The 55,819-nt window shown below is 58.7% G+C and carries 56 protein-coding genes and 4 tRNA genes (1 of these 60 cut by a window edge); 25 read left to right on the forward strand and 35 right to left on the reverse strand.

The window, feature by feature from the left end; translation table 11 throughout:
- The 7 genes from ureC to U5L73_RS15900 form a co-directional block, all read left to right on the forward strand.
- A protein-coding gene (gene ureC / locus U5L73_RS15870) for an urease subunit alpha (RefSeq protein WP_322563242.1) crosses the window boundary here: on the forward strand, positions 1-617 show its 3' end. Its footprint begins 1,132 nt before the window's first position; only the last 617 of its 1,749 coding nucleotides appear in the window; the start codon falls outside the window, past its left edge; it ends in the stop codon at positions 615-617.
- 5 nt (positions 618-622) lie between these two features.
- Positions 623-1,081, forward strand: coding sequence for a GNAT family N-acetyltransferase (locus U5L73_RS15875; RefSeq protein ID WP_322563243.1), 459 nt, complete (start codon positions 623-625; stop codon positions 1,079-1,081).
- 56 nt (positions 1,082-1,137) lie between these two features.
- Complete coding sequence (ureE, locus tag U5L73_RS15880; protein WP_322563244.1) at positions 1,138-1,803, forward strand: urease accessory protein UreE; 666 nt, start codon at positions 1,138-1,140, stop codon at positions 1,801-1,803.
- A 12-nt stretch (positions 1,804-1,815) separates the two neighbouring features.
- Entirely contained in the window at positions 1,816-2,493 is a 678-nt protein-coding gene (locus U5L73_RS15885; RefSeq protein ID WP_322563245.1) for an urease accessory protein UreF, read from the forward strand.
- Between the two features lie 46 nt (positions 2,494-2,539).
- Entirely contained in the window at positions 2,540-3,199 is a 660-nt protein-coding gene (ureG, locus tag U5L73_RS15890) for an urease accessory protein UreG (RefSeq protein WP_087494823.1), read from the forward strand.
- A 13-nt stretch (positions 3,200-3,212) separates the two neighbouring features.
- Positions 3,213-3,302, forward strand: a tRNA-Ser gene (locus U5L73_RS15895).
- 43 nt (positions 3,303-3,345) lie between these two features.
- Complete coding sequence (locus U5L73_RS15900) at positions 3,346-4,584, forward strand: MFS transporter (RefSeq protein WP_322563246.1); 1,239 nt, start codon at positions 3,346-3,348, stop codon at positions 4,582-4,584.
- 15 nt (positions 4,585-4,599) lie between these two features.
- On the opposite strand, the gene U5L73_RS15905 is transcribed toward U5L73_RS15900, so the two are convergent.
- From U5L73_RS15905 to U5L73_RS15930, 6 genes are read right to left on the reverse strand one after another with little or no spacing between them, the layout of a single operon-like run.
- The gene (locus U5L73_RS15905) at positions 4,600-5,286 is read right to left on the reverse strand and encodes an HPP family protein (protein ID WP_322563247.1); all 687 of its coding nucleotides are present in this window, start codon (positions 5,284-5,286) and stop codon (positions 4,600-4,602) included.
- A gap of 42 nt (positions 5,287-5,328) precedes the next feature.
- Positions 5,329-6,564, reverse strand: a complete 1,236-nt coding sequence (hemW, locus tag U5L73_RS15910) for a radical SAM family heme chaperone HemW (RefSeq protein ID WP_322563248.1) — start codon at positions 6,562-6,564, stop codon at positions 5,329-5,331.
- A gap of 5 nt (positions 6,565-6,569) precedes the next feature.
- Entirely contained in the window at positions 6,570-7,175 is a 606-nt protein-coding gene (locus U5L73_RS15915) for a non-canonical purine NTP pyrophosphatase (RefSeq protein WP_322563249.1), read from the reverse strand.
- A gap of 44 nt (positions 7,176-7,219) precedes the next feature.
- Positions 7,220-7,948 carry a ribonuclease PH gene (gene rph / locus U5L73_RS15920; RefSeq protein ID WP_322563250.1) on the reverse strand — a complete coding sequence of 243 codons (729 nt, stop codon included), beginning with the start codon at positions 7,946-7,948 and terminating at the stop codon, positions 7,220-7,222.
- Positions 7,949-7,985: 37 nt separating this feature from the next.
- Positions 7,986-8,897 (reverse strand): PP2C family serine/threonine-protein phosphatase, encoded by a 912-nt coding sequence (locus U5L73_RS15925; RefSeq protein WP_322563251.1) that lies wholly within the window; start codon positions 8,895-8,897, stop codon positions 7,986-7,988.
- Positions 8,894-9,907, reverse strand: coding sequence for a serine/threonine protein kinase (locus U5L73_RS15930; protein WP_313873931.1), 1,014 nt, complete (start codon positions 9,905-9,907; stop codon positions 8,894-8,896). The genes U5L73_RS15925 and U5L73_RS15930 overlap by 4 nt, the downstream gene beginning before the upstream one ends.
- Positions 9,908-9,986: 79 nt before the next feature.
- On the opposite strand from U5L73_RS15930, the gene U5L73_RS15935 reads away from it, so the two are divergent.
- From U5L73_RS15935 to U5L73_RS15950, 4 genes are all read left to right on the forward strand, one after another.
- Positions 9,987-10,904 (forward strand): YicC/YloC family endoribonuclease, encoded by a 918-nt coding sequence (locus tag U5L73_RS15935; RefSeq protein WP_322563252.1) that lies wholly within the window; start codon positions 9,987-9,989, stop codon positions 10,902-10,904.
- A gap of 36 nt (positions 10,905-10,940) precedes the next feature.
- Entirely contained in the window at positions 10,941-11,561 is a 621-nt protein-coding gene (gmk, locus tag U5L73_RS15940) for a guanylate kinase (RefSeq protein WP_322563253.1), read from the forward strand.
- A 16-nt stretch (positions 11,562-11,577) separates the two neighbouring features.
- Positions 11,578-11,781: a DNA-directed RNA polymerase subunit omega gene (gene rpoZ, locus U5L73_RS15945; protein ID WP_313873934.1), complete on the forward strand. Its 204-nt coding sequence runs from the start codon at positions 11,578-11,580 to the stop codon at positions 11,779-11,781.
- A gap of 87 nt (positions 11,782-11,868) precedes the next feature.
- Positions 11,869-14,139, forward strand: coding sequence for a bifunctional (p)ppGpp synthetase/guanosine-3',5'-bis(diphosphate) 3'-pyrophosphohydrolase (locus tag U5L73_RS15950; protein ID WP_322563254.1), 2,271 nt, complete (start codon positions 11,869-11,871; stop codon positions 14,137-14,139).
- Between the two features lie 32 nt (positions 14,140-14,171).
- Here the strand turns inward: U5L73_RS15950 and greB are convergent, their stop codons facing one another.
- From greB to U5L73_RS16035, 17 genes are all read right to left on the reverse strand, one after another.
- The gene (gene greB / locus U5L73_RS15955; protein ID WP_322563255.1) at positions 14,172-14,732 is read right to left on the reverse strand and encodes a transcription elongation factor GreB; all 561 of its coding nucleotides are present in this window, start codon (positions 14,730-14,732) and stop codon (positions 14,172-14,174) included.
- Between the two features lie 202 nt (positions 14,733-14,934).
- On the reverse strand, positions 14,935-17,784 hold the full coding sequence (gene mobF / locus U5L73_RS15960) for a MobF family relaxase (protein ID WP_322563256.1): 2,850 nt from the start codon (positions 17,782-17,784) through the stop codon (positions 14,935-14,937).
- Between the two features lie 3 nt (positions 17,785-17,787).
- Positions 17,788-19,437, reverse strand: coding sequence for a type IV secretion system DNA-binding domain-containing protein (locus U5L73_RS15965; protein ID WP_322563537.1), 1,650 nt, complete (start codon positions 19,435-19,437; stop codon positions 17,788-17,790).
- Positions 19,438-19,981: 544 nt separating this feature from the next.
- Positions 19,982-20,170: a hypothetical protein gene (locus U5L73_RS15970; RefSeq protein WP_322563257.1), complete on the reverse strand. Its 189-nt coding sequence runs from the start codon at positions 20,168-20,170 to the stop codon at positions 19,982-19,984.
- Positions 20,167-20,388 (reverse strand): hypothetical protein, encoded by a 222-nt coding sequence (locus U5L73_RS15975; protein WP_322563258.1) that lies wholly within the window; start codon positions 20,386-20,388, stop codon positions 20,167-20,169. The genes U5L73_RS15970 and U5L73_RS15975 overlap by 4 nt, the downstream gene beginning before the upstream one ends.
- 3 nt (positions 20,389-20,391) lie before the next feature.
- Positions 20,392-20,730, reverse strand: coding sequence for a hypothetical protein (locus U5L73_RS15980; RefSeq protein ID WP_322563259.1), 339 nt, complete (start codon positions 20,728-20,730; stop codon positions 20,392-20,394).
- Complete coding sequence (locus U5L73_RS15985) at positions 20,727-21,026, reverse strand: hypothetical protein (RefSeq protein ID WP_322563260.1); 300 nt, start codon at positions 21,024-21,026, stop codon at positions 20,727-20,729. The genes U5L73_RS15980 and U5L73_RS15985 overlap by 4 nt, the downstream gene beginning before the upstream one ends.
- Before the next feature lie 760 nt (positions 21,027-21,786).
- Positions 21,787-22,212 carry a hypothetical protein gene (locus tag U5L73_RS15990; RefSeq protein ID WP_322563261.1) on the reverse strand — a complete coding sequence of 142 codons (426 nt, stop codon included), beginning with the start codon at positions 22,210-22,212 and terminating at the stop codon, positions 21,787-21,789.
- Positions 22,213-22,338: 126 nt separating this feature from the next.
- The gene (locus U5L73_RS15995; RefSeq protein ID WP_322563262.1) at positions 22,339-23,181 is read right to left on the reverse strand and encodes a site-specific DNA-methyltransferase; all 843 of its coding nucleotides are present in this window, start codon (positions 23,179-23,181) and stop codon (positions 22,339-22,341) included.
- A gap of 9 nt (positions 23,182-23,190) precedes the next feature.
- Positions 23,191-24,105, reverse strand: coding sequence for a HindIII family type II restriction endonuclease (locus tag U5L73_RS16000; RefSeq protein ID WP_322563263.1), 915 nt, complete (start codon positions 24,103-24,105; stop codon positions 23,191-23,193).
- Positions 24,102-25,571 (reverse strand): site-specific integrase, encoded by a 1,470-nt coding sequence (locus tag U5L73_RS16005; protein WP_322563264.1) that lies wholly within the window; start codon positions 25,569-25,571, stop codon positions 24,102-24,104. The genes U5L73_RS16000 and U5L73_RS16005 overlap by 4 nt, the downstream gene beginning before the upstream one ends.
- 114 nt (positions 25,572-25,685) lie before the next feature.
- A tRNA-Arg gene (locus U5L73_RS16010) sits at positions 25,686-25,762 on the reverse strand.
- 99 nt (positions 25,763-25,861) lie between these two features.
- The gene (locus tag U5L73_RS16015) at positions 25,862-26,737 is read right to left on the reverse strand and encodes a 3-keto-5-aminohexanoate cleavage protein (protein ID WP_416221323.1); all 876 of its coding nucleotides are present in this window, start codon (positions 26,735-26,737) and stop codon (positions 25,862-25,864) included.
- A gap of 8 nt (positions 26,738-26,745) precedes the next feature.
- Positions 26,746-28,719, reverse strand: a complete 1,974-nt coding sequence (locus U5L73_RS16020; protein WP_322563265.1) for an acetyl/propionyl/methylcrotonyl-CoA carboxylase subunit alpha — start codon at positions 28,717-28,719, stop codon at positions 26,746-26,748.
- A 139-nt stretch (positions 28,720-28,858) separates the two neighbouring features.
- The gene (locus tag U5L73_RS16025; RefSeq protein ID WP_322563266.1) at positions 28,859-29,638 is read right to left on the reverse strand and encodes an enoyl-CoA hydratase/isomerase family protein; all 780 of its coding nucleotides are present in this window, start codon (positions 29,636-29,638) and stop codon (positions 28,859-28,861) included.
- Positions 29,639-29,764: 126 nt separating this feature from the next.
- On the reverse strand, positions 29,765-30,937 hold the full coding sequence (locus tag U5L73_RS16030; protein WP_322563267.1) for an acyl-CoA dehydrogenase family protein: 1,173 nt from the start codon (positions 30,935-30,937) through the stop codon (positions 29,765-29,767).
- A gap of 45 nt (positions 30,938-30,982) precedes the next feature.
- Positions 30,983-32,605 carry an acyl-CoA carboxylase subunit beta gene (locus U5L73_RS16035; protein WP_322563268.1) on the reverse strand — a complete coding sequence of 541 codons (1,623 nt, stop codon included), beginning with the start codon at positions 32,603-32,605 and terminating at the stop codon, positions 30,983-30,985.
- A 157-nt stretch (positions 32,606-32,762) separates the two neighbouring features.
- Here U5L73_RS16035 and U5L73_RS16040 point away from each other — a divergent pair, with 157 nt between their 5' ends.
- The 3 genes from U5L73_RS16040 to U5L73_RS16050 all read left to right on the forward strand — a co-directional run bounded on the left by U5L73_RS16040 (position 32,763) and on the right by U5L73_RS16050 (position 34,479).
- Positions 32,763-33,059, forward strand: coding sequence for an SCP2 sterol-binding domain-containing protein (locus tag U5L73_RS16040; protein WP_322563269.1), 297 nt, complete (start codon positions 32,763-32,765; stop codon positions 33,057-33,059).
- An 8-nt stretch (positions 33,060-33,067) separates the two neighbouring features.
- Positions 33,068-33,544: a MerR family DNA-binding transcriptional regulator gene (locus U5L73_RS16045; RefSeq protein WP_322563270.1), complete on the forward strand. Its 477-nt coding sequence runs from the start codon at positions 33,068-33,070 to the stop codon at positions 33,542-33,544.
- A gap of 290 nt (positions 33,545-33,834) precedes the next feature.
- Positions 33,835-34,479 (forward strand): SPOR domain-containing protein, encoded by a 645-nt coding sequence (locus tag U5L73_RS16050; protein ID WP_322563271.1) that lies wholly within the window; start codon positions 33,835-33,837, stop codon positions 34,477-34,479.
- Positions 34,480-34,562: 83 nt separating this feature from the next.
- Here the strand turns inward: U5L73_RS16050 and U5L73_RS16055 are convergent, their stop codons facing one another.
- The 3 genes from U5L73_RS16055 to hrcA all read right to left on the reverse strand — a co-directional run bounded on the left by U5L73_RS16055 (position 34,563) and on the right by hrcA (position 37,336).
- Positions 34,563-36,149 carry a KAP family P-loop NTPase fold protein gene (locus U5L73_RS16055; protein WP_322563272.1) on the reverse strand — a complete coding sequence of 529 codons (1,587 nt, stop codon included), beginning with the start codon at positions 36,147-36,149 and terminating at the stop codon, positions 34,563-34,565.
- Between the two features lie 71 nt (positions 36,150-36,220).
- A tRNA-Ile gene (locus U5L73_RS16060) sits at positions 36,221-36,297 on the reverse strand.
- Between the two features lie 34 nt (positions 36,298-36,331).
- Positions 36,332-37,336 carry a heat-inducible transcriptional repressor HrcA gene (gene hrcA, locus U5L73_RS16065; protein WP_322563539.1) on the reverse strand — a complete coding sequence of 335 codons (1,005 nt, stop codon included), beginning with the start codon at positions 37,334-37,336 and terminating at the stop codon, positions 36,332-36,334.
- A 40-nt stretch (positions 37,337-37,376) separates the two neighbouring features.
- Between hrcA and U5L73_RS16070 the strand changes: the two genes are divergently transcribed.
- Genes U5L73_RS16070 through rapZ form a run of 3 tightly spaced genes read left to right on the forward strand, consistent with a single transcriptional unit; the run spans position 37,377 to position 40,843 of the window.
- Complete coding sequence (locus U5L73_RS16070) at positions 37,377-38,273, forward strand: NAD kinase (RefSeq protein ID WP_322563273.1); 897 nt, start codon at positions 37,377-37,379, stop codon at positions 38,271-38,273.
- 20 nt (positions 38,274-38,293) lie between these two features.
- Complete coding sequence (gene recN, locus U5L73_RS16075; RefSeq protein ID WP_322563274.1) at positions 38,294-39,943, forward strand: DNA repair protein RecN; 1,650 nt, start codon at positions 38,294-38,296, stop codon at positions 39,941-39,943.
- Between the two features lie 9 nt (positions 39,944-39,952).
- On the forward strand, positions 39,953-40,843 hold the full coding sequence (gene rapZ / locus U5L73_RS16080; protein WP_322563275.1) for an RNase adapter RapZ: 891 nt from the start codon (positions 39,953-39,955) through the stop codon (positions 40,841-40,843).
- A gap of 10 nt (positions 40,844-40,853) precedes the next feature.
- Here the strand turns inward: rapZ and mutY are convergent, their stop codons facing one another.
- Genes mutY through mutM form a run of 3 tightly spaced genes read right to left on the reverse strand, consistent with a single transcriptional unit; the run spans position 40,854 to position 44,741 of the window.
- The gene (gene mutY, locus U5L73_RS16085; RefSeq protein WP_322563276.1) at positions 40,854-41,918 is read right to left on the reverse strand and encodes an A/G-specific adenine glycosylase; all 1,065 of its coding nucleotides are present in this window, start codon (positions 41,916-41,918) and stop codon (positions 40,854-40,856) included.
- Between the two features lie 2 nt (positions 41,919-41,920).
- A complete protein-coding gene (locus tag U5L73_RS16090) occupies positions 41,921-43,882 on the reverse strand; it encodes a dynamin family protein (RefSeq protein WP_322563277.1) in 1,962 nt (653 codons plus the stop codon).
- A 43-nt stretch (positions 43,883-43,925) separates the two neighbouring features.
- Positions 43,926-44,741: a bifunctional DNA-formamidopyrimidine glycosylase/DNA-(apurinic or apyrimidinic site) lyase gene (mutM, locus tag U5L73_RS16095; protein WP_322563278.1), complete on the reverse strand. Its 816-nt coding sequence runs from the start codon at positions 44,739-44,741 to the stop codon at positions 43,926-43,928.
- Positions 44,742-44,780: 39 nt separating this feature from the next.
- Here mutM and U5L73_RS16100 point away from each other — a divergent pair, with 39 nt between their 5' ends.
- The 8 genes from U5L73_RS16100 to U5L73_RS16135 all read left to right on the forward strand — a co-directional run bounded on the left by U5L73_RS16100 (position 44,781) and on the right by U5L73_RS16135 (position 50,989).
- Complete coding sequence (locus tag U5L73_RS16100; RefSeq protein WP_322563279.1) at positions 44,781-46,517, forward strand: tetratricopeptide repeat protein; 1,737 nt, start codon at positions 44,781-44,783, stop codon at positions 46,515-46,517.
- Complete coding sequence (locus U5L73_RS16105; RefSeq protein WP_322563280.1) at positions 46,514-47,017, forward strand: outer membrane lipoprotein LolB; 504 nt, start codon at positions 46,514-46,516, stop codon at positions 47,015-47,017. The genes U5L73_RS16100 and U5L73_RS16105 overlap by 4 nt, the downstream gene beginning before the upstream one ends.
- 33 nt (positions 47,018-47,050) lie before the next feature.
- Entirely contained in the window at positions 47,051-47,926 is an 876-nt protein-coding gene (gene ispE / locus U5L73_RS16110) for a 4-(cytidine 5'-diphospho)-2-C-methyl-D-erythritol kinase (protein WP_322563281.1), read from the forward strand.
- A 14-nt stretch (positions 47,927-47,940) separates the two neighbouring features.
- Positions 47,941-48,017, forward strand: a tRNA-Gln gene (locus U5L73_RS16115).
- 79 nt (positions 48,018-48,096) lie between these two features.
- Complete coding sequence (locus tag U5L73_RS16120; RefSeq protein ID WP_322563282.1) at positions 48,097-49,059, forward strand: ribose-phosphate pyrophosphokinase; 963 nt, start codon at positions 48,097-48,099, stop codon at positions 49,057-49,059.
- Between the two features lie 102 nt (positions 49,060-49,161).
- Positions 49,162-49,785 carry a 50S ribosomal protein L25/general stress protein Ctc gene (locus U5L73_RS16125; RefSeq protein ID WP_322563283.1) on the forward strand — a complete coding sequence of 208 codons (624 nt, stop codon included), beginning with the start codon at positions 49,162-49,164 and terminating at the stop codon, positions 49,783-49,785.
- A gap of 99 nt (positions 49,786-49,884) precedes the next feature.
- Entirely contained in the window at positions 49,885-50,565 is a 681-nt protein-coding gene (gene pth, locus U5L73_RS16130) for an aminoacyl-tRNA hydrolase (RefSeq protein WP_322563284.1), read from the forward strand.
- Between the two features lie 25 nt (positions 50,566-50,590).
- On the forward strand, positions 50,591-50,989 hold the full coding sequence (locus tag U5L73_RS16135) for a hypothetical protein (protein WP_322563285.1): 399 nt from the start codon (positions 50,591-50,593) through the stop codon (positions 50,987-50,989).
- A gap of 31 nt (positions 50,990-51,020) precedes the next feature.
- Here the strand turns inward: U5L73_RS16135 and U5L73_RS16140 are convergent, their stop codons facing one another.
- The 6 genes from U5L73_RS16140 to U5L73_RS16165 are packed head-to-tail and all read right to left on the reverse strand — an operon-like array spanning position 51,021 to position 55,799.
- A complete protein-coding gene (locus U5L73_RS16140; RefSeq protein ID WP_322563286.1) occupies positions 51,021-51,284 on the reverse strand; it encodes a YfhL family 4Fe-4S dicluster ferredoxin in 264 nt (87 codons plus the stop codon).
- 32 nt (positions 51,285-51,316) lie between these two features.
- A complete protein-coding gene (locus tag U5L73_RS16145) occupies positions 51,317-51,769 on the reverse strand; it encodes a universal stress protein (RefSeq protein WP_322563287.1) in 453 nt (150 codons plus the stop codon).
- An 18-nt stretch (positions 51,770-51,787) separates the two neighbouring features.
- Positions 51,788-52,276 (reverse strand): pantetheine-phosphate adenylyltransferase, encoded by a 489-nt coding sequence (coaD, locus tag U5L73_RS16150; RefSeq protein WP_313879757.1) that lies wholly within the window; start codon positions 52,274-52,276, stop codon positions 51,788-51,790.
- A gap of 22 nt (positions 52,277-52,298) precedes the next feature.
- On the reverse strand, positions 52,299-52,943 hold the full coding sequence (gene rsmD / locus U5L73_RS16155; RefSeq protein ID WP_322563288.1) for a 16S rRNA (guanine(966)-N(2))-methyltransferase RsmD: 645 nt from the start codon (positions 52,941-52,943) through the stop codon (positions 52,299-52,301).
- Between the two features lie 9 nt (positions 52,944-52,952).
- The gene (locus U5L73_RS16160) at positions 52,953-54,305 is read right to left on the reverse strand and encodes a M16 family metallopeptidase (RefSeq protein WP_416221324.1); all 1,353 of its coding nucleotides are present in this window, start codon (positions 54,303-54,305) and stop codon (positions 52,953-52,955) included.
- Between the two features lie 15 nt (positions 54,306-54,320).
- Positions 54,321-55,799 carry a pitrilysin family protein gene (locus U5L73_RS16165; protein ID WP_322563289.1) on the reverse strand — a complete coding sequence of 493 codons (1,479 nt, stop codon included), beginning with the start codon at positions 55,797-55,799 and terminating at the stop codon, positions 54,321-54,323.
- Between the last annotated feature and the right edge of the window lie 20 nt (positions 55,800-55,819).

Genomic DNA, 55,819 nt, shown 5'->3' on the forward strand with positions numbered 1-55,819 from the left:
GCACCTGGCAGACGGCCGACAAGATGAAGTCGCAGCGTGGATGGCTTGCGAACCCGCAGCCGGCCGGCAGCGGGGTGCCCGAAGACAGCAGCCGCAACGACAACTTCCGCGCAAAGCGCTATGTCGCCAAGTACACCATCAACCCCGCAATTTCGCACGGCATCAGCCACGAAGTGGGCAGCATCGAAGTCGGCAAGTGGGCCGACCTGGTGATCTACAAACCCGCTTTCTTTGGTGTGAAACCCGCGCTGATTTTGAAAGGCGGCTTCATCGCCCACGCTGCCATGGGCGACCCCAATGCTTCCATTCCCACCCCACAGCCGGTGCACTACCGCCCCATGTTCGGCAGCTTCGGTGGCGCGCTGCACCGTGGCTCGCTGACCTTTGTGTCGCAAGCGGGTTTGAACGCGGGCATCAAGGAACGCTTTGGCTTGAACACGAACGTGTCAGCGGTGAAAAACATCCGCGGCATACGCAAGCAGCACATGATCCACAACAGCTACCTGCCCACAATGGAGATCGACGCGCAAACCTACAGCGTGCGCGCCGACGGCCAACTGCTGACCTGTGAACCGGCGCTCAAGCTGCCCATGGCACAGCGCTACTTTTTGTTTTGAGCGCCATGCAGATCATCGCGGGTGGCCTGGAGCATCCTCAGGTGCAAGCACTGCTGGCGGCCCACCTGCGCTCCAGCCAGTCGCACTCGCCTCCCGGCAGCGTGCACGCACTGAATTTAGACGCTTTGCGGCACCCATCCATCCGCTTCTGGGCTGCATGGAATGGCGAGGACTTGATGGGCTGCGGTGCCCTCAAAACCTTGACACCCACGCTCGGCGAACTCAAATCCATGCGCACTGCGGATGCCCACCTGCGCAAGGGCGTTGCTCGGGCCATGCTGCAGCACATTGAAGCCCATGCCCGAGGCTGCGGCATGCGCCATATCAGCCTAGAGACCGGCTCACACGCCCCGTTTGCAGCGGCAAGAGAGCTCTATGCCCGGCAAGGTTTTGTCGAATGCGGCCCCTTTGCCGACTACGTGCTCGACCCCTACAGCTTGTTCATGACCAAGCAGCTGGCGTAAGCGGGCCGTATGCAGCTGCGCCACAATGCCAGCAAACTTTATTCACCTGAATTCATATGCTCCAAGTCTCTAAATGCATCCCCCAAGGCCAAGGCCTGGCACCGGTCCTTGTCAAGCGCGCCGCCACCGTCGAACTGGACTGGGACGTGCGCCAGAAAAGTCGCTTTGACGCCACCGACAGCCAAGGCCGCCAGATCGGTGTGTTTCTGCCCCGTGGCACCGTGGTGCGCGGTGGCGATGTACTGGTAGCCGAAGACGGCTCGCTCATCGTCGCCAAAGCCGCGCCCCAAGCGGTGCTGAAGATCACCCACTGCCGCAATCACGGCACACCTTTCGACCTGATCCGCGCCGCCTACCACCTGGGCAACCGCCATGTGCCCATCGAGCTGCAGCCCGACCACTTAAAGATTGAGCCCGATCACGTGCTGGCCGACATGCTGCGCGCCATGCACCTGATCGTGAATGCGGTAGACGAAGCGTTTGAGCCCGAGAACGGCGCCTATGCCACCGGTGGCCACCACGGCGGCCATCATCATGGACACGATCACGACGACCATGGGCATGACCACAGCCATTCCCATGCAGGGCACAACCCTGACCACGCGCCCAAGCATGCAGCTACCCTGCGCGGCATTCCCGTGGCAGTGCAAGCCAAACCGCATGTGCATGGCCCGGATTGCAACCATGATCACGACCATGGCCACCATCATGGCGACCAGTAAACCCCAAACGCCATGCTCGACAGCAGCCTGATGCAGCTCATGTGGCTGGCCTCCCCGGCCTTGCCGATTGGTGGCTTTTCCTACTCCGAATGCCTTGAAGCGGCCGTAGACACTGCGCGAGCCGCTACAGAAAGTGAAGCATCTGTTTGGCTGGTCGACCAACTGCACATGACGCTGGCCCGCTCGGAGCTGCCTGCGGTGGCTCAGGCCATTGCCGCTTGGCGCGCAGACGACCAGCCCCGCATTGCCGAGCTCAATGCCTGGGTGCTGCAAACCCGCGAGAGCGCTGAGCTGCGCGCGCAAACCGAACAAATGGGCAAGAGCCTGCTGGAATGGTTGAAGAACCACACCACGGCCACGCCCGCACAAATTGCACTGCTCGCTTCGCAAGAACCGACTTACCCCATTGCATTCGCGCTGGCGGCCAGCGCCACGCAAGCGCCAGTGCGCGAATGCCTGCTGGCCTTTGCCTTTGGCTGGGCCGAGAACATGATGCAGGCCGCCATCAAGGCCGTGCCGCTGGGCCAAAGTGCGGGGCAGCGCATCTTGTCCGCGCTGACCGCCGAGATTCCTTCCGCCGTCGATTACGCCCTGAGCGTGAGCGACGACACCCGCCAAGCCTTCAGCCCCATGCTGGCTATTCTGAGCAGCCAGCATGAGGTGCAGTATTCAAGGCTTTTCCGCTCCTAGCGCCCGTTGAAATTGCGCGAGAAGCTCACTTTTTTATAGCAAAACCATGTCCGCACTCCACCACATCGCCAACCGCACCAAGACCCTGCCGCCCTTACGCGTGGGCATAGGCGGGCCTGTGGGCTCCGGCAAAACGACCCTGCTGGAAATGCTGTGCAAGGCCATGCGCGACCAGTACGACCTGGTCGCCATCACCAACGATATTTACACCAAGGAAGACCAGCGCCTGCTCACCGTGAGCGGCGCCCTGCCCGCCGAGCGCATCATGGGCGTGGAAACCGGCGGCTGCCCGCACACCGCCATCCGCGAAGACTGCTCCATCAACCTGGAGGCCATCGACCGCATGCTGGTGGACTTCCCCAACGCCGACATCGTGTTTGTGGAGAGCGGCGGCGACAACCTGGCCGCCACCTTCAGCCCCGAGCTGAGTGACCTGACCATCTACGTGATCGACGTGGCGGCGGGTGAGAAGATTCCCCGCAAAGGCGGCCCCGGCATCACCAAGAGCGATTTGTTCGTTATCAACAAGACCGACCTCGCCCCCCACGTGGGCGCCAACCTGGATGTGATGCGCGCCGACACCGAACGCATGCGCAACACGCCCAAAGGCATGAAGCCCTTTGCCATGACCAACCTCAAAGACCTGACCGGCCTGAAAGAGGTGATTGCGTTCATCGAAACCAAAGGCATGCTCAAGGCCGGATAGAATATGGAGCTCTGGAAGCTTGGCCGAGCGGTTTAAGGCACCGGTCTTGAAAACCGGCGAGGGTTTATCCCCTCCGTGAGTTCGAATCTCACAGCTTCCGCCAAATACCTCTTTGGCGCAGTGCTCAGGCGTCACAACGCCGCCTCATGACCACCGACGCATCCCTCCCCCCTCTCTCGGCGCTGTTCAAGCACCAAGCCTTCGTCCGTTATTGGTTCGCCCGCATTGCCGGCATCATGGGCAACCAGATGCTCATGGTGGCGGTGGCTTGGCATATGTACGACCTAACCTCCAGCGCCTGGGACCTTGGGTTGGTCGGGCTATTCCAGTTTGTGCCAGCCTTGGTGATGACGCTGCCCGCCGGGCATGTGGCCGACCGCCTGCACCGTGGCCGTATCTTTGCGGCCTGCATGGCCTTGCAGGCCGGCGTGGCACTCACACTGCTGAGCGCCACTATGGGTAACTATGCATCCCGCGAACTCATCCTGCTCATCTCCGTCGTGCTCGGCCTGGCCCGCGCCTTCCAGATGCCAGCTCAGCAAGCCATGGTCGCCCTGCTGGTGCCTACCAACCTGCTCGGGCGCGCGGTAGCACTCAGCTCCACCGGCATGGAAATCGCGGTCATCAGCGGGCCTGCGCTGGGCGGGCTGCTCTACGCGCTCGGGCCTACCAATGTGTACATCTGCTGCACCGCGCTGATGTTGCTGGCCACCGGCCTGATTCTGGCAGTGCATTACCAGCACAAACCTTCCAACTTGGCTGCCAACTGGTCAACCCTGTTTGCCGGCGTGCGCTTTGTGTGGGAACGCAAGCTGCTGCTGGGTGCCAGTTCGCTGGACTTGTTTGCGGTGTTGCTGGGCGGCGCGACCGCCTTGCTGCCGATTTATGCGCGCGACATCCTGCACACCGGGCCTACGGGTCTGGGCTTTTTGCGAGCAGCTCCTGCAGTGGGCGCGCTCGCCATGTCGCTGGTGATCACCCGCTGGCCCTTGCGCCGACATGTGGGCAAGCGCCTGCTGAGCGCTGTGGCGGTGTTCGGGCTGGCCACCGTGCTGTTCGGCCTGTCCGAATCGTTTTGGTTGTCCCTGTTCGCCCTCATCGTGACCGGTGCGGCGGACTGCATCAGCGTGATCACCCGTAACACCCTAGTGCAATTGGAAACACCGGACGAAATGCGCGGCCGCGTCGCCGCTGTCAACTCCATCTTCATCGGAGCTTCCAACCAGCTGGGCGAATTCGAGTCCGGCGCCACGGCGGCGATGTGGGGCCCGGTGGGCTCGGTAGTGGTTGGTGGCATCGGCACCATGCTGGTGGCGGGTTTGTGGTTCAAGCTTTTTCCCGCACTGGCCCACCGCGACCACATGGAGCCCCAAGGCAAGCGGTAAGCAGCTACTGAACGCTCAAGTCCACAAGTCCAGCGGCGGGTCGGCCACCACGGCGCGCAGAATGTCGGAGCGGGACACAAAGCCACGCACGGCCCCTGCGTCGTCCACCACCGGCAAACCGGGCAAGCCGGTGTCCAACAGCACGCGCGCAAGCCGGCGGATGTCGGTATCCGCAGCCACGCTGGGCACCGGGGTCCACATCACGTCCTGCACGCTTTGGGCCAGAAAGGCGCGCCACACCAATGCATGGGCATCGGCCTTGGGCAGGTGCTCGGCGCGCGTCAACTCCGCACGGGTGAGCAGCCCCACCAAAACACCTTCTGCCGACACCACAGGGGCTTGCGCAATGCTGTGTTGGTTCAGGAGGGCCCAAGCGCCTTCGATGGTAGAGGTGTCAGACACGGTGATCACCTCCAAGCTCATGATGTCGGCCACACGGGTCAAGGGCTGGCGAATCTGCGCAGGTTTGCGAAGCTCACCATAGGCGGCCAGTGCTGCCCGGTGTGCAATGTCGGGCGCGGGTGTTTCGTGGCCCGGTGCGCTGAGCACATCCGCAAATCGCGGAGAGCCGTGATCCTGGGCATCCAGCCCCAGCGCTTCGATGCGGCGGGTGCGCGCGGCGCGGCGTATGCCGGCTACTTTGCCCAACTCTTCGAGCGAACCCCGGAATATCTGCCCCGCTGTACCGTAAACCGAAAACATGGCGTCCCCCTGCAAGGCCGGGCAGACCGCGGCGCAGCCCGTTCAGTCCGAATTGGACAGGAAAATTTCCTGCAAGTCACTCAAAAAGTCGAAGCCTTTCACCGTGGGGCGCACGCGGGCAAAGTCCCGCTCAATCAGGCCTTTGCGCTCGGCCTCCTCCAGCCCTTTTTGGATGGCGGTAATGGCCAGACCGGTGCGCTCGGTGAAGTCGCGCAGCCCGAAGCCATTGCGCAAGCGCAAGGCGTTGAGCATGTACTCAAACGGCAAATCGGCGCGAGCCACCTCGTCGTCTTGCGCCACGGCATGGCCGGTCAGAGCCTGCTCCATGTAGCGGGCCGGATCACGAAAGCGCACTTGCCGCACCACCCGGTGGGCAAAGCTGAGCTTGCTGTGCGCGCCAGCGCCGATGCCCAGATAGTCGCCAAACTGCCAGTAGTTGACGTTGTGAAAACAGCGGTGTCCTTGGCGTGCATAGGCCGACACCTCGTACCGGTCCATTCCCGCTGCGGCCGTAGCCTCGGTGATGCGGTCCAACATGGCGTAGGCCGTGTCATCTTCGGGGATTTGCGGCGGAAACTTGGCGAAATAGGTGTTGGGCTCGATGGTCAGGTGGTAGATCGAAATATGCGGCGGCTGGAACTGCAGCGCGGTGGCCAAGTCTTCATCGAGCTGCGCCTGCGTCTGCCCCGGCAGCGCGTACATGATGTCGAGGTTGAAGGTATCGAACGAGGCAGCCGCCTCTTCCACCGCCGCCAGCGCCTGCTTACGGTCATGCACCCGGCCCAGGGCTTTGAGGTGCGTGTCGTTAAAGCTCTGCACCCCGATGGACAGCCGCGTCACGCCCGCACCCCGGAAAGCCTTGAAACGGTCTTTCTCAAAGGTGCCAGGGTTGGCCTCCATGGTGATTTCGCAGTCCGCCTCCAGCCGCAGCCGGGCGCGGATATCGCCCAGCAAGCGGTCAATAGCCTCCGGTGAAAACAGGCTGGGCGTGCCGCCGCCGATGAAGATGCTGTGGATGTTGCGTCCCCAGATCAAAGGCAAGGCCGCCTCCAGGTCGGCGATGAGAGCGTCGACATAGCGCCTCTCTTGAAGGCCGTCTTTGGCCTGCTCGTGGGAATTGAAGTCGCAGTAAGGGCACTTCTTGATACACCAGGGCAGATGGACATACAAAGACAACGGCGGCAGCGCGCTGAACTGCAAACTGCCCGGGCGCATGTAGTGCTGAATGTCGCGCTGTACCGCAGCAGCGCCATCGGCAGCGGGCGTGATCGGAATCATGCGCTTCAGCCTCCGAGCCAGTTCGACCGGATCAAGGCTGCCATAGTCGCAGCCGCACGGCCACGGTGACTGTGGGTGTTCTTTACCTCCACCGGCAGCTGGGCAAAGGTCTGGCCGAACTCCGGAATCCACATCACCGGGTCGAAGCCAAAGCCGTTGCTGCCCACCGGCTCAGGCGCAATCAGCCCCACCACGCGGCCCACTGCAATCAGCGGCTCCGGGTCGTCCACACTGCGCACCGCCACCAGAGTGCTCACCAGTGCGGCGCGGCGGTTGGTCACGCCCTTCATTTGCTCCAGCAGGGCGGTGACGTTGTTGTCGTCCCCTTTGGCGTACCCGAACTGGGTGGCGTAGTAGGCCGTGTCCACCCCCGGCAGGCCACCAAAGGCGTCCACACACAACCCGGCGTCATCGGCCAGCGCGGGCAGGCCAGTGTGCTGTGCTGCGTTGCGCGCCTTGGCCAGCGCGTTTTCAATAAAGGTGCGAAACGGCTCGGGCGACTCGGGCACGCCCAGGTCGCCCTGGCGCACCAACTCACAGCCCAGCGGGGCGAACATGGCATTGAGCTCGGCGAGCTTGCCTTGGTTATTGGATGCAAGAACAATCTTCATATGAAATAAGCCTCTAGCCCACGCAGAATATGCGCGAGCAGCTATTATTTTGATAGTGCCTGTTGCTGCAATAGCATGAGTTCACCCACGCCCTTTTCTGCCAGCGTCAGCAGTTGGTCCATCTCGGTGCGGGTGAAGGCCACGCCTTCAGCCGTGCCCTGCACTTCTACAAAGTGGCCGGCACCGGTCATCACCACATTCATATCGGTATCGCAGGCCGAATCTTCGGTGTACTCCAAGTCCAGCAAGGGGGTGCCTTCCACAATGCCGACGCTGATGGCGGCCACCGAAGCAGTGATGGGCGTCTCAGTAATCTTGCCTGCAGCCAGCAGGCCGTTGACCGCGTCTTGCGCGGCCACAAATGCGCCGGTGATGGCTGCGGTGCGGGTGCCACCGTCAGCCTGGATCACGTCGCAATCGAGCTGGATAGTGCGCTCACCCAGTTTCTTCAGGTCGAACACGGCGCGCAACGAACGGCCAATCAGGCGTTGAATCTCCTGGGTGCGGCCGGTCTGCTTGCCGCGAGCGGCCTCGCGGTCGCTGCGGCTATGGGTGGCGCGAGGCAACATGCCGTATTCGGCGGTGACCCAACCCTCACCACTGCCGCGTTTGTGCGGTGGCACCTTCTCTTCCACCGACGCGGTGCACAGCACCTTGGTGTTGCCGAACTCAATCAACACCGAGCCCTCAGCGTGCATGGTGTAGTGGCGGGTGATGCGCACCGGGCGCAGTGCATCGGCGGCGCGGTTAGCGCTGCGAACCATGGTGTTCATGGAGTGATCCTCAAAAATTCGGCAGAGCCGGAACTACTCAAAGCTTGCGGGCTGCGGAGCGGCGAATCGCTTCATTGATCTCGGCGATCGAGCGCTCAATGGCTGCGTCATCCAAGTCTTCTACCTCAGAGTCAGCCCATGCCGCCTGCACCGTCGAAGCGAATACGCCATCGTGAATGCTGTCGGTCGAGATCGCTCCACGGGTCGACTCGAAGCTGTCAGGGGTTTCCCACTCCATCGCGATCAGTGTGACGTTGTCGCAATTCGGGCCGCCCTGCAGCATGGCCTGCTCCACCAGATCAGGCGCAGACTCCGCCACCGGCTTTTGCGACATGTGAAACACAATATCGTCATCTTGCAAAGGCCCCCACAGCCCGTCGGAGCACAGCATCATGCGGTCGCCCTGATGCAAGGGCACCGGCCCGGTCACATCAAACACGGGGCGGGTGGGAGACCCCAAGCAGGTGTACAGCACATTGCGGTTGAAGTTGATGGGCGCGCCGCTCGGCCGCTCCATGTCCCGCTGCTCCGAATACGAGTGGTCGCGGGTGCGGGTCAGCAGCTCACCCTGGCGCACAAAATACAGGCGTGAGTCACCACAGTGCACCCAGTGTGCGGCACCACCTTGCACCACGGCGGCTACCAGGGTGGTGCGCGGGGTATCGGGCAAATTGCGTTCGGCTGCGTACCGGAGAATCTGGCGGTGCGCGGCAAGAATGGCTTTGTTGAAAAAGTCGCGCACATCCATCAATTCAGGCTGCGCTTCCTTCTGGTACATCGCAGAAATGACCTGCAATGCCATTTGCGAGGCGACCTCCCCTTCCGGGTGCCCCCCCATGCCATCGGCCAACAAAAATATACCGGAGGACTTGGTGTAGCAATACCCCATCCGGTCTTCGTTTTTTTCTCGGCCGCCTTTGCGGCTGATCTGGAACACAGAAAACTTCATTTCGGCCGAGCCCCTTGCGCATCAGAGGCTGCACCCATGACGGTTTTCTTGGTGTCTGCGACTATGGAGTCAAACTGCATGCGCACTTTTTCGGTGACTGTCAGTTTGGTGTAGCGGCGCTCGCCCTCGCGCGAAAGCTCTTTTTGCAACGCAAAAACCGATTGCGGGCGGGACAGCGGGTCCAGTGCCATGCACCATTCGACCACCTCAATCAGGTTGTCGGAATAGACGCCCCGCAAGCGCGCTAAGGCAGTGGCGATGCGGTCTTTTTCAATACGCTGTGGCGCTTCATTGGGCGGGTAGCCCTGCATACAGGCGTAGATACAAGCCCCGATTGCATAGATGTCGGTCCAGGGCCCCATGGAAGCGTCGCGCCGGTACATTTCGGGCGCAGCAAAACCGGGGGTGTACATCGGACGGATGAAGTTGCCCTCTTTGCTCAGCACCTCACGGGCTGCACCGAAGTCGATCAGCACCGAGCGGTTGTCATCGGTGATGAAGATATTGGCGGGCTTGATATCCAAGTGCAGCATCTTGTGCTGGTGCACGATGCGCAGACCCCGCAAAATTTCGTCAAACAACGAGCGGATGGTGGACTCGCGGAATACCTTGCTCTTTTTCTGGTCGCGCGCGGTCACGATGAAATCCTGCAAGGCAGCGCCTTCCAGGTAATTCATGACCATGTAGACGGTCTCGTTTTCACGGAAGAAGTTCAACACGCTCACCACCGACGGGTGCGAAATCTGCGCCAGTGAGCGGCCTTCTTCAAAAAAACTCTTCAAACCCAAGCGGTACAAAGACAGCTTTTCGGCTTGCACCTGTGGCAGCAACTCGCCAGGCGCTCTGGAGGCCAGTGACGAGGGCAAATATTCCTTTACCGCAACTTGCTGGCCCTCGGCATCGAGCGCCAAGTACACCAAGCCGAAGCCCCCGGCTGCGACTTTGCGGATGATGCGGTATCCGCCGATGATGGTGTCCGGGGGAAGAGGCGCTGGCTTGACCTTTGACATAGGTGCAGTGGGATCACTCGTGATGTGGTGTTGAAACGGGTTATTCTCGGGGCCGTTTCCATCGCCGCTAAAGCCCTTGATGCCAGTTTACAGCATGACCGGCTATGCCAGTGCACAGCACAGCACAGCCCATTCCGCCCCTGAGGGTGAAGCCCGCAACCAACCGGTGACCCAGCTGGGCTTGGAGGTGCGCTCCGTCAATAGCCGCTTTCTTGACCTGACTTTCCGACTCCCCGAGGACCTGCGCCAGTTCGAGCCCGCCCTACGGGAATTGCTGGGCAGCAAACTCAAGCGCGGCAAGGTCGAAGTTCGGGCCTCTGTGGAGACATCCAGCACCAGCAGCATTCCTGAAGCTACGCCCAAACTGCTACAAAAGCTCAACGCCGCCCAAGACAACATCCGCGCGTGGCTGCCCAGTGCCAACCCCTTGAGCGTTGCTGACGTGATCCGTTTGGCAGCAGCTGAGCAGGGCACGAGCCGCGACTGGAGTGCCGACGTGATGCCCTTGGCCGAAAAAGTGCTCAAAGAATTACTGAGCGCCCGCCAGCGTGAAGGCGCCCGGCTCGCCACCATGCTGCTGGGCCATATCGCCCAACTGCGCAGCCTCGCGGAGCAAGCGGGTCCGTTGGTACCTAAGCTGGTGGAGCAACAACGCACCCGTTTCATGGAGCGCTGGAAAGAGGCCATGGCCCTGACAGAAGGCACCACTCTGCCGGAGGCAGCGCAAGACCGAGCACTCACCGAGGCTACCGCCTTTGCGATCCGTATTGATGTGGCGGAAGAGATCACCCGCCTGAACTCCCACCTTGATGAGCTGGAGCGGCTGATTAAAAAGGGCGGCGAGATCGGCAAACGCCTGGACTTTTTGATCCAGGAACTTCATCGCGAGGCCAACACCATGGGCTCCAAATCTGCGGCCCTGGAGCTGACCCATATTTCGGTAGACATGAAGGTTTTGGTCGAGCAAATGCGGGAGCAAGTGCAGAACATAGAATAAGGCGACTTTAGACACCGCATCACGGAGCCTCAGTCGATGGACTACCCCGGAAATCTTTTTGTTGTTGCAGCCCCCAGCGGGGCCGGCAAATCAAGCTTGGTCAAAGCCTTGCTGGAAGTTGACTCGCGCCTGCAACTCTCCGTTTCCCATACGACACGCCAGCCCAGAGGGCAAGAAAAGCATGGTCGTGATTATTTTTTTACCTCACCACAAGAATTTGATGCCCTGATAGAAGCGGATGCGTTTGTCGAATGGGCTCACGTCCATAGTCAGCGTTACGGCACCTCCAAAAAAGCGATCGAAGACCGCATGGCCATGGGCGCAGATGTAGTCTTGGAAATCGACTTCCAAGGAGCGATACAAATTAAAAATGTATTCGCCAATGCGATTTGCATCTTCATCCTCCCGCCCAGCTGGGAGGAACTACGCTCCCGACTGGAACGCCGAGGTGAAGATGCCGCTGACATCATTGACATGCGGATGAGGAATGCCCAAGTTGAGGTCGCACAAGTCGATAAATTCGACTTCGTTATAATCAATGAACTTTTCGACCGTGCGCTTTTCGATCTGAAAACCATTGTCCACTCCCAGCGACTCAAAATTTCTGCTCAGCGCCGCGCCCGTGCAGAGACGTTTCAAGCGCTGAACATCCTCTAGCTTTCCGGAGAACTCCATGGCCCGCATCACTGTTGAAGACTGCCTCGCGCAAATTCCTAACCGCTTTCAATTGGTTTTGGCTGCGACTTACCGCGCCCGCATGCTGAGCCAAGGCCATACCGCCAAGATCGAGAGCAAGAACAAGCCCGGCGTGACTGCGCTGCGCGAAATTGCTGCTGGCAAAGTCGGCTTGGAAATGCTGAAGAAAGTTCCTTTGTAAGCACTTGCTCACTCCGAAAAAAGCACCGCTCGCGGTGCTTTTTTCGTTTGGATGACACAAGCCGCTCCATCACGCTACAGTTACACCATGGGCAGTCTCCTCCAATCACCACCGAATGCCGCAAACCACGGCAAAGCCGCCAAACCGGGCGCAACCGTTGCCGCAGTGAACGCCGCTGCCGCCAGCTTTGCCAGCCTGACTGCCAAGCTGGATTACCTCAGCAGCAGCGATGTGGAGCAAGTGCGCTTGGCCTATCGTTTTGCTGATGAAGCCCACCTAGGCCAACTCCGCAACAACGGAGAGCCTTACATTACCCATCCGATCGCCGTGGCGGCTCAGTGTGCGGAGTGGAAGCTAGACGCGCAAGCCTTGATGGCAGCCCTGCTGCACGATGCGCTGGAGGATTGCGGGATTACCAAAATTGAGCTGATCGAAAAGTTTGGCTCACCGGTGGCAGAACTGGTCGACGGTTTAACCAAGCTCGACAAGCTTCAGTTCAACACCCGGGAAGAAAACCAGGCCGAGTCCTTCCGCAAAATGCTGCTGGCCATGGCCCGCGACGTTCGGGTGATTTTGATCAAGCTTGCGGACCGGTCGCACAACATGCGCACACTGTCGGATACGCCGCGCAGCAAGTGGATCCGCATTTCGTCAGAAACCCTGGACATTTATGCCCCAATTGCGCACCGCCTGGGCTTGAATCAAACCTACCGCGAGTTACAAGACCTTTCCTTTCAACATATCTGGCCTTGGCGGTACACCGTACTTGCTAAAGCAGTGTCCAAGGCACGCAGCCGCCGGCGTGACCTGATCCAGAAAGTGCAAAAAGAAGTGGAAGCGGTCTTCGGCGAAGCCAAGATGCCGATCCGCATCGCAGGACGCGAAAAGACACTTTTCTCCATTTACCAGAAGATGGACAAAAAGCACCTGAGCTTTGCGCAGGTGACTGATATTTATGGATTCCGGGTGCTGGTACCCAACGTCACCGACTGCTACACCGCACTGGGCCTGTTACACCAGCTCTACAAACCGGTACCCGGCAAGTTCAAAGACCATATTGCGATCGCCAAAGTCAACGGCTACCAATCGCTGCACACCACCCTTGTTGGGCCCGCCGGTATCAATATCGAATTCCAGATGCGCACCGAAGCCATGCATGTGGTGGCCGAGTCCGGCGTCGCTGCTCACTGGCTTTATAAGGTCAACAACCCTGAAGACGGCACTGCCGATAGGCTGGGCACCAAGTGGCTGCAGTCACTCCTCGATATTCAGGATGAAACACGGGACGCGGCGGAGTTCTGGGACCATGTGAAGGTCGATCTGTTCCCGGACGCGGTGTATGTGTTCACCCCCAAGAGCCAGATCATGGCCCTGCCGCGCGGAGCTACGGTAGTGGACTTTGCTTACGCGATTCACAGCAACATCGGCGACCGCACCGTCGCAGCGCGCATCAATGGCGAACAGGTGCCTTTGCGCACCGAACTCAAGAATGGCGACGTTGTCGAAGTGGTCACCGCCGCAGTGTCCACCCCCAACCCCGCATGGCTGGGGTTTGTGCGCACCGGTCGGGCACGCTCCAAGATTCGCCACCACCTCAAAACCATGGAGCAAACCGAGTCTGAAAGCTTGGGGGACCGCCTGTTGGCGCAGGCTTTGCGCGCCGAAGGAATCGAGAGCTTTCCGGAGGAAACTGGAGCAAACCAGGTCCTGTGGGAAAAGCTGCTGCGATTTACAGGCAACAAAAACAAACACGAGCTGTTGACCGACATCGGGCTGGGCAAACGTATTGCCAATATTGTGGCTAAACGCATGGTCAACCTGCTCAGCGAAGCCGGTGAACGACCTGATGCGCTACTCCTCACTAGGGAGCGGTTTACCGCGCATGAGACCAACACACTCAGCTCCATCACGCTCGACGGAAGCGAGAACGCATCTGTGCAATTTGCGCCATGTTGCCGCCCGGTGCCGGGCGACTCCATCGTGGGCTACCTGGGGCGTGGCGAAGGCCTCGTAGTTCACATGGGTGATTGCGGCGTTGCCCGCAAATTACTGGCCAAAGACCGCGAACGATTTATCGGCGTCGACTGGTCCGATGAGCCGGTACGCGCCTTCGAAACTGGCCTGCAGGTCACCGTCAATAACGGCAAAGGGGTGCTCGCGAAAGTGGCTGCCGCTCTGGCGTCCGCAGAAGCGGACATCATCCACATCGACATGGGGCAGGATGGCGTACGCGATGTCGCCGATATGCGCTTCCTGGTGGGTGTGCGCGATACCGCGCACCTCGATGTCGTGCTGCGCAACCTGCGGCGCACCCCATTTGTATTGCGCGCCCAACGCGCCACCAACGGGACGGGCTGAGCCTCTAGCCCGCGGCGCTTTTCGTCAAAGCCTCAGGCTGGAAGCGGCGGCGGGTATTGCACCCGCAGCACCTCGATGTCGCACACCCTGTCGGGCATGACCAACTTGAGCTCATCACCCTCGCGGGCCTTGAGCAGTGTGCGCGCGATGGGTGATATCCAACTCACCTCACCGGCTGCACTATTGGACTCGTCAATCCCTTTGATCGTGATGGTGCGCTCCACATCCCGATCGTCCACATAGGTCACCGTAGCGCCGAAAAAAATCTGCTTGTTGCCGTGGTGCAGCGAGGGGTCTGTGACCTCCGCAATCTCCAGGCGCTTGGTCAAGAAACGGATGCGTCGGTCGATTTCGCGCAGCCGCTTTTTGCCATAGAGGTAATCGCCGTTTTCCGAGCGATCACCGTTACTGGCCGCCCAATGCACGATTTCCACGACTTTGGGGCGTTCGTTGTCGATCAGGTCGAGCAACTCGTCGCGCAGTGTGGCAAAGCCTTGGGGGGTGATGTAGTTTTTGCCACCAGCCGGTAGCGCAGGCAGTTGCAGATCATCGTCGTCTGCACCATCGGACTCTTTGGTAAAAGCCTTGCTCATGGATTCGCCTATTTCGGAATCGGAATAAGAAAAAGGTCTGCAACCTTGCGATTGCAGACCTTTACTTTTTGGTGCGGCTGGCAGGAATCTTTTTCCAAACCCGCAACACCTTGATTTTTAAGGGAATTTTTCAAAACTAGGTGGGTTTTTGAATGACACCAAGTAATGACACCTGATGCCCCTTGGTTCTCATTGTAGCCCGTCAACGCTCCATCCCAGCGCCTTGGCGCTGGATGCTTGCTTGCTCTCGTGCTGCGCTCTGCGTCTGCGCTTCGTGTTGTTCTGCGCCTCTGCTCGCTCCTGCGGCTAGGCCTTGGTAAAGCAAAATCAAAGACTGGTCGCCGTTTGCGCCGTGTGCCATGGACAACTTCAAAAAGTTGGCTAGGCTGGGCATGACTTTTTCAATCGCTGCCCAGTTGATTTTCTCCCCCGTGTTTTGGCCTTGCTGTGTACCGCCTGCCTGCCCCGCTTGCGGGGCTTGTGTGGCTGTTTTGGGGCTTTGCTGGGGCATCTGAGCGCCTGCGCTCTGTTGCCCTTTCCCTGCGCTCGAAGCCTGCGGGCTTGGTGCGCTGCCTTGGTCTTGTGTGGTTGCCTGCTCTGGGTTGATTTTGGTCAATTCGGGCAGGTCTAGGGTTGTGCCTTTGAAGTTGGCTTTGCTGAATTTTTCGGCCAGTTCGGGCTTGTCTGCTTCTGTGGCGTAAAGCGTGGCGCGGTCTTTGTGCCGCGTCATGCTGACATAACCCCACGATAAATCAGACGCGCCACGGTTGAACAAGACAAACGATTTTTGAACTGTTGCGCCTTGGCTGGCGTGGCCTGTAATTGCGTAGGCATGGCGTAAGTCGGGATAGTCGCTCGTATCAATCGTGCGGGTCTTGCCGTCGTCGCCTTGGATTTTCAAACTCGCATGGTCGCCGCTCTGGCGGCACTCCAACACCGTGCCGCGCAGGTTGTTGTTCACGCCTCTGGTTTTGCTGTTTTTCTTGAACAAAACGCGGTCGCCCTTGGACACTTCCAAGGTGTTGCCGTCTGCGTTTTCAAACAGTGCGCCCGTGTCGCGGTCAAGTTTCCCCGCGCTCTTGAGTTCTTCCCTGATTTGTTCGTTCAGCAAAACGGCCTCGGCGTTCGTGGCTGCGATTGCCATTTTTTGGGTCGTCTCGTTCGGGTCTTGCGCGTAATCGCGGGCTAACTGAATCATGAGGCTGTCGCGGTGCTTGTGGGTCTTGATTTGCCCCTTTGCTTCGTAGACTTTCAAGGCTTCGTCTGCCTTGCCCTCGTAAAACAAGCGGCTCGCTTCACGGTCTTGGCCGTCCTGTTGTCGTGTGATTTGCTTCAGGTCAGCCGTGCCCAATTCGGCATGGAATTGAAGGGCTTCAAAGATGCCGCCCGCGCTGATTGCTTGGATTTGCTTTTCGTCGCCCACTGCTATCAATTTCGCCCTTGCCTTGTCTGCGTGTGCTTGAAGCCTCGCAAAGTCGCGGCTTCCTACTATGCCCGCTTCGTCAATCAACAAAACCGACTTTTCAGAAAGTTGGGTTTTGCCCTTGTCCAGGTCAATCAAGGTCTGGGCAATGGTTGCCCCTTTAAGTCCCGTTTCTGCGCTCAGAATGCCCGCTGCTTGAGCGCTAAGGGTTGCACCTAACACTTGGTAGCCTTCGGCCTTGTAAGCCTCACAAACGGCTTTTAATGCGGTGGTTTTGCCAGTTCCTGCCAAACCTCGCATAAGGGCAACGCCCCCGCTTTTTTCGGTGAGAAATTCCACCGCCTCGCGCTGCTCGTCCCTGAGTGTGAAGCCGCTTTCTTGCTCGATTCGCTGAATCGTGTTTTTGACCGTGGCGGCTGGCAGGTGGTGGCGGGTTTCGCCCTTGCGACTTTTCGCGCTGTCGATGCTGTGTTGTTCCAAGTTGACCAACGCTTTAGATGTGTAAACCGCCGTCTCTGTCGTCTTGTCTTTTTTGCTGTCGTACAGTCTCAAAATGCGTTTTGATACGGCAGCGCTCTGAAGCACTTCGTCCCGCATTTTTTGGCGGTCAAAGTCATGGTACTGGCCGCATTCGGCTAACAGTCCTTCCAAGTCCCGCACTTGAAAAAAACTCTCGTTCTCAGTAAGTTTTTCGGCGATTTGCTCCGCCGTCGGCATGGTGAACGGCTCAGGCGTGGCCTCTTTGAGGGCTTCAAGTTTTGAAGCATCAAAGCCCCTTTCTTGGCTCTCTTTTTGCCAACGTTCAAAGAGGGCGGGGCGGTCGATTTCGGTTTTTTTGTCCCGTGAAAATTTGGCGATTTCCTGCCGCTTGGCAGCGCTCTTTACGCCATGCTCTGCCGCAATTTTTTTGATGACTTCTGAACGCTTGGAAAAATGCTTCTCCAAGTTTTTGTCAAACCCTGCGATTTGAAAAACGCCGTCCACGTCTTTGTCTTGTTCCAATTTGAAGCCCATGCCGCGCAACTGTTGCGCCAATTCTGCGCGGTACGTTGCGCCCGTGGACTTGATGTGGTCGTAGATGCCTTTTTGGTCAAGTGCTGAAGTCTTGCCGTTCTCTCGAACGACGGCATTGGATAGCACTGTATGGGTGTGAAGATTGGGATCTTTGGCTCGTGTGTCGCAATGCTCGAAACTGGCGTAAATCAGGGCTGCGGGGGTTTCTTTGAACACGCCGCCTTTGCTTGTTCTCGTCTCGATGCGTTCACGCAAATAGTCCATCGCCTTGGCTGTGGCTTGGTGCTGCGACTTGCTGATTTGCTCCCTGAGTTCGGGCGAAGCATTCGCCCACAAAACTGACACGCTCTTAGGGGCGCTAAAGATCAAGTCCATGCCCACGCGCATGTCTTCCTTACCCGCGTTTTGAACCATCTTTGAACCGTCGGGCTTGTGCCCTGTCATTACGATTTTGAGCAAAGAATTTTCAACGGGCTGGCTTGTGTCAATGCCGATTTTTTCGCATCCCTCGCCCCATTTGCCCGCTGGCTCGCCTTTCTCCGCGCTTGCGTAGTATTCCGATTTGCTGAGGGTGTCGTAATACTCCACCCCGTCGATTCTTACGAGTTCTAACATGGTTTATTGCTCCTGCTCGGCTTCTTGTTCTGCCTCGTTCTTGAGGCGTTGCGTTTGATGGCTTGGGGTGGCCTGCGGGGTGGTGGTCTTGTTCGCGTTGAACAATTCAAGCGCCGCAATTCCTGCGAGTAGCGCCCCCGCTGTCGGGTCGATGGCTTCGTGAATTGAGTGCTCCACGGCTTGCCGCTCCGCGTCCTTGCCGTCCTCTTTTTCGGCTTCCTTTTTCGTGTCTTTCGACACGGCCAAAGGCTCGTCTTTTGCCACTGTGGGCAGGGTCTTGGACTTGCTCACGCCTTGGAAACACTCGCGCCACTCCATCGGCTCGCGGTGCTTGGCGGGGGCTACAAAGCCCCAAGGCAAATTCAATGCGTAGTCGCCTAAACCAATTAGAAGGGCTTGGATGTGGTCGCCACGCTTCCCGAGTTCCGTTTGAAGTTCTGAGGGGTGAACCACCAACAATTCATCACGCTGCCAACTGCTGCTAGATGCGCCGTTTCCTTGTGTAGTCGTGTTGCGTCTTTCGACTTCCCGCGTCCCAATGACTTGTTTTGAGAGTGTGTCGGCGGTTTCGCCCCCTTGGGTGCGGCCAATGATGATTGTTCCCACCATCGCCGCCATGCTTTTGGTTTCGTCCGCTCCGTAGATGTGGCGCAACTGCGCCAAGTCTTGCGCCAATAAAACAAGCCTCGCGCCTTTGGAGCGCCCAAAGGCCAGCAGTTTGGGTACGGCTTCACATTTCCCCAATTTTGGAAATTCATCAATGACAAGCCAAACCCTGCGGGTTTTGCTGTCTGGCATTGCTTGAAGTTGCGCGGCGGCGCTGGTAATCACTGCCCGCATTGCGCCCGCGCAAAGTCGCTCGTGTTCTGTGCTGCCGCCTAGAATAATTTGCTTGCGTCCGTGTCCGTCGAGCCAGCGACGAATAGAAAAGCCCACGGCTTCGGGGTCGTCTGCCTCGGCTTCTGCGAGTACTCGCACGCTGTCCATTTGTGCCAACATCTGAGACAAAACCCCTTGGGTTTGCTTGCCCGCTTCGCTGATTGACGCGAAAGCGTGGGGGTTCTGCGTTTTGACAATCGTTTGAAGTTCTTCAAGCGACAAACACGCGGATTCGTAGAGGTCGCCCCAAGTCCATTTTTTCGGCTTCGTTGCTTGTAAATGCTTAACGACACTTGCCAGCACTGCCCGCGCTGAATTGGCCCAAAACGGGTCAGCACTGCCCGTAGGGTCGGGGATGATTTGAGAAGCGAAAGACTGAGCGTCTAACGCGCTCACTACATCCAACGCCACCACCCAACGCATTGAACGCCTGTCCAATGGGTTAAAGATTCGGCCTTTGTAGGCTTGGGTAAAATCGCCTTTCCAGTCGACGATCAAGGCATGATCGTCGCGCTCAAAAATGCCGCGCAAAATGTGGTGTGCAATGGTCGTTTTACCTCCGCCAACGCCACCCACGATCAAAGCGTGGGTTGTTTCCCGCTCTGCTGAAAAATTGAAGTCCTGCGACAGTGCCACGCCCTCGGCGCTGTCTTTGATTTCCGTCTTTGTCAGGGCTTGCGCCTTCTTGACGGCCTCTTGTCCATCGAGATAGCGACGGCCACGGATGTGTCGCAGTCTTTCCCGTGGCTTGAAACCTTCGACAAACAACCACACGCCCAAGGCTGAGGCGGTCAACATGGAAAACGCGCCACGGGCAGCGAGGTTTCCACTCACATTTGAGAAAGTGAGTTTCTGGGCGGTGAGGTCGCCTAGAAAGCCTAGGGCGCTAGTTTGTGTGGGCACAATGTGCCCCAGTCCTGCCCAAACTGCGGCATAGCCTGCGGCTGCTCCTAGCAAGCCAATAACTAGCGCCCCCCGCAAGTCTCTGCGGGGTGTCTGTGGGTCAAGTGGCACGGCATTCATGCCCCAGTCGATGTAAGCGGCGCGGCTCATGATTACCACCCTTCACAGACAAAATACATGTCCGTTTGCGTCGTGTTATTCAAAAGCCAGTAGCCCCCCGCCCCTTGCGGGGGTGCGTACTGGTTGAAACACTGTTTGAAACTGTAAACAGTAGTGGAAGCACCCGCCAGCACTCGAAACAGTTTTACAGACTTGACGGGTATCCCCGCGTTTTGAGGCGCGTTTGTGCTGTCCATGTTTTGCGCTGTGGTCGTCGCTGCCACGGCTGCGAGTGCGAAGGCTAAAAGCGTTTTTTTCATCTTGCCAAACCCCCTTGGGCATAGCCCAAAAAATAACCCGCCGCGCCAAAAATCAAACTCACTACGACAAACAAAAGAATGGTTGTGTAGGCTGTCCTGTATGTGTTGACCTCGCGGGCCACGGTTGCGCTCATTGTGTTGAGCGTTTCCGCTGCGCTGTCTTTTGCTGTGTCTAAAAAGTTCATTTCAATTCTCCCGTGTTGATAAATGTGCGAACTGACAAAAAGTAGCCCGTGAGGTCGGGGGGTGGCATTAATGCGTTAATTGTTAAATTAACAAAGTCGGTCAATGTGTGCCCGTGGTCTGCGAGTAAACATTGAAAAGTTTCATAGTCGCCCTCTGCGAGTAGTTTTGTTAAGTGCTCGCAAAAGTAGCGGTTTTCGTCAAAATCAATCGTGTTCATTTTTTAGTCTCCTTTGATCAATGTTTTCAATTTGCGCTCTGCTGTTTTCAACAGTGAACCCGTGGCGTTCAAATTTCCGCTCAGAAATTTGATTTCCAGTTGAGTCAAATACGCTTCAATAAATTTGCGCGTTTGAACGTGTTCAAAGTAGTTGTCGGGGTAGTCCAGGGACGCGGGTTTGATTGCTCGGCTTGTCTTTGTCTGGAACTCTGGGCGTATGAAATAAACCCCGTTCGCGTCCCTGTCTCCAACTCTTGCCGCGATTGAACGCGCCAAAATCTTGAACTCCACCGCGTCGCGGGTTTCGGCTGCTCGCACAAAAAGATTTTTTAGAGTGCTCATTTTTGAACCTCCTTTTTCGGAGCGAGTTGTGAATAAATTGCTTTTAAATAGTTATCTTGATTTGCTGCCGCCTCTGCGTTTGCTTTCAAAACGACAGTCAGCGCTTTGGCTAAACCGTCAACTCTTTCGCGTGTTGCTTCGTGCTCGGCCTTTTCGTTTTGTGCTTTGCCTTCGTTTTCTAAAAACGAAATTGCCGCAAGCCGCGTCGCTTCGGTGAATGTGATGCGCTTTGAATTTGCGAAGCGCTCGATTTGTTTCTCTTGAACTTCTGTCAGTCTGATCGTGATTGCTTTCATGTCCCCTCCAAAAAAATGATGACATAAATAAATAAAGGGGATTTCAATTATTTCGTCAAGTGCTTAGCAGAAAAATATTTTTGAAATCATGGAAAGCGCTAGGTTTTACGCGGGCTTGCGCTGATTTTTTGACGCGCTCAGGTTCTCCATGGAAATCATGGAAAGCGTGCGGTTTTGAGAGGAGAGAACACCCCACGAACCGCAGGCCGCGTAAGCGGACAAGGTGCGTGGGGTGTTTGAGAATAATTCTGCTTGCTAAATTGATTTAGTTAACAACTTGGTTTTGATATGTATTACATCTAAAAGTTGTTAGTTCAACTTTTCGGCAAAGTTCGCCCTAATCCGTTTTGTCGCGGCGCGGTTCTCGCACCAAACAAATGACGGATTAGGCGTTGCTCTGCGTTGAACGATTTAGATTTTGGCGGGCTATGGCACAAAATAAAATCACGCTTCGGGATAAGTCCTGCGGCGGCTTATCTAGCGACTTCACCCGCTCGCGGGCAATTAGTGAGTGTCGCTTTACGCTCTTCACCGTGGCTGTGTAATTTCACCAGTCTAGCCACGCCGCCCAATTGCTTGGGCTTTACAGCGGTTCCGACTCGGGAGGGCTTACGCCCTGACGCAAAAAAACCGCCGTGAGGTTCAGGGCGGTATTGACATTTGCTAGAGATTGATTATCTTTAACTTATGGCTGCCGTGAACAGTCATAAATAAAGTAAGAGACCCCGCGCACTTTGTCAAGTGTTGCGGGGTTCTTCTTTCACATTGCCCCGCCCTCGGCGCTTGGGTCGTGTTTTTGAAGCGACTGCCCCATGCGCTTGGCTGCTCGATTGTCGAGTTTATATTTTTGCCACGGCGGATAGTCTTCAAGCAAAAAATCGAAACCTTTCCGACAATCGCCCACGGCTTCGCACAGAATGACGGGCTCGCCCCAGCCTGCTCGCGTTTGAAGGTCGATAAAGTCAGGCATGTTCTCGTTCAGTCTTTGTATGTGTGCGACTAATTTCATCAATTCCATGTGGTCATCAAAAATGAACGACACAAACGGAATCGGCTCACTTGAATCAAGTGAGTAATATTCAAAAATGCGATAGCAGACAGAATCGGGCAAAATTTGTTCAAATTCTTGGCATGTTTGAACAACGTCCAAAAGAATTTCCTCGTCTGTGTTCGCAATTTTTTTCATAATTAAAACTGGTGGGGCAAGCGGGCGGTGGGCAAGTTAAAGACTTGTCCACGGCCTGCGCGTCAGGGCTTCGGCTGTGGTCAACTGGCGAACCGTAGGCCGTCCACGCCCTTGGGGGTGGACGGGTCAGTTGTCCACGGATTCAGGCAAAAATGAATCCAGTCTCATTTGTTTGTCTGTCGTTTCGATTTCAATCAACCTTGTCCGCCGTTTGGCAATTTCGCAATACTCTTGGCTAACATCGATGCCAATAAAATTTCTGTCCAGTTCCTTGGCAACTTTACAAGTCGTTCCGCTGCCGCACATAGGGTCTAAAACTATGTCGCCTTGGTTTGACCATGATTTGATATGGTCGCGTGCCAACTCGCACGGAAACGGTGCTGGGTGCCCCTTGGCCTCCTGGTCTTCCAAATTCTTGCCTACGACATATTCCCAGATATTGCCCTTGATTTTTTGGGCTTTCACTGGCGCGGCCATTTTCTCCCGCTTTTGCTCGTGCTTAGAATAGTTTTTGTAGGTTGTGCCGTTCAACTCTAACCCAGCATGGAGACAGTCCACCATGATTGGATTGTGCGTTTTTACCTGCCCTTTGCTGAAAACAAACATGAATTCAAATTCGTTGTTGTAGCGCTTGCGGTAAATTTGCGGAATTGGGTTTCTCTTCTTGAAAACCATCGTGTCATGGATGTTGAATCCTATCGATTTGAAGTGTAGGGCATGCTTAAAACTCGTTCCCGTCTCAGTGCCTTCAATGGTCGCATCAGAAACAACCCAAACCACTACACCGCCCAATTTGACAACTCTAAACAACTCTGAAGCGATTTCTTCAAAAGGAAATTTGAACCCCTTGTAAGTTCTCAGATTGTCATAGGGTGGAGAGGTTAAAACCATATCCACTGAGTCGGCAGGAAAGTTTTTTAGTACATCTAAACAGTCGCCCGTGATGATTGAATTTTTAAAATTTTCCATCTTGATTTCCTATTGGATGGAAAGAATTCCCCTGTTGCTGACTGAGTTAATCGTTATGATTTTGCTCTCTATTTTGTGAACTTTGATTAACTCTCTTAGGGCTTCATCATGGCTCATCCGCATGATTTTCTCGCGTTCTTTCGCCAGAAAGGTCAACGCTTCATTTTTTGCGGCTGCGATTGATTCGACTGCCGCTTGTTTTTCGATGCTCCAAAGGTCATTCAGTACCTTAGAGAATCCCAGCATTGTTCGATTTATAGCCGCCCAATACTGCGAAGCATCTTTTGAAGGATTCAAAGCGGGTATGGCTTTGAAAATTTGCTCCAAGAGTTCTTCAGATTTTTCATTGCCTTCACTCGCCCCAAAGGTCGCCAACATGGCCAAGTGTGAATAAGTGAACACGCAAACATTCCTAACGGTTGCCTGTTCGTAAATCTGGCTGGATTTATTGGGCAGTTGGTAGATTGGACAAACCACCATCGCGAAGGGCTTGCCTCGCTTCCATCCGTCCACCGCTTGAACTTTAAAATCCTTTTGGTTTTTTGCCGTTCTGCTCAATCTAAACGCCTTAGCGTCTGCGACAAAACTGAAATTCTTCGCGAATGCTTCAACATCTGCCGCGTCTGCCCGTTCTTTCAGAACTAGGCTTTTTAAGCCCATTGCTTTATAGGTCTCGCTAAGAAGGCTATCCGTATATTTTGAATAGAGTTTTTCTTCACTTGAATTGTGGCCGTATGATTCAGGAATGTCGCCGCACAGGCGTAAATGGTTAATCAGTGCGCCAAAGCCCTCGGCTTTAACCTCCGTTGAAAGTTCAGTTTCAAGACGGCTTGAATCATCTCCAAAATTCCCACTTATTTTGCGAATTTCTTCAATCCAATATTCTCGTTTTTTTACTGCTGCGGCGGTGATTAATTTGGTCATTTAGTATTGTCCTTTTTTCTCTTGTCTCGGTTGCGTTCTTCGCGCTCTGCTTTTGCGGCTAAGTGCTGCGCGTTCTTTGCGTCTCGTTCTGCTTGCTTTTCCTCTGCTGTTTTTTCTTTCGAGAAAAACGCCTTAAAAGTCGGGTCGGCAAGTTTCAGGTTTGCGAAGTCGTGCGGATAGATTAAACGGTTCAGCGTCTCGGCCAGTTGCGTCAGCCCTATCGCGTGGGTGTAGGTCTGGAAGTGAACGCCTTGCGCTTCGCTGCTATGCCCTGCGATTTGCTTAACTTGGGCGGGGTTTGCGTCCGCCGTGTGTAGACGGGTGATGACGGTGTGCCGCAAACTGTGAAAGGTCTTGCGGGTGTTCGTAATGCCGCAATCCTCGCGCAATCTAAGCGTGAACATTCGCCCCGCTTCCTTGCTCCGTCCGCCTGCGCCTTTCGGTCGGTGGGGGAATAGGTAGGCATGGCCTGCCTCTTGTCGCGCCTTGGCATAGTCCATAAAACCCAATTCAATCAGGGCGTGGTGAACGGGTACGGTTCGCCGTGCGTCTTTGGTCTTGCCTTCCTCAATGAAAAACGTGGGTACACCGTCAACGGTTTTGATATTGGCGCTCAGTAAGTCTCCCACTTCCTCACGCCGTGCGCCTGATAACAAGCAAACAAGCGGAATCCAGTAATGGTCAGGGGCGAAAAATCGCTCTTGGTAGCCTTTGCCAAAAAGCGTTTTAAGTTCGTCGTCCGTGAAGGGTTCGCGGTTCTCTGTGGCCTTGGCTAACTTGGCTTTTTTGCTCACAAAAAGCCCGTCCACGGGGCTTTTGTCGCTGGCTGTGTAGTGCCCGTTTTTGATTGACCAGTTGAAAAAGTCGTTCACCTGCCCCAGTCGCTTATTGATGCGGTTGGCACTGAGTTTGCGGCCTATCTCTGCGGTCTTCAAAGCCACAATTTCAGGCTTGGTGATTTGGTTAATGTCCAAGTCGCCGTAAAGGGCTATGAAGTCCTTGTAGGTGCGCCGCTTCTCGTCGATGGTGGTTTGTTTGTTGTCTAGCGTTTTTTCTGCCAAGTAAAGTTCTGTGGCTACGCTAAACGGCTTGCCCTTCTGCCGTGGCCTTGCCTGCGGCTGGTCTTGGTCGGGTGTCCAGAGTTGGGCTAGGACTTTTTCAGCGCCGCCGTTGTCGAACGCGGCTTGTTCTTTGCGAAGTTTTTCGACATAGGCCACCTCCTCGGGCTTGCTGGGGTCAAAGTCCAGCACATTGCCGCCGATGGTGATTTTTAGCGGGTTGCTAACCTTGGCCGCTAGTTCCTCGAAGACTGTCTTTTTTCGTTCCATATCGCATTGTGTTTCAAAATCTAAGTTGAACCGCAATGCGAGAACCCGCGCCTGTGCGCTGTCTTTCGTGCCTAGACTGTGTTGTTTCAGTCGTCGCTTGCCGTTTTGGTCAAAAAAATAGACACGGAGTGTGAACACGCCGTGTCTACTTCGGTACAGTCTCGGAATTTTTAGAGCCATCATGACACCAAGTAATGACACCTGATGTTGAAAACTCCTTAAAAACCGTTCTAAATCATAGACTTAGAATGTTGGTGCGGCTGGCAGGAATCGAACCCACGACCCCTTGGTTCGTAGCCAAGTACTCTATCCAGCTGAGCTACAGCCGCTAAGCTTCGTATTCTAGCATGCTTTTTTTCATGCTATCCGGAAATTCCGGAGAAACTTTTTCAAACGTTCTTTTCAGAAGCATTCGGGATGCGCGAATTCTAACCTGTTCGCAGACCCAAAATGACTTTCGCGTCAGAAGGATTTGCAATTGTTCGTCCTGCGCGCTGGGCACACGCGGCCAGTGCCTCGATAAGCACACCATTACCAGCAGCGCGTGAACCATCGGGCAAATAGAAAGTGTCTTCCAGACCGGTACGCAACATGCCTCCCAGATCGGCCGTCTTCTGGTGCACCGGCCAAATCTCAGTGCGGCCTATCAGTGTGGTTTGCCACACGCTATCGGTGGCCATGTACTTCGGCAAGAGTGAAAGCAGGTCCGCGTCACACGGCATGCCCGAAGCCACGCCCATCACCAGGTTGTATTCTGCGCGGCCCATATCAGGCTTGAGCATGCCGTTCTTCAAATACATGGTCACCGACCGGACGATGCCCACATCAAAACACTCGAATTCGGGATGGGTGCCGCACTCCTGCATCACATCCAGAAACTGCTGCACCTTGGCCACCGGGTTATCGAACACCATGGGCGGCCAAGCCCAACTGCCGTCTTCCTTGAGCTTGAGGTAATTCAGACTGCCCGCGTTGCAGGCAGCAATCTCGGGCTTCACCCGGCGTATGCAGTTCAGGGGGCCGCTGATGTCTTTACCCACCACGCCGGTGGTCAGGTTGATGATCACGCCGGGGCAGGCATCGCGGATGGCATTCACAATGCTTTCGGCGACATCCGGGTCCCAACTGGGCATGTGCCCCAAGCCGTCTTCCTGCATGCGCATATGGATGTGCATGATGCTGGCGCCAGCGTTATAGGCATCGCGCGCTTCTGCCGCCATTTGGGCGGGCGTGACAGGTACGGGATGCTGCTTGGGGTTAGTCAACACGCCGGTCAGGGCGCAAGTCAATATGGCTTTGTCCATGGGATTCCTCAGTGTGTTTCAGTGGGGGGCGTGTCCGCCCCCACGTTCAGTTCCACCAGCACTGCGCCGGCTTCCACCTGTTCGCCCGCACGGGCGTGCACCGCTTGCACCTGGCCCGCCTGTTCGGCACAGAGCCACATCTCCATCTTCATGGCTTCCACGCAGACGAGTTGTTGACCCTCGGTAACCACGTCGCCCGGTGCCACCAGCACCTGCGTAACCTTGCCGGCTACAGGCGATAGTGCGCGGCTGGGATCTTTCAAAGCATCCGCATCGGGGAAGGCCGACACCTCGCTTAACACATGGCTGTAGCCCGCGTGCGCCACATGCCAGGCACCGGTAGCAAACACGGTAATGGCGGTCTGCGCCACACCATCCAGCTCCAGACGCAAAACTGAGTTTTGCCAAGCGATGACGCGAGCCTGCGCTGTCACCCCATCCATGGTGATGGTGGTCAAGCCTTGACCATCGCTGCTGATGCGTACAGCGCGCACCACTTCACCGCACTGCAACCGCACGCTGTAGGCCGCCACACTGTTGGCCCGCCAGCTGCTGCCTTGCTGCTGCGTCAACGCTAAAGCCGCGATTTGCCAGGCCGCCATGGAAGGCGCCGGCGCTTGTAGCAGCGGCTCGCCCTGCTCCAGCCACTGGTCGATCAACGTGGTGGTCATGCGCGCTTCGCGGAAGGCGGGGTGATCCACCAAATCGCTCAGGAAACGACCGTTGTTCTTCAAACCCAGCAGCGGTGCATTCGCCAATGCCGCGCGCAGACGGCGAATGGCATCGCTGCGGTCACGCCCGTGCACGATGACTTTGGCCACCATTGGGTCGTAGAACGGCGAAACCACGCTCCCTTGCCGGATGCCATCGTCAATCCGCACGCCGGGCTGCAACGCACGTTTGGGCTGCCAATAGGCCACGGTGCCGGTCTGCGGGGCAAAACCGGAGTACGGGTCTTCGACATACAGGCGTGCCTCAATCGCGTGGCCGCCTAGGCGTATGTCTTCCTGCCGCGCGGGCAAGGGCTCGCCGGCGGCTACTTGCAGCTGCCATTCCACCAGGTCGAAACCAGTGATGCATTCGGTAACCGGATGCTCCACCTGGAGGCGCGTGTTCATCTCCAGGAAGTAGTGTTTGAGTTGCTCATCCACGATGAACTCCACCGTGCCCGCACCGCGGTAGCCCACCGCTAACGCAGCAGCCACCGCATCGCGCCCCATGGCTTCGCGCATGGCGGGGCTGACCACCGGGGACGGCGCTTCTTCAATCACTTTTTGCCGGCGTCGCTGGGCCGTGCAGTCGCGCTCACCCAGATACACCGCGTTGCCGTGCGCATCTGCGAACACCTGGATTTCGATGTGGCGGCCGTTGTCTATCAGGCGCTCCAACATCAGGGTGCCATCACCGAATGCGCTGATGGCTTCACGTCGGGCGCCCTCGAGGCCGGGCAGCAACTCGGCGTCATTGCGCACGAGGCGCATGCCACGTCCACCGCCACCGGCCACAGCTTTCACCAGCAACGGGTAGCCCAGTTTGTAGGCCTCTTGCGTGAGTACCGTGTCGCTCTGGTCCGCACCCAAATAGCCGGGTGCGCAGGGCACGCCGGCCTGCAGCATGCGCTGCTTGGCTAAGGCTTTGTCGCCCATGGCGGTGATGGCGTTCGGCGGCGGCCCGATGAACACAACGCCTGCATCAGCACAAGCTTGTGCGAACGCAGCGTTCTCGCTCAAGAAGCCGTAGCCGGGGTGCAAAGCATCTGCGCCGGTTTTGCGCGCAGCTTCGAGAATGGCATCCACCCTGAGGTAAGACTCTGCTACGGGCGAGGGACCGATGTGCACGGCCTCATCGGCCAAGGCTACGTGGGGTGCGGCGCGGTCGGCATCGCTGTAGACGGCCACGGTTGGATAGCCTAGTTTGCGGGCGGTGCGGATGACGCGGCATGCGATTTCACCGCGGTTGGCTATCAAGATTTTGCTGAACATCTTGCGTCCTCCTGGTGTGGCGCCTGCGGGGCGATGCGCTTTGCTTCGTGTCCCCCGCCCGCTTTGCGGGCTCCTCCTTGACCTACGCAAAGCGCATTGCCCCACAGGCTTGGCGTGGTCTGAGTTGTTCCGATAGATTTCATTGCACCGCCCAAGTTGGTTTGCGCTTTTGTATGAATGCGGTCATGCCCTCTAGTCCCTCTGCGCTTTGCGCTGAGTGGGCGAATACGGCGGCGGCGTGCTCCACCAGGTCGGCTGCAGGGCTGAAGCGGGCTTGCTGCATCAGGGCTTTGGTGGCGGCCAGGGCGCCGGGGGCACAGGCCTGAATTTCTGCTAGCACTCGGGCAAGCGCTTCCGGCAATTCGTCAGCACTGCACAGCTCATGGATTAAGCCCATTCTGTGCGCCCCAGCGGCGTCCAAGCGCCCGCCGGTCACGGCCAAGCGTTTGGCCTGCGAATAGCCCAAGCGCTCGACCAGAAATGGCGCGATCTGTGCGGGCACCACACCCAGCGACGTCTCGGGCAAACGGAACGTGGCACTGTCGTCTGCCAGCGCCACATCGGCAACACAGGCCAGGCCGAAGCCGCCGCCCATCACCGTGCCTTCCAGCACGGCCACCACGGCCAGCGGGGTCTGAGCGTAGGCCACGCACAGGCGGCCGAAGGCGGCATTCACCTCGGCAATCGGGTCGGGTGCGCCAGCCTCGCGCTGCATGGAGCGCATGCGGGCGCCAGCCATGTCCTTGAGGTCCGCACCCGCGCAGAAGTGCCCGCCTGCGCCGCGCAACACCACCACGCGCACAGCGGCTTCACTCCCAGCAGTGGCCTCAGCCGCCTGCAACGCTTGTTGCAGCTCGGCCACCATTTGCAGGGACATGGCGTTGCGCGCCTCAGGCCGGTTCAGGGTGATGTGCAACACCGCCCTCTCCTGCTCTGCGCGAATGTGCCCGTAGCTTGGCGCAAGCCAATTTGCTCCTTTTTCAGGAGCTGCTTGCGCAATATCCATAGGCGCTAGCAGGCTATTTAACTCAGAAACCTGCATAACTCAGGCGGCCTTGCCGGGCAAGGTACCTTCGAGCTTGCAGATGATGCCCAGCATGATTTCGTCCGCCCCGCCGCCAATCGAGATGAGGCGGCTATCGCGGTAGGCCTGGGAGATCGGGTTGTCGGCGGTGAAGCCCATGCCGCCCCAGTACTGCAGGCAACTGTCCGTCACCTCGCGGCTCAGGCGGCCCGCCTTGAGCTTGGCCATGGATGCCAGCTTGGTCACATCTTTGCCGCCCACGTATTGCTCCACCGCACGGTAGGTGAGCGCGCGCAGGCACTCCACCTCGGTGCGCAGCTCGGCCAAGCGGAAGTGCACCACCTGGTTGTTGAGGATGGGCTGCCCGAAGGTCTGGCGCTGGCGGGTGTAGTCGATGGTGAGGTTGATCAGATTGTCCAGCGAACGCAGCGTGCTGGCCGCGCCATAGAGCCGCTCTTCCTGGAACTGCAGCATCTGCAGCATGAAGCCCATGCCCTCCTGCCCGATCAGGTTGCGCTGGGGCACCCGCACGTTGTCAAAAAACAGTTGCGCCGTGTCGCTGCTGTGCATGCCGATTTTTTCGATCTTCTGGCGGGTGATGCCCGGCGCGTCCATGGGCACGATGATGAGCGACTTGTTCTTGTGTGGGTTTTTGCCCGCTGCGCTCTCGCCCTCGCTGGTGTTGGCCAGCAGGCAGCACCAGTCGGCCTGCATGCCGTTGGTGATCCACATCTTGGAGCCGTTGATCACGTAGTCACCGCCATCTTTGCGGGCCGTGGTTTTGAGGGCGGCCACATCCGAGCCGCCAGTTACCTCACTCACGCCGATGCACCCGACCATGTCGCCCGCGATTGCCGGCGCCAGGTACTGGTTGCGCAACTCATCGCTGCCGAAGCAGGCCAGTGCGGGTGTGCACATGTCGGTCTGCACGCCAATGGCCATGGGCACACCGCCCACATTGCAGTCGCCCAGCGCCTCGGCCATCACCATGGAGTAGCTGAAGTCCAGCCCCATGCCGCCGAACTCGGTGGGGTACTTGATGCCCAGCAGCCCGAGGTCCCCCATCTTCTTGAACAGCTCGCGCGCCGGGAAGATGCCCGCTTTCTCCCACTCCGCAGTGAAGGGGTTGATCTCGTTGGCCACAAATTTGCGCACCGTGTCGGCAATCTGGGTGTGCTCGGAGGTGAATTTCATGGGGTGTCCTCGGGTCGTTGTAATGCGGGAGTCGGGCAGCCGCGCTCAGAGGCGGGCCACACCAAAAGTGTTGGCGTTCAGCTTGCGGTCTGCGGCCTCAGCTGCCAGCGCCAGGCACAGTCCCAAAATGCGTCGGGTGTCGCGCGGGTCGATGATTCCGTCGTCCCACAGGCGGGCGGTACCAAAGAGGGCCGCGCTCTCCTTGTCCAGCCGCAGGCGCAGTCCGTCGGACATGGCTTTGAGCGCTTCGTCATTCGCCTCCATGCCCATGCGCTCCACCTTGGCGCGGTTCACGATGTCCATTACCTTGGCGGCCTGCGCGCCGCCCATGACCGCAGTGCGCGCCGTGGGCCAGCTGAAGATGAAATTCGGGTCAAACCCGCGCCCGCACATGCCGTAGTTGCCCGCGCCATACGAGCCGCCCAGCACCACGGTGAATTTGGGCACGCGCGCGTTGGCCACCGCCTGAATCATCTTGCTGCCGTGCTTGATGGCGCCATTGCGCTCGGCCACCGAGCCCACCATGTAGCCAGTGGTGTTCTGCAAAAACAGCAGCGGCGTGCCGCTCTGGTCGCACAGCTGGATGAACTGCGCCGCCTTGGTAGAGCCCGCGGGTTGAATCGGCCCGTTATTCCCCAGAATGCCCACCAGTCGGCCTTCGATACGGGCGTGGCCACACATCATCTCGGGGGCATAGCCGGCCTTGAATTCCAGAAAGTCCGAGCCATCCACCAGCCGGGCAATCACCTCGCGCACGTCGTAGGGCTCGCGCTCGTCGGCAGGGACGATGCCCATCAGCTCCTGCTCGTCAAACAGCGGTGCGGCAAAGCCGGCGCCTTGGGCTGGGGCGTGTGGTGCAGTGTCCCAGTTGATTTTGTCCATTAGCTCGCGGGTCAGGGCGATGGCGTGGGCGTCGTCCTCGGTGAGGTACTCACCCAGTCCGGTCACTTGCGCGTGCGTCTCGGCCCCGCCCAGCTCGTCGTCTGTGCAGTCCTCGCCGATGGCAGCTTTCACCAATGGGGGGCCGGCCAGGTAAATGCTGCTGCGCCCGCGCACCAGCACCACGTAACCCGACAAACCCGGCAGATACGCACCGCCCGCCGTGCTGGAGCCATGCACCACCGAGATTTGCGGAATACCCGCGGCTGACATGCGCGCCTGGTTGGCAAAGCTGCGCCCGCCCTCCACAAAGATCTCGGACTGGTACATCAGGTTGGCGCCACCACTCTCCACCAGGTAAATCACCGGCAGCTTGTTCTGCAGGGCCACCTCTTGAGCGCGAAGCGCCTTCTTGAGGCCCATGGGTGCCACGGTGCCCCCTTTGACCGCGCTGTCGTTCACCGAGATCAGGCAGCGCTTGCCCGCCACGGTGCCGATGCCGATGATGGAGCCGCCACCCAGCACTGCCTTTTTGCCGTCGTCGTCATGCATGTTGAGGCCGGCCAAGCGGCTCAGCTCCAGGAACGGCGAGTTGCGGTCCAGCAGGCGAGCCACGCGTTCACGCGGCAGCAGCTGACCGCGCTTCTCAAACTTTTCGCGCTTGCTTTCCGACTCGGCAATCACCATGTCCTGCAGGCGCTGCACCTCGGCCAGCAGGCCCTGTATGCGCTGGGCATTGGCGGCAAAGGCATCGGAGCGCGGGTTGATCTTGGAACGCAGGGCAGGCATAGGTCTGGGCTTTCTGAGTTGCTTGACGCATTAGAGGCCAGGGTGACGTTAACGTCAACCAGTTGCCGTATAGGTTTTTTTACTATGCCTTACGTTATGCTTGGCCACTACCATCCGCCACGGTCCATTCGATTTACCCGACACCGGAGAACACCATATGTCCCTCGAATCCGCAACCCAAGCCATCCGCGCCAAAGTGGGCGATGACAGCGGCCTCAACGCCACCCTGAAGTTCGACATGGGCGCTGACGGCGTCATCGTCATCGACGGCAGCAGCACCCCCAATACCGTGAACAACACGGACACCGATACCGACTGCACCGTCGGCATCACCCTAGACAACCTGCAAGCCATGCTGGACGGCGACCTGGAGCCCGCTACCGGCTTCATGGCCGGCAAGCTCAAGGTCAGCGGCGATATGGGTGTGGCCATGCGCCTGCAACGCGTGATCTGACCCTGCCCATGGCCAAAAACGCCCCCGTGCCCGACGCGCTGACCGACGCGCAAGCGTTCGTCGACTCCCACCGCGACGAGGGCACCACCAAACTCTTCGGCATCACTGAGCTGTGCCGTGAGTTCGGCATCACCCTGCGGGCGCTGCGCTTTTATGAAGACAAGGGCCTACTCGCCCCCCGTCGGGTGAACGGCGCCCGCGTCTACACCCGGCGCGACCGGGCACGGCTGGCCCTGATCCTGCGGGCCAAGGCCATCGGCTCGCCGCTCTCAGAAATCAAAACCTATCTGGATTTGTATGGCGATCATGGCGAAGGCCGCGCGCAGCAGCTGCAATATGTGATCACCCGCACCGACAACGAGATCACCGAGCTGGAGAAAAAGCGCGCCCAGATCGACGCCACCCTGGCCGAGCTGCGCGTCATCAACGGCAGCTGCCGCGCCCTGCTGATCGAACGCCAGCGCAAGCCCAAGACCAAAGCCTGATCACTCGAGGTTGAGTGCCAAACAGGCCTCTAGCGCTCATGGAATATGCGCGGGTAGCTCCTGAATCAGGAGCAGTCTGCCAACCGCATGCCGATATCGCGCCGCGGCTTTCAGAGCACCTGCCGACACAGGCCAATGCCTCCCACCGGTGTTGCGCGGGGTATAGCTGCGCGCAGACGGTAGAACCATGGCTCGCATACAGTACATTTTGAGGATTGCGCCCGCGAGCCCTGTGCACGCAGCGCAGCAGTCACCCGATGACCCCGTTTTAACGAGAAAGCAGCAGCCCCATGTCTTCTGTGCCCCACTTGCCCTTGGCTCCCCACCCTTTGCGCACCGGCCGCAGCCTGTTGGCCGCCGGCCTGATGGCCAGCGCGCTTTCCGGCTGCGCCATCTGGCCCAAGGCATTGACTTGGGGCGGCTCGGACACATCCACTCCCACCGCTGCAGCAGAACCACTGACACCGCCACCCGCACCGCCCATGGTGGCGGAAGATTCGCCCAAAGCGAACGCTAACCCGGTACCCGCCAGTGCGGCTGAAACAGCCAACATAGAACCACGCCCTGTGTTGGCGTCCACACCCGTCATGGCACCGCCAGAAGCAGAAACCCCCAAAGCCACCGGGCGCGCCGCACCCAGTGGCAAAGCCAACGCCAAAGACACTGCCAAGTCGGCGCCCACCAAGGCCGGCAGCAGTGAGTTGGTGCCCGGCTTTTATATCAATGTCGGTTTGTTTGCCGTGCCCACCAACGGCACCAACGCCTTCCGCACCCTGGAGAAGGCGGAGCTGCCCGTATTCACCGATGTGGTGAAAAGCAAAAAAGGCGCCCTCACCCGCGTGCGCGTAGGCCCCTACATGAACAAGGCGTTGGCTGATGCTGCGGCAGACAAGATCAAAGGAATGAAGCTGGAAGCGGTGGTGTTTCAGCGCTGAGGTGCTGATGCGCTGATTGCTTCAGCGCGCAATGAAAAAGCCTGTGGTTCGTGAGACGCACAGGCTTTTTGCTTTGTTACAACCTATTTGTTGTGGAGGTGGCCCGCATGCTTTATCAACGTGGCGTATTTCGCATAAGAGACGGCTACAAAACTCCCAAAGTGCGGATTTTTATGTGCTTCACGTCCAAATTTTTTTACTAAGGAGTTGGGGTAATCAAACTGATTCACTTTCTGAGCGGAAATCGCTTCATCAATGTCGAAAACACTTTGAGAAGACCTCTCACAAAACACCTTAACGACATCAATAAGAGATACCTCGCGCTCTTTTGCTCCGTAAGTTGTCATATTGGGAACCATGTACTTTCGCGGCACATCACCTGTCGCGACAGATCTCCACAAATCTGTAAGTTTTTCGGGAGAGAAACGTTGTTCCGTCAAAACTGTAAACAATTCTGGAGAGCGTATACGCGCGGCGGCTAATGTCGCCAACCATAGCAAGTAGATACTCTCCTCACCAGTCAATGAGCTAATGCATGCCTGCATCATCTCTGTCATCTTTTTAATTGTTCGAAGATCCAAATTGAATGCATCGGCAACCCACTCGACTACTGCCGCTGGAACTGCCTCCCTGCATGGAAAAGTGAAGCCCGAAGCCACCGGAAAGCAGGATTCGACGTTTGAATTATTTAAGAGTGGAAACTCATCTGCTAGTTGAATGCAATAGTCATAAACAGACGGGGAAGGAAGCGACCACTCGGAGTCAAAAAAACGCTGAAGATAAGTTCTCCCGTCGAACCTCGCGCCGTAAATTGCGCCAATAGCGTGTGACAGTTGGGAAATGTTCGTCGACACCACAAAGCACATTCCAGGCACGTTGAAAATGTGTTTTAACTCTTCCATAAGAGAAACAGCGAAAGTAGGTCGACAACGATCCAATTCATCTATGAAGACAAAGAATGGCAACTCACGGCCACCCTCGTTCTGAAGCAGAAGCAATGTACTTTCAATTTGCTTTTTGAACGTCTCTATGAGCTTCTTTCGATCTGTTGGCTGTTTTAGGGCAACTTCAAAGTACTTGTCCAAGGCAGCCTTTGCCCCATTGATGCTGTTTCCAGAAAGTTCATCTAGATCTAGATCGTCGATCGCCAGATTCCCATCGCCTAGCGATTTCGAAACATCTTCGAGTACACCGGGGAGTGCCTTGTTAATCGCTCCCTTAAAGACCGCTTTTGTCAAAGGTAAAACAGCACTCCCCAATGCTTTTACCCCTTCACGAACCGCATTCTTTGCTCGATCCTGTAATTGATCCACCAAAGATAGCTTAGCGATTTCCGCATCGAGCGCCCCCTTAAACGCCGACATAAAAGCAATCGTAGGCTCAGAACTTGAATCAAATTCCCACGCATCGAATACAAAGGTCGGATGAGCCCCCTCTTTTCTCAAATCAGATGACCAGTTTTGAATGAAGTACGTTTTTCCGGAGCCCCATTCGGCATCCAGTGCGATGCAAAAGGGCCGAAGTTCACCATCAACATTGGCTTTTGTTCGTTCCTTCAAATACTGTGTCAAAAAATCAGCATATGGTTTTCGATCGAAGGCGTCCCTGTCCCACAATGGAGTTTTGGCTTTCTCTTCTGGTTGGTTACCTGTAGCAGTTTTCGAGTTCAAGTGTCACTCCGTCAGAAAATGAAAAAAGCCCGTTACGAACTTCGCAACGGGCTTTCTATTTTTTGTTTGGATGGTAGGGCGTGAGTGACTTGAACACTCGACCAAAGGATTATGAGTCCTCTGCTCTAACCAACTGAGCTAACGCCCCAACCGATCCGCAGATTGTAGCCGCCCGCAGCGGGCTATTTGTGGTGGCTCAGGGCGTTGCTCACCAGCTTGGAGGTGATGTCCACGATCTGGATCATGCGGTCATACGCCATGCGGGTGGGGCCGATCACGCCCAGCGTGCCGACCACTTTGCCGTCCACCTCGTAAGGGCTGCTGACGATGGACAGGTCTTCAAACGGCACCACCTGGCTCTCGCCCCCGATGAAGATGCGCACGCCTTCGGCCTGGCCGGTTACGTCCAGCAGGCGCATGAGCTGGGCTTTTTGCTCAAACAGCTCAAACGCTCGGCGCAGGTGGCCCATGTCGCTCGAAAAGTCAGACACCGACAGCAGATTGCGCTCGCCGGAGATGACCACTTCATCTTGCGTCTCGGAGATCACTTCTGAGCTGGCGTTTACGGCCGCTTGCATGAGGGCGGCAATTTCGCCGCGCAGGCTCTCCACCTCGCCTTGCAGTCGCTGGCGCACTTGCTCGATTTCCAGCCCCATGAATTGGCTGTTGAGGTAGTTGGCGGCTTCGGCCAGCTGGCTTTGGGTGTAGTCCACTTCGGTGTAGATGACGCGGTTTTGCACGTCGCCATCGGGCGCCACGATGATGACCAGCAAGCGCTTTTCCGACAGGCGCAAAAACTCAATATGCCGGAAGGCCGATGTGCGGCGCGGTGCAATCACCACGCCCACAAACTGCGACAGGTTCGACAGCATGTTGGCCGCATTAGAAATGACGCGTTGCGGCTGATCGGGCAACAGGCTGTGGGTAGGCAGCTGGCCCTGTTGCACGGTGAGCATGGTGTCCACAAACAGGCGGTAGCCGCGCGCGGTGGGCACGCGCCCGGCCGAGGTGTGGGGGCTGACGATGAGGCCCAGGTCTTCCAGGTCCGCCATGACGTTGCGGATCGTGGCAGGTGAGAGCTCCAGGCCCGATTCTTTGGACAGAGTGCGGCTGCCAACGGGCTGTCCATCGGCGATATAGCGCTCCACCAGCGCCTTCATCAACATCTTGGAACGTTCATCGAGCATGTTGGTCATTTTAGTAACCTATTTAGTGTCTAATTTGACCATGTTGTCTCTATTTAGGCATGTCGCTCTGATCGGCAAGTACCAAACCACCGGCACCAGCGCTGCGGGAGCCTCGTCCCGCAAATCGCTGGACGAGATTGCCCATTATTTGATGGACCAGGGCTGCGAGGTGGTGATCGAAGCCGACACTGCCGCCAACACGGGTTTAAGCAACTACACCACCATGGACGTGGCCGGCATTGGCGCCCAGTGCGACCTGGCCCTGGTGGTGGGTGGCGACGGCACCATGCTGGGCATAGGCCGCCAACTGGCACGCTACCAGGTGCCCCTGATCGGCATCAACTCGGGGCGGCTGGGGTTTATTACCGACATCCGTTTCGAACAATACAAAACCACGCTGGCGCCCATGCTGGCCGGCCACTACGAGGTGGACGACCGCGCCTTGATGCGCGCCCGCGTGATGCGCGACGGCCACTGCGTGTTTGAGGCCGAGGCCATGAACGACGTGGTGGTGAACCGCGGCGCGACCTCGGGCATGGTAGAGCTGCGGGTGGAAGTGGACGGGCACTTTGTGGCAAACCAGCGGGCGGACGGGCTGATCATCGCCTCGCCCACGGGCTCGACCGCCTATGCCATGTCGGCCGGCGGGCCGCTGCTGCACCCCTCGATCGCCGCCTGGGTGATGGTGCCAATTGCGCCCCATACCCTATCAAATCGGCCGATAGCCCTCGCGGATAGTGCGCATATAGCTATCGAAATCGTAGCAGGTCGCGATGCCAGCGCCAACTTTGACATGCAGAGCTTGGCAAGCCTGATGCACGGCGACCGCATTGAAGTGACCCGCTCGCAGCACAAGGTGCGCTTTTTGCACCCCAAGGGCTGGACCTACTTTGACACCCTGCGCCAAAAAATGCATTGGAATGAAGGGGTGGCCTAAGCGCCACCGAAAGTGAACACATGGCACTCAAGCGAATTGTTCTCAGAGACTTTGTGATCGTCAGCGAGCTGGAGCTGGACTTGGAGTCCGGCTTCTCGGTGCTGACCGGTGAAACCGGCGCGGGCAAATCCATTCTGATTGATGCGCTGCAGCTGGTGACCGGCGCCCGCGCCGACACCGGCGTAATCCGCGAAGGCGCGGCCCGCACCGATGTGAGCGCCGAGTTTGACAACGCGCCCGGCCTTGAAGCCGTGCTCGACGAAGCCGGGTTTGAGAGTGGCGACACCCTGCTGCTGCGCCGCACTGTGGACACGCAGGGCAAAAGCCGCGCCTGGGTGAATGGCAGCCCCGCCACCGCGCAGCAGTTGCGCACCATCGGCGAGCAGCTGCTTGACATTCACGGCCAGCACGCCTGGCAAAGCCTGACCCGGCCGGAGGCCGTGCGCGGCCTGCTGGATGCGTATGCCAAGTTAGACACCAGCGCTCTGAGCAGCCTGTGGGCCACCTGGCGCCAGACCCAACAAGCCCTCACCCAAGCCCAGGCCGCGCAAGACAGCCTGCAACGCGAGCGCGAGCGCCTAGCGTGGCAGATTAGCGAGGTCGACAAACTCAACCCCGGCACCGACGAGTGGCCCGAGCTCAACGCCAGCCACAGCCGCCTGGCCAACGGGCAGGCGCTGATTGACGCGGCCGAGGGCGCCGTCAACCTGCTGGAAGACGACGACACCAACGCCCTGGCACCGCTGCACGCCGCGCTGCAGCTGCTGCAAGCCCAGTCGCATCTGGAAGCCGAATTCAAAGACGCGATTGAAGCCCTGAACTCCAGCGTCGCGCAAATTGAAGACACAGTGCACAGCCTGCGCTCTTATGCCCGCCGTGCCGAACTCGACCCCGAACGCCTGGCCGAGCTGGACGAACGCATGTCGCTCTGGGTGAACCTTGCGCGCCGCTACAAGCGCCCGCCCGAAGAGCTGGCCGAGTTGTGGGCCAGCTGGAAGACCGAATTGACCCAGCTAGACGCAGCTGCCGACCTGGACGGCCTGCAAGCCAAAGAGCGCAAGGCCCAGGCCGCCTTCATGGCGGAGGCCAAGGCCCTGTCCAAACAACGTGCCAAGGCCGCGCCCCTGCTGGCCCAGAGCATCACCCAAGCCATGCAAGGCTTGGGCATGCAGGGCGGCCGGTTTGAGGTAGCGCTGGAGCCCCTGGCCCAGCCCCAAGCGAGCGGCCTGGAAGATGTGCAGTTTCTGGCCGCCGGCCATGCGGGCAGCACCCCGCGCCCGGTGGGCAAGGTGGCCTCGGGCGGCGAGCTCTCGCGCATGGCGCTGGCCATTGCGGTGACTACCAGCCGCCTGGGCACCGCCCAGACCTTGATATTTGACGAGGTGGACTCCGGTGTGGGCGGCGCAGTGGCCGAGACTGTGGGCCGCCTCATGCAGCAGCTAGGTAGCGACCGCCAGGTGCTGGCCGTGACCCACCTGCCCCAGGTCGCCGCCTGCGCGCACCACCATTTGGTAGTGTCCAAGCAGCTGCAGGGTAAGGCTACGCTGAGCACCGTGGCCCCCGTGGGCGGCGAACAGCGTGTGGCCGAAATTGCCCGCATGCTGGGTGGGGAAAAGCTCTCAGGCACTACGCTGGCTCACGCGAAAGAAATGTTGCAGTCAGGCCTGTAAAAAAAAACAATGAGCTCTCTACATACGTCGATGGAAATTGTGCTGATCACCGGCATGTCGGGTTCCGGCAAATCGGTGGCGCTGCACGCCTTGGAAGACGCAGGCTTTTACTGCGTCGACAACCTGCCGCCCGAGCTGCTGCTGCCCTTTGTGGAGCTTGAACGGCAGCATGACGCGCAGCGCATCGCCATTGCGATGGATGTGCGCAGTGCGGCCTCGCTGCCGTTGGTACCGCAGCAGTTAGCAGCGGTGCGGGCGCTGGGCGTGGTAGTTAAGCCTTTGTTTTTGGACTCGACTACCGACACGCTGGTGCGCCGCTACTCTGAGACACGGCGCAAGCACCCTTTGTCACAGGGCAGCTCCGAGCATGGCGAGCGCGATGAGCGCCGCGCACTGGTCGACGCCATTGAACTGGAGCGCGAGCTACTGGCCGACCTGCGCGAGCAGGCCCATGTGATTGACTCCAGCATCATCCGCCCCTCCCAGTTGCAGAGCTATGTCAAAGCGCTGATTGCCTCGCCCGGCGGGCAACTCACGCTGGTGTTTGAATCGTTTGCCTTCAAACGGGGCGTGCCCACGGATGCGGACTATGTGTTTGACGTTCGAATGCTGCCCAACCCGCACTACAACCCCGAGCTCAAGCACCTGACCGGGCGGGACCAACCGGTGATGGATTTTCTGATGGCCGAGGAAGCCGTGGCGCTCATGCAGCACCACATTGCTCACTTTCTGGAAAGCTGGCTCGATGCCTTGGCGAGCGACCACCGTAGCTATGTGACCGTAGCCATCGGTTGCACCGGCGGCCAACACCGCTCTGTATTTTTGGTAGAGCAACTCGCCAAGCGCTTCAGCGGTGAATGGATCACCCTCAAGCGCCACCGCGAGATGGACGCGAGGTAGGCGGTAGGCTCTAGCCTTCCAACAGCTTGCGCACTGGGGCCGGTAAGCCAGCCGCAGCCCACTCAGCGGGTGTAAACCAAGCGCCCTCACCCAAGTCATTTGCTATTAAATCTATAGCGCCTTGCGAGAGCTCCACTTGGGCCGGATGCATAAATAGGTCTTTATGCGTGAGCACATGGGTTACTGCGGGCATAAACCGTAAGTCGCCCGCAGATGCGGGCGGTAGCGCGGCGCGCAACGCGTCTTCACTTTCAAACAGCGGAAAACACTGCAAGCCTGCCCACACCCCAGGGGTGGGGCGCTTGCTCAGCCACACCGCGCCATCAGCGCGCCGCAACCAAAAAAGCCACAGGCTTTGGCTGCTGCGCTTGAGCTTGCGGGTGCGCACCGGGTAGCGCTCGGCGTCACCCACCTTGGCAGCGGCGCATTGGCTTTGCACCGGGCAGAGCAAACAGCTGGGCCGCTTGGGGCTGCACAGCGAGGCCCCCAAATCCATCATGCCCTGGGTGTAACGTGGCATCACACGCGGGCCCTCCGTGGCCACCTCGGCCGCGCTGGGCAGCAGGGCTGTGGCTTGGTCCCACAGAGCGCGCTCATTCTTGGTGGATGCCAGATCGGCGTCAAACGCCAGCACACGGGTGAGCACCCGCTTGACGTTGGCATCCATGATGGCCACCCGCTCGTGAAAACACAGCGAGGCAATCGCCGCGGCGGTCGAGCGGCCGATACCGGGCAAGGTGGCCAGCGTAGCCGCATCGCGCGGGAAGGCGCCGCCGTGCAGTTCCATGACCAGCTGGGCGCAGCGGTGCAGGTTGCGGGCACGGCTGTAGTAGCCCAAGCCGCTCCACAGGCCCATGACCTCGTCACTACTGGCGGCGGCCAGGTCTGCCACCGTGGGGCAGCGGGCCAAAAAGCGGTCGAAGTAGCCGATGACGGTGGTCACCTGCGTTTGCTGCAACATGATCTCTGACAGCCACACCCGGTACGGGTCTTGGGTGTTTTGCCAAGGCAGGCTGTTGCGGCCATGCTGCGCCTGCCAGCGCACCACGGCGGTGGCAAAACTCGGTGTCGCCATAGTCAGACCAGTTCGACGTCGACTTCGGTCAGCGCGGTGCGGCTCTGGTGCGCCGCGACCAAGTAGGAGGTGAGCTCCATCAGCTTGTCGTCCAGCACATTCAGGGCGTTGCTCTGCAGGTTGATTTCACCAATGCGGTCCTCCAGGCCACCCGCGGCCTGCGAGATACGGTCAATCGCTTCAATGCGGCGCACAAAATTGCGGCGGCGCTCGCGCAGTTGGGCATCGAGCTGCGCTGCAGACGCTTTGCTCCAGAGCTCGACATCCGCCAAGGCGGTTTCGTGGACCGTGCGCAGTCGCGTGGACAAGGCGCGCACCAGCCGATCTGCAAACTCCGGCTGAGCGAGGCGGAAGGCGTTGCCCAAGCCCAAATACTGCAGGTGATTGCGTTCGATCGTGTCCAGATCCGCCGTGAAGCGGGCCATGTCCGGCTGCGCCGGTGGCTGCAGCGAAAAACCGTATTCTGCGTTCAGCGCGGTAAAGCTCGCCTCCAGCATGGTCTGGATTTCGGCGCACAGGGCTTGCACCCGCTGCAAGTTGGCACGCAGGCGGTCAAAAGTTTCGCTATAAGCCCGCTTGACGCCCAGCTTGAGGCCCTTTTGCAGCAGCGTGTCACCTAGCCCGGCCATTTCTTTCTTGAGCATGGCCGCGCCCAAGATATTGAACACTTCACGCAGCAGGCGCAGATGCACGGAGCGCACCGCATGGATCTTGGCGCCGCCTTGGTCGAACTCGGCCTGCTCTTGCGAGATGCGGTTGCGCATGTGCTTGATGACGTTAGCGTTTTTGCCCTGCAGGCTCTGCAACTCCATCATCTGCTCGGTCAGGTCGCGCTTGCGGATGTTGATGACCCGGCCGGTTTCAGCCCGCAAATCCGTGATTCCGCCCTTCATGGCAGAAGCGAGAATCTGCTGGCGCTTACCCATCATGCCGTAGCCGAGCACGTCTTCGAGCACCGGAAGGCAGCTCTGGCGCAATAGCGCATCGTCTTCCGTGACTTTGGCTACCAGGCCCTTCTGGGCGGAGACAGCAATCACCCGCTCTTTGGGAATCCCCAAAATATCAGCGGTGCTGGTGCGCTGGCGGTCGATCTGGGTCTGAATCTGGGCGGGGGTGCTCAGGGCGTCCCACAGCGTGTCGATTTTGTTAAGCACCACCAAGCGCGCTTCGGGGTCGGTGGACTCGGTGATCAGGTGTTCGCGCCAGATAGACAGATCGGATTTGGTGACGCCGGTATCAGCACCCAACATAAACACCACGGCGTGGGCCTGTGGAATCAGGCTGACGGTCAGCTCCGGCTCAGCGCCGATGGCGTTCAGGCCCGGGGTATCCAAAATCACCAAGCCTTGCTTGAGCAGCGGGTGGGCAATGTTGATTAGCGCATGGCGCCAGCGCGGCACTTCGACCATGCCTTGCGCATCCACCATAGGGTTGTCTTCAGGGGCTTGGGCATTCCAGAAGCCCAAGGCGCGGGCTTCTTCCTGGGTTACACGAATGGTTTCGGCGACTTCCTCCAAGGCCTTGGCCAGTTGCTGAGGATTGTTCACATCGAGGTCGATGCGGGTCCACTTTTCGGGCGCCATGCGCCACTCCATCAGCGCCTGGGGTTGCAGGCGGGTCTCGATGGGTAGCAGGCGCAGGCAGGGGGGCACCTCAGCGTCATACCCCATCTCGGTGGGGCACATGGTGGTGCGCCCGGCGCTGGCCGGCATGATGCGCCGGCCGTAGCCCGCAAAGAACAGGGCGTTGATCATTTCGGACTTGCCGCGCGAGAACTCGGCCACAAAGGCCACCATCACTTTGTCGGAGCGCAGCTGGGTCTCCAGGCGCAACAGTCGCTCTTCGACGCCGGCATCCAGCAACTCGTGGTCTTTCAGCCATTCGGCCAGCAGCTTCAGGCGCAGCGCAAACTCACGCCGCCACGTGCCGTGTTGGTCAAATTGATCGTTGAATGAAGTAGCCACGTAGTCCCCCGAGGAATCGGCCAATATAGCACCCCATCCAGCCCTAGCGCTTCTGGCAAATCATGCAGAAATAGGTGGAGCGCTGACCCTGCCGGATCGCCCGCACCGGTGTGGCACACACACGGCAAGGCGCGCCTTCCCGGCCGTAGACATTGGCCTCCAGCTGGAAATAGCCGCTCTCGCCATTGGCGTTGGAAAAGTCGCGCAGCGTGCTGCCGCCCTTCTCTACCGCGCGGCTCAGCACATCCTTCACCGCCGCATGAAGCTTAGCCACCCTTGGCTTGCTGATGCTATTGGCCGGGCTGGTGGGGCGTATGCCGGCCAGAAACAAGGCCTCGGACGCATAAATATTGCCCACGCCGACCACCACTTCGCCGGCGAGCAGCACCTGCTTGATGGGTGCTTTGCGCTGACGTAGACCGGCCAGAAAGGCGGCCACCTCAAAACCGTCACCCAAAGGCTCTACGCCCAAGTGGCCCAGCAGTTTTTGCGCAACCTGGTCTGACTCCCCCACCGCAAACACCACGGCGCCAAAGCGGCGGGGGTCGTGCAGGCGCAGGGTACCGAGGTCGGTGACCATGTCAAAGTGGTCATGCACATCCGCAGGCGGCAAATGCCGGTCAAAGACCACCGAGCCCGACATGCCCAAGTGCACCAGCAGCAAGCCGTCGCTGAGGTCGATCAACAGATACTTGCCCCGGCGCCGGACTCCACGCACCCGCATGCCCGCCAACGATACCGGCTCGCATTGCAATGGCCAGCGCAAAGGTTTGCCCATGTGCACTGCCTGAATCGTGGCGCCGGTGATGCGGTCGGCAAAACTCCGGCGGGTGACTTCAACTTCGGGCAATTCAGGCATGGGCGCTCTCAGATACGGGGGTTGGATTATTATGGTCTGATGCACCGCACCCAACGCCTCATTGCTATCGCCGCCCTCGTTGCCGGACTCATTCCACTCGGGTCCGCGCAGGCTGTGGCGCCGGCGCCTGTCACGAATTCGGACCTGAACGCCGGACTGACGTACCAGATCCTGGTGGCCGAAATGAGTGCCTTCAATGGCGATGAAACCAACGCGTTCTCCTTGACCTTGGATGCCGCCCGGCGCGCCAATTCACCGCGACTGTATGAGCGGGCGGTGGAACTGGCCCTGCGCGCCAGAAGCGCGGACTTCGCACTGGAGGCCGCACGCGCATGGCAGCGGGGGTTTCCCAGCTCGAAGGATGCCAATCGCTACATCTTGCAAATATTGATAGGCACGAACCGCCTGTCTGAACTGACCGAACCGCTCAAACGCGAACTCCAAGGCCTCTCGGGCAAGGACCGCGTAGGCACCATTAATGTGTTGCCCCGTTATTTCCAGCGGGTGACCGACAAAACGCTGGCTGCAGCAGTCTTTGAACAAGCGCTGGCGGCGGACCTGCCCACCACGCTCTACGGACCCGCGGCGTGGAGTGCTGTGGGCGTGATGCGGATCGGCGCTGGCAACCTGCCCGGCGCGCTAGAGGCAGCCCAACGGGGCGCCGCACTGGATGCCAACGCAGAAGAGCCCGCAGTGCTCGCCCTGAATTTGATGGATACCAAAGCGCCCGCCGCCGAGGCCATCATGCGCAAATATTTGGCAGGCAATGCGCTGCCTGAAATCCGCATGGGCTACGGTCGGGCTTTGATAGGCGCGCAGCGGTTCGCCGAGGCACTCATCCAAATGCAGCTGATCAACACGCAAAAGCCGGATTTTGCGGATGCCTGGTTGGTACGTGGTTCCCTGGAAATCCAGGACAAAGGTCCGGCCGCTGCAGAGAAATCACTCAAGCAGTACCTGAGCCTGCTCCCCGCCGAGCAAGACCCCAATGATGAGACCGAAACCGGACGGGGTGCGGTACAAGCCTATTTGTTGCTCGCCCAGATTGCAGAACTGAACGGCAAGCCCGAAGAAGCCAACACACTCTTGCAACGGATCAAAAGCCCCCAAGACGCCTTGCGAGTCACTGTGCGCCGCGCCACGCTGCTGGCACGCCAAGGCAAGCTCGACGAAGCCCGTGCCGCGATACGCAACGCCCCAGAGCGACAAGCGGATGATGCGCGCACCAAGCTGGCCACCGAAATCCAACTGCTCCGCGACTACAAGCAAATGAGCGAGGCCTACACCTTGCTCACAACCGCAGTACGGGCCTACCCGGATGACAACACCTTCGCCTACGACCTCGCCATGGTGGCTGAAAAGCTCGGTCGGCCCGAGGAGATGGAAACCCTGCTGCGCAAACTGATTGCCAAAGCGCCGGACTACCACCACGCATACAACGCATTGGGCTACTCCCTTGCGGACCGGGGCATACGCTTGTCAGAAGCGCGGCAACTGATCCAAAAGGCGCTGGAATTTGCACCCGCAGACCCCTTTATAGTCGACAGCCTGGCATGGGTGGAGTTCCGCAGCGGTAACCTCCCCGAAGCACAGCGCCTGTTGCAGCAGGCATATGCCAGCCGGCAAGACGCTGAAATAGCAGCCCATTTGGGCGAAGTGCTCTGGGTCTCTGGACAGCGCGAAGCGGCTAATAAGATCTGGCAGCAGGGCTTGGAACTGCAAAAAGACAACGAAACCTTGCGCGAGACCATCCAGCGCCTGAACCCGTCTCTATGAGCTTGGGAATCCGGACTCGGGCGCTCTTCACGCTCTGGTTTGCTATTTTTCTGATAGCGGGCTGCGCACATCAACCGGGCGCAAACAGCACTTTTCCCTTTGAATCGCAGTGGAGCGGCAGGCTGGCCCTCAAAGCGCAGAGCACGCCACCCCAGGCCTTCAGCGCCGACTTTGAATTGGGTGGTTCGGCTGAAGCAGGCCAACTGGCCTTCTACACCCCACTTGGCACCACTGCGGCAAAGCTGCAATGGGCGCCCGGGACCGCAACCCTTGCAGCAGAGGGCCAGATCCGCCAGTTTGACTCTGTAGAAGCCCTGGTGCAACAAGCCACGGGCGCCGAGCTGCCAGTGCAAGCGCTGTTTGATTGGCTCCGGGGTACGGCCACACCCGTGCCAGGTTGGTCGGTGGACCTGAGCGCCCTCGAGCAAGGTCGATTGATGGCCCAGCGCGATGAGCCTTCGCTGCCAGGTATCGAGCTGCGAATCATTCTTCAGCGCTGAACGGTGCGCCCAGCAGCGCAGATAATCGCCGCCATGCAGTCGCTCTACGACATTCCCGCCCCAGCCAAGCTCAACCTGTTCCTTCATATCGTGGGTCGCCGCGAGGATGGTTACCACCTGTTGCAGTCCCCCTTTATGTTGATTGATTGGAGTGACACCCTTCACTTCGACCTGCGCAGTGATGGCGGCATCAGCCGTGAGGACTTGAGCTGGGCTTTGCCGGAAGATGATCTCGTGCTCCGCGCTGCCCGCGCCTTGCAGCAAGCCACCGGTTGCGCCTTGGGTGCCCACATCGGCATCCACAAATCCATCCCGGCGCAAGCAGGTATGGGCGGAGGGTCTTCGGATGCGGCGTCTACGTTGCTGGCCTTGAATCGCTTGTGGAACTTGAAACTGCCGCTGCCCGCGCTGCTGGCGATCGGCCTGAAGCTGGGTGCCGATGTGCCCTTTTTCCTCGGTGGAAAGAACGCATGGGTAGAAGGCATCGGAGAAAAACTAACCCCCATCGACATCCCGGTTTCGCCTTGGTTGGTCGTGAAACCCGGGGCCGGTTTAGAAACAAAACGAATTTTTTCTGATCCAAGCTTGAAACGTGATTCAGAGTGCGCTACAATCTACGGCTTCGCTGCACACACTTTCGAAAATGTCATAAAGACAACAAGAAATGATTTGCAGGCCATAGCCCAGACGCTGTGCCCGGAAATGAACCAAGCCCTTCAGTGGCTGAATTCAAAAGGTCTCAGTGGTCGAATGACTGGTTCAGGAAGCGCAGTTTTTGCGTACTGCACTCAGAGCATCGAAATGGGTGATGCGCCTACTGACTGTCAAGTCAGGTTGTGCAGCAGTTTGGATGTTCACCCCCTTCAGGGATGGGCACCCAGCGATGGTTTATCGGTGGGTAGCGTTTAGCTACCAACCCGTGTAGGGGAGTCGCCAAGTTGGTTAAGGCACTGGATTTTGATTCCAGCATGCGAAGGTTCGAATCCTTCTTCCCCTGCCAAATTGCTGTTCGGGCCGGTCCCGATTCAGCATGCGATCTGTGAAAAAATAAACCCACTCTCTTCGCTGGACCTCCCCACATGCAGGCATTCACACCCCCTGATTTCATGGTTTTCACCGGCAATGCCAATCCTGGCATGGCGGAAGACATTTCCAAGCACCTCGGCATTTCCCTCGGTGAAGCCACCGTCGGTCGCTTCTCGGATGGCGAGGTCACGGTAGAGATCAACCAAAACGTTCGCGCACGCGACGTGTTTGTGGTCCAGAGCACTTGCGCTCCTACCAACGAAAATCTGATGGAACTGCTGATCATGGTCGATGCACTCAAGCGTGCGTCTGCTGAACGCATCAGTGCCGTGATTCCCTACTTCGGTTATGCACGTCAAGACCGTCGCCCCCGCTCTGCCCGTGTACCTATCACTGCCAAAGTGGTCGCCAACATGTTGCAAGCTGTCGGCGTGGACCGCGTGCTGACCATGGATTTGCACGCTGACCAGATCCAGGGTTTCTTTGATATTCCGGTAGACAACATTTATGCGTCCCCCGTGCTGCTGGGCGATTTGCGCCAGAAAAACTACAGCGATTTGATCGTAGTGTCGCCCGACGTAGGTGGCGTGGTGCGCGCCCGTGCGCTGGCCAAGCAGTTGAACTGCGACATGGCCATCATCGACAAGCGTCGCCCCAAGGCCAACGTGTCTGAAGTGATGCACGTGATCGGCGAGATTGAAGGCCGCAACTGCGTGATCATGGACGACATGATCGACACCGCGGGCACTTTGGTCAAAGCCGCTGAAGTATTGAAGGCCCGCGGCGCGAAGAAGGTGTATGCCTATTGCACACACCCCATCTTCTCCGGCCCTGCCATCGAGCGTATTGCCGGTGGTGACGCCCTCGACGAAGTGGTGGTGACCAACACCATTCCTTTGAGCGCTGCCGCCGCGCAGTGCACCAAAATTCGCCAACTCTCCGTGGCTCCGCTGATCGCCGACACGATCCAGCGTATCGCCAAGGGAGATTCGGTCATGAGTTTGTTCACCGAGTAGTACTACCCGGTGCAAAAAGCAGATATTGCTGGCGCTGTGCCGGCGATGTCTTTTTAAAGTCGGAGTCACACTGGTCGCGGTGGACTCTTTTAGGAGTTGAATATGAAATTTGTCGCTTTTGAGCGCGCTAAGCAGGGCACGGGTGCGAGCCGCCGTCTCCGCGTTACCGGTCGTACACCTGGCATCGTTTACGGTGGCACTGGCGAACCCCTCTTGGTTGAGCTGGACCACAATGCTTTGTGGCACGCCATCAAGAAAGAAGCTTTCCACTCCACCATCCTGGACATGGAATTCAACGGCAAGGAAAGCAAGGTTCTGTTGCGCGACGTGCAAATGCACCCCTACAAGCAACTGATCCTGCACATTGACTTCCAACGCGTGGAAGCCAACACCAAGCTGAGCATGCGCGTTCCTTTGCACTTCAGCGGCCAAGAAAACTCGCCTGCAGTGAAGACAGACGCTTGCTTGATCAACCACGTGATCACCGAGCTGGAAGTGGCTTGCTTGCCTGCTGACCTGCCTGAATTCATCGCTGTGGACCTGAGCGGTCTGGTGAAGGGCAAGTCCTTGCACGTGAACGATCTGGCGATGCCCAAGGGAACTGTTGCTGTGACTCACGGCAAGCCAAACCCCGTGGTCGTGTCCGTGGTCGCTCCTGTGGAAGAAGTGATTGCACCTGTCGCAGCTCCCGCTGCTGATGCCAAGGGCAAAAAAGGCAAGAAGTAATTAACGCTTTGCGTTGAACACTTAAGAACGGCCCACCTCGGTGGGCCGTTTGCATTGGGGCGTGCTCTACAGCCCCGGTTGTGAGCCATAATTTTTAGCATGATCAAACTATTTGTCGGCCTGGGCAACCCGGGTCCGGAGTACGAAGGCACTCGCCACAACGCCGGCTTCTGGTGGGTCGATGCCCTCGCGCGTGAACTGAAGCTGAATCTTTCGATGGACAAAGGCTACCACGGCCTCGTGGCCCGCACTACCCTGCAAGGCCAAACGGTCTGGTTGCTAGAGCCCCAAACCTTTATGAACCTCTCCGGCAAGTCAGTGGGCACACTGGCCCGGTTTTTCAAAATAACGCCCCAAGAAATTCTGGTGGTTCACGATGAGCTGGACGTGGTGCCCGGCGAAGCCAAGCTCAAGTTCGGTGGCAGCCATGCCGGACACAACGGCTTACGGGACATCCATGCCCAGCTAGGCACCGGTGATTACTGGCGCTTGCGCCTGGGCGTAGGCCATCCCGGCGTGAAGTCAGAAGTCGTGCACTGGGTCCTCAAGAAGCCTTCGCTGGACCATCGTATTGCCATCGACCAAAGCATTGACCGTTCGCTCAAAGCACTGTCGCACTTGTTGGCCGGAGACATGAACAAAGCCACGATGCTCATCCACACCAGCAAGCCCCCGCGCCCTAAGCCGCCACGCCCCGCTACCCCACCGGCACCGGCTGTAAATACGGCGGGCGAACTATCCGCAGTACCAAACACATCCACGGTACAAAACACCCACTGAGCACCCTGCCCCACCGGAGACCTGTATGCGCCACGCCTTCGCCTTTGCTATAGTTTTTGCAGCATTAACCGCAACAGGGACGACGGCTCAAGCCCAAAAAGTCTACAAGTGTGGCAACACCTACAGCCAGACCCCCTGTGGTGATGGCAAAACGCTGGACACATCGACGCCTGATGCAAGCACAGACATTGCACGCAAACAAACGGTAGACAAAGAGAACAAGCGCCAATTGGCGGCAGCAAAAGCGCTCGAAAAAGAGCGCTTGGCCACCGAAGCCGAGGTAAGAAAGCGCCACGCACTGGAGGCCAAAGTCTTGGAGCAAGAGAAAGCCCGGACTGCGAAAGGCGCAGGCAAAGACAATACAAAGAAGAAAGAGGGACCCCAGTTCTTTACCGCTAAGCCGGTCCCACCTGCAAAGCCTTAAAAGCCCGCGGTAAACCCAAGCCTGCTCACCCTCAGACGGGTCTGCTTGCTGCAGCCTGCAAGCGCAGGTACTTTTGCATCAAGGTTTCTTTGCTCTCGGTGAAGTCGGGGTTCACAGGAATGCAAGACACGGGGCACACCTGTACGCACTGGGGCTCGTCGAAATGCCCGACGCACTCGGTGCATTTATGCGGATCGATTTCATAAATCTGCTCACCCAGGTAGATGGCCTCATTCGGGCATTCGGGCTCGCATACATCGCAGTTGATGCATTCGTCGGTAATTAACAGTGCCACAGCAGTTCGCGCTCCATGGCGGGATTATCGCCTCAGGGGCTCAAGCCCTCGTCGTCAGCGGGGAGTTTGACGATCACCACCGGCACGGTGCTGGTCCGCAGCACTTCGTTGGCGACTGAACCGACCAAACCGGTCCCGAGTGCCCCGGCACTCTCAGCCCCCATCACCACCAGATCGACGCCATGCCTCTCACCAACCTCAATTGCCATATGCGCCGGGTCGCCGGTCGCGACTTCGCAAACACACTCCACCCCGGCTGCGCTCAGTAAAGCGCGCGCTGGCTCCAGGCAATGCATGCCTGCATCGGTGCTGACCTGGCTCAACACATCGGCGTCGTGTGCCACTACCAGCTCATAAAGATTGGCAGGCTCCTGGACATTGACCAACACCACCTCGACCGGCAGGCCTTGGACCCGGGCGGCTAGCACCCAGTGAACGGCCTCCATCGACAACTCCGAACCGTCAACCGGTAGCAGGACTTTCATGGCAGGCTCCTTGAAGGGTCAGGGTGTCAGGCGGTCCATTAAGCGGGCATGAACCACCGGTGCCACGAAGGCGGCAACGTCGCCCTTGAGCGTTGCAATCTCCCGGACCAGCGTACTCGAGATGAATTGGAAACGCGAGTCCGGCGTGAGGAAAACCGTTTCTACATCAGGGGCTAACGACTTGTTCATGCCGGCGAGTTGCGCCTCGTAATCGAAGTCGGTCACCGAGCGCACCCCTCGCACCATGGCGCGGGCGCCATGTGCGACTGCGAAGTCGCGTACTAGGCCACTGAAACTCTCTACCTGCACGTTATCGAGCGGCTGAAAGACTTCGCGCGCCATCGCCAAACGCTCGTCAAGACTAAAGAGCGTCTTCTTGTGGTGAGCGACCGCCACCGCCACAATGACCGTCCCGAAGAGACGGGATGAGCGACGGATCAGGTCCTGGTGGCCCAGGGTAATCGGGTCAAAGGTTCCGGGAAAAACAGCAATCGTGGCTTGGGGCATGGCAGAGCCTTCTCAAAGGGGCTTAGGGAGCGACCAGCGCTTGCAAGAGGTGAGCATGGACCGCGCCCGCCTTCAGATGCCGGTAGACGCGCAGTCCGTAAGCGCTTAAGGCCTCATCGGTGTAGGCGGCGGGGGACTCCAGATACACCCAGCCACCTGCGGCCAACGCATGGGCACAGGCACCGAGCGCGGGCTCAAACAAAGGTGCGTCAAACGGCGGATCGATAAAAATCACATCCAGACTTGCGGGTGCCGCCTGCCGGATCGCCGCAATGCCGTCACCGCGTTGCACCAGCACCATGCCGGCGTTGAGCTGGGACTGTGTCTTTTTAAGCTGGTCGATCAGGGCGGTGTCCTGCTCAATCAGTGTCACCTGCTTGGCGCCGCGCGAGGCGGCCTCAAAACCCAATGCGCCGGTACCGGCAAAGGCGTCTAGACAGCGCAAGCCGGTCAAGTCTTGGCCCAGCCAGTTGAATACGGTTTCACGGACCCGGTCGGGCGTGGGGCGCAGGCCCGGCTTGTCTGCAACCTTGAGTTTGGTGCGTTTCCAGAGCCCGCCAATGATGCGGATTTCGTGGCTCTGAGCCGCCCGGGGGCGTGGGGGGCGCTTGGCGGCGCCAGCAGACCCGCGGGGAGATGTGGTTTTAGAGGAAGCTTTGGCGTTCATGGAGTGAGCTTACCGCACCGGATCCGGCGCACCCAGCACCACGGTGGCCATCCGGTCGGGCTGCAGCACACGGGCCATAGCTGCGCGCACATCTGCCGCTGTGAGCTTGTCGATCTGCTGGGTCCAGGTGTCGAGGTAATCGAGCGGCAAGCGGTTCCAAGCGATGTTGGCCACGTTATCCAGCAACTTCTTGTTGCTGTCGATCCGCAGTGCAAAGCCGCCGATCAGGTTGTCTTTGGCGGCCTGCAGCTCCTTGTCAGACGGGCCTTGCATAACAAACAGGCTGAGCACCTCCCTCACCAAGGACAGGGCTTGCTCTGCCTGGTCAGGCCGCGTCTGAAGGCCGACGGTAAAGGCACCTGCGTGCAGGCCAGGCGCAAAGAAGCTGTACACGCTATAGGTCAGGCCTCTTTTTTCGCGCACCTCTTCAGTCAAGCGTGCGGTGAAACCGCCGCCCCCTAGGATATGGTTGCCGACCGTCAGCGCAAAGAAATCAGGCTCGTTGCGCTTGAAGCCGGGTTGCCCCACCAGCACATGGGCCTGGGCAGAGGCAAACGCAATCCGCTGGTCACTGGCAGCGGCCAAGGGCTGCACCTCCGGCACCGGCGGTGGTTTGGCGCAGCCGGCTTGGGGCAAGCGGGCCAACAACTTGGTCACCAGTGCGTCGGCCTGTGCCCGGTTGAGCGCGCCCACGATGCTGACCTGAACCGCACACGCCCGCAGAACACGGGCATGCAATTCGCGCATGTGCTGCACGTTGGTGCGGAGCAAGCTGGCCTCGGTCGGTTCATAGCCATAGGGGTGATCGCCATACACCGCGCGGTTAAAAGCGCGGGCTGCCAGTGTGGCAGGCCGGGTGTTGGCCTCCTTAAGGCTGGCGATCCGCTTGGGCCGGTCGCGCAACCACGGCCCTTCAGGAAACGCCGGCTCGCCTATCTGACGCGCAGCCAGCGCAACCGCTTGGTCCAGGATATCGGGATAGGTCAAAGACCGCAGCGCGAAGCTCATGCGGTCGGCGCTGGCGCTGCCACCGAAAGAAGCTCCTAAGTCAGCCCACGCCTCGCTCAATTGGTTCTCATCCAGCGCCGGGGCGGCGTGGCTGGCACGCACACCGTTGGAGGTGCTAGTGGCCATCAGATTCGCCAGGCCGGGCTGGTCGGCCGGGTCACGGCGGCTGCCGGCATCCAGATCAATCTGCACATCCACCATCGGAATGGCCGGGCTCTCAACCAGATACACCCGGGCACCTTGGGGCTGCGTCCAGTGCTGGATGGGAATGCCCGCCCACGCAAAATTAATACAAAAAAGGCCTATAGCGCTAGTAATCATTACGCGAGCAGCTATCAATTTAGGAGTATTCATGGTGTCGTGTAGTGCTCAGTGCCGTATGCCAGCCGCCGGCGACCGGGGCTTGCGCGCCATCTCCAAAGGCTGGGGAATCAGGGTGGCAACCGTCAACGCATCGTCCCCGAAGTAACGTGCAGCAACGGATTGCACTTGCGCCGCACTCACCGCGCGGAGCCGCTCCAGCAGCACCGTGTCGCTGCCCAAAGCAAATCCGTTGATCCAACTCACCCCCAACAAGCGGGCTTGGTTGAACACACTGTCTTGCTTGTAGACCTCACCGGCGACCCAACGGTTTTTCACCCGCAACAGCTCGGCTTCCGTGACCCCCTCCTTGGCCACCAGAGCGATCTGGGCGCGCAAGGCGGCCTCTACCTCTGCCGCGGTCTTGCCCGCCGCAGGTACCCCGTAAAGCGTGAAGAGCTGTGGCCCCCGAGCGGTCAGCCCGTAATAGGCGCCGGCGCTGTCGGCCACCGAAGGCTCGGTCAACGTCAAGGCCCGCGGGAGCCGCGCACCGTCGTAGCCCGACAACACGGCAGAGAGCACCGTCAAGGCCAAAGCGTCTTCGCTGGGCGCATCCATGGGCACGGTCGCTTGGGCAGGGAGCCCCTCCGGCCGCAGACCCGGCACCTTGAAGGACAGCGCCACATAGGCCTGCTCTGCCGGAGCCTTGAGGGCCAGGCGCCGCAGGCCGGCCTGCTCGGGCTCAGTTCGGGGTTTGCGCAGGGGCACTGCGCGCGCAGGCAGGCTGCCGTAATATTTTTCGGCCAAGGCCCGCACGGCATTCACCTCCACATCCCCGGCCACCACCACAGCGGCGTTGGTGGGGGTGTACCAGCGGCGGTAAAAGTCGCGCGCGTCCTCAGGCTGAAGACTCTCCAGATCGCTCATCCAGCCCACAATCGGGCGGCGATAGGGGTCTGCCTGGTAGGTCACGCCGTCCATCGCTTCGTGCAGGCGTGCATGGGGTTTGTCCTCGGTGCGCAGGCGGCGCTCTTCTTTGACCACTTCCAGCTCCTTACGGAAGTCCTCATCGGTCCAGGTGCTGTTGGCAAAGCGGTCGGCCTCCAGGCGCATCACATCCTCCAGCCGCTGGGAGGGGATCTGCTGGAAGTACCCGGTGTAGTCCTTGCTGGTAAACGCGTTTTCACGCCCGCCCAATGCCGCTACCTGGCGGGAAAAATCGCCGGCTTTGACCGTGGGTGTGCCCTTGAACATCATGTGCTCCAACACATGTGCGACCCCACTGCTGCCATCGACCTCGTCCATAGAGCCCACCCGCACCCACAGCATGTGGACCGCAGTGGGCGCCCGCCGGTCGGGCTTGACGATCAAGGTCATGCCGTTTTTTAAGGAGAACTGCTGCGCCAACGGTGCGGCCACAGAAACCGGGGGTTTCGCTTGGCCCAATGCCAGCGGGCTCGCACTGATCAGCGCCAGCGCACAAGCCCCTGCAGACCACGAAATGCAGGCGCGCCGCAGAGCGCCCGTCAGGTGAAATGGGTGTTTCATAGAATGCTGTGATTCTAGAA

Source organism: Rhodoferax sp. (assembly GCF_034520025.1).
GTDB lineage: Bacteria > Pseudomonadota > Gammaproteobacteria > Burkholderiales > Burkholderiaceae_C > Allorhodoferax.

Excerpts from the sequence above, each read along its gene's own strand:
- U5L73_RS15990 (WP_322563261.1), bottom strand. The coding sequence starts at position 22,212 with ATGAAAAAAATTGCGAACACAGACGAGGAAATTCTTTTGGACGTTGTT.
- U5L73_RS16070 (WP_322563273.1), top strand. The coding sequence starts at position 37,377 with ATGTTGTCTCTATTTAGGCATGTCGCTCTGATCGGCAAGTACCAAACC.
- U5L73_RS15875 (WP_322563243.1), top strand. The coding sequence starts at position 623 with ATGCAGATCATCGCGGGTGGCCTGGAGCATCCTCAGGTGCAAGCACTG.
- U5L73_RS16015 (WP_416221323.1), bottom strand. The coding sequence starts at position 26,737 with ATGGACAAAGCCATATTGACTTGCGCCCTGACCGGCGTGTTGACTAAC.
- U5L73_RS15980 (WP_322563259.1), bottom strand. The coding sequence starts at position 20,730 with ATGAGCACTCTAAAAAATCTTTTTGTGCGAGCAGCCGAAACCCGCGAC.
- rpoZ (WP_313873934.1), top strand. The coding sequence starts at position 11,578 with ATGGCCCGCATCACTGTTGAAGACTGCCTCGCGCAAATTCCTAACCGC.
- U5L73_RS16035 (WP_322563268.1), bottom strand. The coding sequence starts at position 32,605 with ATGCCTGCCCTGCGTTCCAAGATCAACCCGCGCTCCGATGCCTTTGCC.
- U5L73_RS15925 (WP_322563251.1), bottom strand. The coding sequence starts at position 8,897 with ATGAAGTTTTCTGTGTTCCAGATCAGCCGCAAAGGCGGCCGAGAAAAA.
- U5L73_RS16105 (WP_322563280.1), top strand. The coding sequence starts at position 46,514 with ATGAGCTTGGGAATCCGGACTCGGGCGCTCTTCACGCTCTGGTTTGCT.
- U5L73_RS15905 (WP_322563247.1), bottom strand. The coding sequence starts at position 5,286 with ATGTTTTCGGTTTACGGTACAGCGGGGCAGATATTCCGGGGTTCGCTC.
- U5L73_RS15970 (WP_322563257.1), bottom strand. The coding sequence starts at position 20,170 with ATGAACTTTTTAGACACAGCAAAAGACAGCGCAGCGGAAACGCTCAAC.
- U5L73_RS15915 (WP_322563249.1), bottom strand. The coding sequence starts at position 7,175 with ATGAAGATTGTTCTTGCATCCAATAACCAAGGCAAGCTCGCCGAGCTC.
- U5L73_RS15950 (WP_322563254.1), top strand. The coding sequence starts at position 11,869 with ATGGGCAGTCTCCTCCAATCACCACCGAATGCCGCAAACCACGGCAAA.
- U5L73_RS16100 (WP_322563279.1), top strand. The coding sequence starts at position 44,781 with ATGCACCGCACCCAACGCCTCATTGCTATCGCCGCCCTCGTTGCCGGA.
- U5L73_RS16000 (WP_322563263.1), bottom strand. The coding sequence starts at position 24,105 with ATGACCAAATTAATCACCGCCGCAGCAGTAAAAAAACGAGAATATTGG.
- U5L73_RS16160 (WP_416221324.1), bottom strand. The coding sequence starts at position 54,305 with ATGAATACTCCTAAATTGATAGCTGCTCGCGTAATGATTACTAGCGCT.
- rapZ (WP_322563275.1), top strand. The coding sequence starts at position 39,953 with ATGAGCTCTCTACATACGTCGATGGAAATTGTGCTGATCACCGGCATG.
- ureG (WP_087494823.1), top strand. The coding sequence starts at position 2,540 with ATGTCCGCACTCCACCACATCGCCAACCGCACCAAGACCCTGCCGCCC.
- hrcA (WP_322563539.1), bottom strand. The coding sequence starts at position 37,336 with ATGCTCGATGAACGTTCCAAGATGTTGATGAAGGCGCTGGTGGAGCGC.
- mutY (WP_322563276.1), bottom strand. The coding sequence starts at position 41,918 with ATGGCGACACCGAGTTTTGCCACCGCCGTGGTGCGCTGGCAGGCGCAG.
- U5L73_RS16135 (WP_322563285.1), top strand. The coding sequence starts at position 50,591 with ATGCGCCACGCCTTCGCCTTTGCTATAGTTTTTGCAGCATTAACCGCA.
- U5L73_RS15930 (WP_313873931.1), bottom strand. The coding sequence starts at position 9,907 with ATGTCAAAGGTCAAGCCAGCGCCTCTTCCCCCGGACACCATCATCGGC.
- U5L73_RS16045 (WP_322563270.1), top strand. The coding sequence starts at position 33,068 with ATGGCCAAAAACGCCCCCGTGCCCGACGCGCTGACCGACGCGCAAGCG.
- U5L73_RS16040 (WP_322563269.1), top strand. The coding sequence starts at position 32,763 with ATGTCCCTCGAATCCGCAACCCAAGCCATCCGCGCCAAAGTGGGCGAT.
- U5L73_RS15985 (WP_322563260.1), bottom strand. The coding sequence starts at position 21,026 with ATGAAAGCAATCACGATCAGACTGACAGAAGTTCAAGAGAAACAAATC.
- ispE (WP_322563281.1), top strand. The coding sequence starts at position 47,051 with ATGCAGTCGCTCTACGACATTCCCGCCCCAGCCAAGCTCAACCTGTTC.
- U5L73_RS15935 (WP_322563252.1), top strand. The coding sequence starts at position 9,987 with ATGCCAGTTTACAGCATGACCGGCTATGCCAGTGCACAGCACAGCACA.
- U5L73_RS15995 (WP_322563262.1), bottom strand. The coding sequence starts at position 23,181 with ATGGAAAATTTTAAAAATTCAATCATCACGGGCGACTGTTTAGATGTA.
- U5L73_RS16125 (WP_322563283.1), top strand. The coding sequence starts at position 49,162 with ATGAAATTTGTCGCTTTTGAGCGCGCTAAGCAGGGCACGGGTGCGAGC.
- ureE (WP_322563244.1), top strand. The coding sequence starts at position 1,138 with ATGCTCCAAGTCTCTAAATGCATCCCCCAAGGCCAAGGCCTGGCACCG.
- recN (WP_322563274.1), top strand. The coding sequence starts at position 38,294 with ATGGCACTCAAGCGAATTGTTCTCAGAGACTTTGTGATCGTCAGCGAG.
- U5L73_RS16120 (WP_322563282.1), top strand. The coding sequence starts at position 48,097 with ATGCAGGCATTCACACCCCCTGATTTCATGGTTTTCACCGGCAATGCC.
- gmk (WP_322563253.1), top strand. The coding sequence starts at position 10,941 with ATGGACTACCCCGGAAATCTTTTTGTTGTTGCAGCCCCCAGCGGGGCC.
- U5L73_RS15900 (WP_322563246.1), top strand. The coding sequence starts at position 3,346 with ATGACCACCGACGCATCCCTCCCCCCTCTCTCGGCGCTGTTCAAGCAC.
- coaD (WP_313879757.1), bottom strand. The coding sequence starts at position 52,276 with ATGCCCCAAGCCACGATTGCTGTTTTTCCCGGAACCTTTGACCCGATT.
- U5L73_RS16165 (WP_322563289.1), bottom strand. The coding sequence starts at position 55,799 with ATGAAACACCCATTTCACCTGACGGGCGCTCTGCGGCGCGCCTGCATT.
- U5L73_RS16050 (WP_322563271.1), top strand. The coding sequence starts at position 33,835 with ATGTCTTCTGTGCCCCACTTGCCCTTGGCTCCCCACCCTTTGCGCACC.
- U5L73_RS15885 (WP_322563245.1), top strand. The coding sequence starts at position 1,816 with ATGCTCGACAGCAGCCTGATGCAGCTCATGTGGCTGGCCTCCCCGGCC.
- rph (WP_322563250.1), bottom strand. The coding sequence starts at position 7,948 with ATGAACACCATGGTTCGCAGCGCTAACCGCGCCGCCGATGCACTGCGC.
- hemW (WP_322563248.1), bottom strand. The coding sequence starts at position 6,564 with ATGATTCCGATCACGCCCGCTGCCGATGGCGCTGCTGCGGTACAGCGC.
- U5L73_RS16145 (WP_322563287.1), bottom strand. The coding sequence starts at position 51,769 with ATGAAAGTCCTGCTACCGGTTGACGGTTCGGAGTTGTCGATGGAGGCC.
- mutM (WP_322563278.1), bottom strand. The coding sequence starts at position 44,741 with ATGCCTGAATTGCCCGAAGTTGAAGTCACCCGCCGGAGTTTTGCCGAC.
- mobF (WP_322563256.1), bottom strand. The coding sequence starts at position 17,784 with ATGTTAGAACTCGTAAGAATCGACGGGGTGGAGTATTACGACACCCTC.
- pth (WP_322563284.1), top strand. The coding sequence starts at position 49,885 with ATGATCAAACTATTTGTCGGCCTGGGCAACCCGGGTCCGGAGTACGAA.
- U5L73_RS15975 (WP_322563258.1), bottom strand. The coding sequence starts at position 20,388 with ATGAACACGATTGATTTTGACGAAAACCGCTACTTTTGCGAGCACTTA.
- U5L73_RS16030 (WP_322563267.1), bottom strand. The coding sequence starts at position 30,937 with ATGAAATTCACCTCCGAGCACACCCAGATTGCCGACACGGTGCGCAAA.
- U5L73_RS16020 (WP_322563265.1), bottom strand. The coding sequence starts at position 28,719 with ATGTTCAGCAAAATCTTGATAGCCAACCGCGGTGAAATCGCATGCCGC.
- greB (WP_322563255.1), bottom strand. The coding sequence starts at position 14,732 with ATGAGCAAGGCTTTTACCAAAGAGTCCGATGGTGCAGACGACGATGAT.
- rsmD (WP_322563288.1), bottom strand. The coding sequence starts at position 52,943 with ATGAACGCCAAAGCTTCCTCTAAAACCACATCTCCCCGCGGGTCTGCT.